Origin of the sequence: Nocardioides eburneus, assembly GCF_040838215.1 — a bacterium.
Lineage (GTDB): Bacteria > Actinomycetota > Actinomycetes > Propionibacteriales > Nocardioidaceae > Nocardioides > Nocardioides eburneus.
In genome coordinates this window covers 1-56,111 of record NZ_JBFPJR010000023.1, presented here as the reverse complement: position 1 = coordinate 56,111, position 56,111 = coordinate 1, and the positions used below count along the sequence as shown (strand labels likewise).

Below are 56,111 nucleotides of genomic sequence, written 5' to 3'. Positions count from 1 at the left end.
GGTCGACCCGGTGAACGACAGCTTACGTACGGCGGGGTGGTGCAGCATCGCGTCCACGACCGGGCCGGTCTCGACCGGGGTAACCAGGTTGACCACCCCGTCGGGGACGCCTGCCCGCTGCAGCGCGTCGACGACGTACGCCGCCGTGAGGGGGGTCTCCATGGCCGGCTTCAGCACTGTGGTGCAGCCGGCGGCGAGGGCGGGCGCGAGCTTGCGGGTGGCCATGGCGGCCGGGTAGTTCCACGGGGTCACGAGCAGCGAGACGCCGATCGGCTCGTGGGAAACGACGATGCGCTTGTCGCCCCTCGGCGCGAGCCGGAAGTCGCCGCCGACCCGAGACGCCTCCTCGGAGAACCAGCGGAAGAACTCGATCGCGTAGTCGGCCTCACCGATCGCGTCGGCGTACGCCTTGCCGTTCTCGCGGATGATCAGCTCGGCCATCCACTCGCGCTCCTCGCGCAGCAGCTCGAACGCGGCGCGGAGGACCTCCGCGCGGTCGCGCGGGGACGTGTCGCGCCAGGCCGGGAAGGCAGCAGCGGCGACGTCGACCGCGCGTAGGGCGTCGGCCCGGCTCGCGACCGCGAACTCCGCGATCACCGAGCTGTCGCTCGGGTCGATCACCGGAAAGCGCTCCCCGGTCTCCCCGGGCACCCACGTGCCGCCGATGTGCAGGTCGGCGAGGATCTCCATGTCTTTCTCCGTCTCTCCAGGGTTCTCTTCGGCCGGCTCAGGCGAGCGGCCGCGGGGTGCGGCCCTCGACGGCGGCCGCGGCGATCTCGGTGACGAGCTCCCTGACCTCGACCCCGTCGGGGACCGGCGCGTTGTCGACGAGACGGCCGACCTCGAGGGTCAGGTCGACGACGCGCGGCAGGTCGGCCGCGGTGAGGCCGAGGTCGGCCAGCGTGGTCGGGATGCCGATGTCGGCCACCAGCGAGCGCAGGCCGTCGACGGCGGCGTCGGCTGTGGGCTCCAGACCCATCGCAGCGGCCAGCTCCGCGAGCTCGTGGTCGATCACCGGGCGCAGCGCGGCGACGACGTACGGCAGCAGCAGGCCGGTTCCGAGGCCGTGCGGCGTCTTCGTCATCGCGCCGACGGGATATTGGATCGCGTGGGACAGGTGGGTTCCACCGGTGCCGAACGCCATCCCGGCGAGGAGGCTGCCGCGGGCCATCGCCTCGCGCGCGGGGAGGTCGGCACCGTCGCTGACGGCCGTGCGCAGGGAGCCGTGGATCAGGCGCGCGGCCTCGAGAGAGAGGGGCGCGCTGAGCTCGTTGCGGCCGACGAAGACCCGGGCCGGCGCCGTCCAGCCCGCCGACCGGCGCCGGGCGGTGAACGACTCGACGGCATGGACGAGGGCGTCGATGCCGGAGTGCGCGGTGACCGCGGCCGGCGCGCCGACGGTGAGCTCGGGGTCGACGACGGCGAGGTGGGGGATCAGGTGGTGGTCGGAGACGCCGACCTTGAGCGCGCGACCGGGATCGGCGAGGACCGCGACGGGGGTCACCTCGGAACCGGTGCCGGCCGTGGTCGGCACGGCCACGAGAGGTACGACGGGCCCGGGCACCTGGTTCTCGCCGTAGTACTGCGACACGGGGCCGGGGTGGCGGACCAGCAGCGCGAGCAGCTTCGCCAGATCGAGAGAGCTGCCGCCGCCGAACCCGAGCACGACCTCGGGCGCGAAGTCGTTCGCGCGCGCCGCGCACGCCTCGACCTCGTGCAACGGGAGCTCGGAGGCGAACTCGGAGACGACCAGCACCTCGGCGCCGGCGGCCTCGAGCGCGGCGATCGCCTGCCGGAACGCGTCCGTGCCGGCGATGAACGGGTCCGCGCAGGCGAGCACGCGCCGGCCCAGTGCGGTCACGGCCGGAACGAGCCCGGCGACAGCCCCGGCGCCGAAGCGGATCTCGCCGGGCAGGCGGAGCAGGCCGAACGGGCTCGCGGCGGTGGACTCAGGCATGGTGGAGCTCCTCGCGGGTCTCGTGGAGCAGGCCCATGACCTCGCTCCACATCTTCGGGTGAAGGGGGATGCCGTGCTCGAGGAGCTCGGCGCGCAGCTGGCGGGACCGGTCGCCCGGGATGGTGACCGGCCGGGTGGGGTCGACGCTCTCGCCGCGAAGCTCGTCGAAGTAGGCCGCCAGCGGCTCCAGCGAACCGGTGAGGCCGAGCCGCTCGACGTCGAGCGCGACGAAGACGTCGCCCTTCGTCGAGGGGAGCGTCACGTCGAGGGTGCCGGTCTTGGCGGTGCCGAGGGCAGTGCCGGTGAGCGCCGCGACGAGCGCCTCGAGCGCGACTCCGAGCGCGTAGCCCTTCGGACCGCCGAACGGCGAGATCGCGCCGACGCTCGCCGCCGCCGGGTCGGTGGTCGCGGTGCCGGCGGCGTCCACGGCCCAGCCGAGCGGGATCTCCAGGCCCCGCTCCTTGTGGTCGAGGATCTTGCCCATCGACACCGACGCCGTCGACATGTCGAGCACCAGCGGCTCCGCGGCGCTCGGGACGGCGATCCCGATCGGGTTGGTGCCCACCATCGCCCGCGAGCCTCCCCACGGGTGCACGAGCGCCTCGCTCGTCGTCAGGGCGAGCCCGATCTGACCGCCGCCCGCGATCCGCTCGATGTACGGCGCCAGCATGCCCACGTGGTTGGCGTTGCGGATGGCCGCGAAGGCCATCCCGGTGGACGCGGCGCGCTCGGTCACGAGCTGGACGGCCTCTCCGGCGACGACGGCACCGAAGCCGGAGCGGCCGTCGACGGCGGCGAACGTCGGCGTGCACCAGTCCACCCCGACGCCGAGCCCGGTCGTGATCAGCCCGGCCCGGAAGCGTCCGACGAGGACCGCCAGGCGGCGTACGCCGTGGGAACTGTGGCCGTGCAGATCGCCCTCGAGGAGGAGCCTGGCCTGGATCTCGGCGTCCTCGGTGGTGACGCCTAGGTTGGTGAGGACCTCGGTGACGACGGCGAGATAGGTGGTGGGTTCGATGCGGAGTTCGTCGGTGGCAGTCACGTCTTCTCGTGTCTTTCCAGCGGGGTCGGCGCCCGCGTGCGAAGGCGCTGGGGACTCGGGCTTGTCGGACCGGATCGCGCCGCGGATCATGGTGGCCCCGAGCAAAGGAGCGCGTGATGCCTCGTCCCGCAGAGCAGGACGCTGTTTCGTCATTGAGCCGGGGCCTGGCCCTGCTGGAGCTGTTCTCGATGGACGAGAGCGAGCTGTCGATCAGCGAGATGGCGCGTCGCGCTCAGATCCCGAAGTCGACGACCCACCGGCTGGTGACCGATCTGCTCGAGTGGGGAGCCCTGGAGCGCGGCCGCGGCGGCGTACGCCTCGGGGTGCGGCTCTTCGAGCTCGGCAGCCTGGTCCCGGACCATGCCCGGCTGCGGGAGCTGGCGATCCCGTTCGCGCACTCGCTCAACCAGATCACCCAGCTGACCTCGAACCTCGCCGTGCGCGAGGGCAACGAGATCATCTACCTCGAGAAGATCAGCGCGCGCGACCTCCGCGTGCCCCACTCCCGGGTGGGCGGCCGGCTTCCCATGCATTGCACCGCGCTGGGGAAGGCGATCCTCGCCCACGCGCCGGTGCCGTTCATCGAGCGGGTGCTGTCCGAGCCGCTCGTCCGGCTCACGCCGGCGACGATCACCGAGCCCGAGGTGCTGCGGCGCGAGCTCCCGGAGATCCGGACGCGCGGCGTGGCGTACGACATCGAGGAGTCCCAGCTGGGGCTGTTCTGCGTCGGCGCGCCGATCTTCGCGCGGCAGGGCCAGGTCATCGGCGCGCTGTCGGTGACCGGCGCGACCTCGCTCGACCAGGCCCGCCGCTTCTCCGGCGCGGTGCACGCCGCCGCCAACGCGTTGTCCCACGCGTTGGGTGCGCCGTTGAGTCCGTCGACCCGCTATGCGGGACGACGCGTTGCAACTGTGACTGACATCTCTTAGATGGTTCCTGCGCTCGAACAGCTGCCGCGCCGACCAACTCGGGTGGCCTCAGCACGGCCGGCCGACGACGCTGCCCGACGTGCGTCCGCCGTGGGTACGACGGCCTCCGTGAGGCCGCCATCTGCCATAGCAAGGGAGCTATCGTGAGGTTTCTTCGACAGACCGGCGTCGTGGGCCTTGCCGCCGCGACGCTGGTCGCGCTGGCCGCCTGCGGATCAGGCGGCTCCGCCAGCGACTCGGCGCCGGCGACCGCGCCGTCCGACCTCGTCTCGAAGGCGAAGTCCGAGGGCCAGATCACGCTGTACGGCGACGCCAACCAGGACTCGCTGCAGAAGTGGACCCAGGGCTTCACCGACAAGTACGGCATCAAGGTCCAGGTGCTGCGGCTGGCCGGCAGCCAGCTCTTCCAGCGGTTCGCGCAGGAGGAGTCGGCCAAGCAGGCGCAGGCCGATGTCTTCAGCGTCACCGACTACGCGTCGCTGAAGCAGTCCGCCGACCAGGGCTGGCTGGCGAAGTACACCCCCAAGGACGCCGGCCTGCTGCCGGCCGACCTCGGCGAGGCGGGCTACTTCTACCCGCTGCAGAACACCTCCAACCAGACGGTGGTCTACAACACCGAGAAGCTCACGCCCGCCGAGATCCAGGAGGTCCGCAGCGACCCAGTGGCGGCCGTGCAGGACCCGAAGTTCAAGGGCCGCATCGGCGTCAACTACCCGCAGTCGTCGCAGCAGGCCGCAGCCATGTGGTACCAGTGGACCGACGGCAGCCAGAAGTCCAAGTACGGCTGGGACGCGATGAAGAAGATCGCCGCGAACAAGCCGGTCTTCGCGAGCTCGCCGGATCTGATCAACGACGTCATCTCGGGCGAGATCGCGGTCGGCGTTGGCATCACCGACAGCCTCGCCGCGCCCTCGGTCGCCCAGGGCGCGCCGATCCAGTGGGTCTACCCCGACCCGACGGTGACCTCCGCCTTCGGCGCCGGCGTCGTATCGAACGCGCCGCACCCCTACGCCGCGCGCCTCTTCCTGGAGTGGGCGACCACCCCGGAGGCGGACAACCTCTACTCGAAGATCACCCAGACGAAGCCGATCAACAAGCAGTCCAAGGACAGTCGCACGTTCCTGAAGGAGTCCTGGTACGCCGAGCCCAAGCAGGCCTGGGGCGACTTCATCACCGACAAGACGTTCCTGGACGCGACCGGCTCCTCGGGCGACTACTACGACACTTGGAACAAGGCTCTGGGCTACTCCGGATGAGCACCGACATCACCTCTGCGCAGCCCTCCGCCGCGCTCGCCGACCCCACCCCCGGGACCGCCCCACGCGGCCCGCGGGGTGGGCGCGGCGCCCGCCGTGGGGCCCAGGGACGACGTTGGCCGAGCGCCCTCTCGGTCGTCGTCCTGATCGTCCTGCTCGGTCTCATCGCCGGGCCGGTCGCGACCGTCTTCTTCGGCGCGTTCCAGAGCAAGGCGCCGGGCATGCCCAACAACGGCTTCTCCCTGGACGCGATCGAGAAGGTCTACGCGAGCACGGCCTACGTGAAGTCGTTGGTCGGGACCCTGCTGATGTCCCTCGCGGTGGCCGCCCTCTCGGTCGTCGTGGGCGCGGTCGCGGCCTGGGTGCTCGCGCGGACCGACGTACGCTGGCGCGGGCTGCTCGAGCTCGGCGTGATCATCCCGCTCTTCATGTCGCCGTTCGTCGGCGCCGTCGCCTGGTCGATGCTGGCCGCACCCCACTCCGGGATGATCAACGTCAACCTGCGCTGGATGCTGCACACCGACCGCACGTTCGTGAACATCACCTCGATCCCGGGGCTGACGTTCGTGCTGCTGCTCTACTACGTGCCCTACGCCTACCTGCTGGTCTCGGCCGCGCTGAAGAACGTGGACCCCTCGCTCGAGGAGGCGTCCTACATGAACGGCCGCGGCGTCATCGCCACGGCGCTCAAGGTGACGCTCCCGGTCGTCAGGCCGTCGCTGGCCGCCGCGTTCTTCTTCGTCGCCGTCCTCGCCACCGGTGTCTTCGCGGTGCCGCAGGTGCTGAACTTCAACTCGTTCTCACCGCTCGCGGTCGGCGTCTACCGCTCGATGACGGTCTTCCCGAGCAACCCGCCCGTCGGCGCCGCCATCGGCACGCTAATGTTCTGGTTCACCCTCGCCGGCATCTACTTCTACCGGCGCTCGATCCGCAACGGCCAGCGCTACGTCACCATCGGCGCGCGCGGGACCCGGCCGCGACTCGTCAGGCTGGGCTGGAAGAAGTGGCCCGTGATGGGCGCGTTCGGCCTCTACGGGCTGCTCGCCACCGTGCTGCCGTACGCCGCGCTCGCGCTGATGTCGCTGACGCCGTACTCCATCACCGACTTCCGCAAGATGTCGCTCGGGCTCGACAACTTCGTGTCGGTGGCGACCACGCCCGACGTCGTGCACTCGTTCGAGAACTCGCTCTGGCTCGGCGTTCTGGTCCCGACGATCGCGGTCGTGCTCGGCCTCGCGGTCGCCTACGTCGTCGTCCGTGAACGCGGTCGGCTCGGGGCGGTCGTCGACTACGTCTCGACGTTCCCCATCGCGGTCCCGGGCATCGTCTTCGCCACGGGGATCGTGTGGCTCTACGTTCGCACGCCGATGTACGCGACGCTCACCCTCCTGGTCATCGCGCTCGTCGGCGTCTACATGCCGCACGCGTCCCGCTTCGCCACCACCGGCCTGATGCAGATCGACCGGTCGCTCGAGGAGGCCGGCCGGATGTCCGGCGCCGGGAAGTTCCGGGTCATCAGGACGGTCAGCTTCCCGCTGGTGCGGCCGTCGCTGCTGTCGGCCTGGATCCTGCTCTTCGTCTTCTCGATGCGCGAGGTCAACGAGACCGTCGTGATCGCCGGGCCGAACTCCCGCCCGCTCTCCGTCCTGGCCTGGGACTACGTCCAGGCCGGGTCGCTGCGCGAGGCGGCCGTGGTCGGGCTCGTGCTCACGCTCGTGATGCTCGCGGGCGTGCTGATCGCGAGGTTCGTCCTCCGCGTGCGGCTCGACTCCTCCAACCTCTAGTCCCATCCACGCAGCAACAGAAAGCAGTAGGACAGATGACGACACAGGCGAGCCCCGAGGCCCAGCCGGGCGTCGCGGGCACCGCGGCGCGGACGCCGAGCGGCTCGGCGCTCTCCGTCGACGACCTCCGGATCAGGTACGGCGACGTCGAGGCCGTCAAGGGGATCTCGTTCTCCATCGAGCCGGGCGGCTTCCTCACCCTGCTCGGCCCCAGCGGCTGCGGCAAGAGCACGACGCTGCGCTGCATCGCCGGCCTCGAGCCGGCCGCGGGCGGCACCATCAAGGTGGGGGACCAGGTCGTGGCCGGCCCCGGCCGCGCCGTACCCCCGGAGAAGCGGGGGATCAACATGGTCTTCCAGTCGTACGCCGTCTGGCCCCACATGACGGTCGCGAAGAACGTCGGCTACGGCCTCAAGGGGCTCCCGAAGCAGGAGGTCGCCGACCGGGTGGAGGAGGTACTCGAGCTGGTGGGCCTGGCGTCGTACGCCCGCCGCTACGGCACCGAGCTGAGCGGCGGCCAGCAGCAGCGCGTCGCCCTCGCCCGCGCGATCGTGACCCGGCCGAAGGTGCTCCTCTTCGACGAGCCGCTGAGCAACCTCGACGCCGCGCTGCGCGAGCAGATGCGGGTCGAGCTGCTCGAGCTCCAGCGGACCGTCGGCATCACCAGCGTCTACGTGACCCACGACCAGACGGAGGCGATGTCGATGTCGGACCACGTGGTCCTGCTGCGCGACGGCGTCATCGAGCAGGCCGACGGGCCGCGCGAGCTCTACCGCCGGCCGCGGTCGGAGTTCGCCGCGAGGTTCGTTGGTCGGGCCGACATCCTGCCGGGCCGGCTCGACACGAGCCGGCGTCGCCTCGAGACCGCCACCGGCATCGCGGTCGTCGGCGCGGAGGCGGCCGGGGACGACGTACCCCTCGACGCCGCGTCCGCGGTATTCCGCTCCGAGAACGTCGTGGTCGGCGAGGCCGCCGAGCGCTGCGAGAACCGCTGGGACGGCACCGTCGAGCGGGTCGCGTTCCTCGGCAGCCACCTCGACGTCGCGCTCGAGGTCGGCGGCGCCTCGGTCCGCGCCGAGCTGCGGATCGACAGCGGCGTCGAGCCCGGCCAGCGGGTCGCCGTCGGCGTGCTCGCCGCCGACGTCCACTTCGTCCCCGCCGCCGGGCTCTGAGAATGCTGCGGATCAGCGGGGTCGAGGTCCTCCACGCGAGCGCCGGGGCGCGCTACTGGTCGTACGTCGCCGTGCGCACCGACGCGGGGCACACCGGCTGGGCCGAGATCAGCGACGGCGGTCTGTCGGGCATCGGGCTCGCCGGTGTCGTCGAGCGGCTCGGCGCCCTCCTCGTCGGTGAGGACGCCGCCGGCTGGCGGCGGGTCGAGCAGCTGCTCCGCTCCCGCGTGCGGGAGGCGGAGGAGGGACTCAATCGGAGGGCGACCGGCGCACTCGTCAACGCCTGCCTCGACGCGGCCGCGCGGGCCGAGGGTGCGAGCGTCGCCCAGCTGCTGGGCGGCGCGCTGCGCGAGGAGATCCCGCTCTACTGGTCGCACTGCGGGCTCGGCCGGATCAGGCTCGCCGAGGCCGGGCTCGCCGAGCCGTTGCGCACGCTCGACGACGTACGCGCGATGGGGGCGCAGGTGGCCGCCGCCGGCTATCGCGCGCTCAAGACCAACCTGATGCTGCTCGACGGCGATGCGGTCCGGCTCCGGCTGCCCGCGTGGGGCGGCCCGGGATGGCCTGCCGTCGAGCTCGACCGGGAGCTCGTCGCGGGCGTCGTCGACGTCGTCGCCGCGCTGCGCGAGGGGGCGGGGCCGGGCGTCGACGTGTTCCTTGACGCCAACTTCAACGTGAAGGGCGACGGCATCGAGAGACTGGCGCGCACGCTGGCCGACGCCGGCGTCGCCTGGCTCGAGGTGGACGCGGACGACGTCGGCGCGCTCGCCCGTGCCCGGAGCGTGCCCGGCATCCGCATCGCGTCCTGCGAGACGCTGTCCGGCCGACGCGCCTACCGCCGCGTCCTCGAGGCCGGCGCGGTCGACGTGCCGATCGTGGACGTCGCCTGGAACGGGCTGCTGGAGTCGCTGCGGATCGCCGACATCGCGGACGACTACGACCTCAACGTCGCGCCGCACAACTACGGCAGCCACCTGTTGACCCACATGAGCGCGCAGTACGCCGCCGTCGCACCCAACGTCGCGATCCTGGAGGTCGACGTCGACGCGGTGCCGTGGCGCGACGACCTGGTCACCCCGCCGGCGGTGAAGGACGGCACGCTGACGATCTCGACGGCGCCTGGCTGGGGCTGCGAGGTGGACGAGGATGCCCTGCGGGCACACCCCATGACGAACGGAGGAGCACGGTGACCGAGCCCGCCCGGACCCGCTCGGTCCCGGACATCACGGCGCTCGAGGCGTTCACGGTCACCGCGCAGTTCGACCGGCGGCCCGACCCGCTCGGGCTGGGCAGCGCGCTGCGGCGCGACGCCGTGCTGGTGAAGGTGACCTGTGACGACGGCACCGTCGGCTGGGGCGAGGCGTTCCACGGCCACGCCGGGACCGCCGTCGCGGAGATCGTCCGCACCACCATGCAGGAGGTGGTGCTCGGCCGACGGGTCAGCGACACGGTCGGCGTCAACCGCGAGACGAACGAGCGGTTCATCGCCTCGGCCGGGATGGCCGGCGGCTTCGCCCTCGCGCTGAGCGGCATCGACCTGGCCATGTGGGACGCCTACGGCAAGCATCTCGGCGTGCCGGTCCATCGGCTGCTCGGCAGCGAGACCCGCCATCTGGACGCGTATGCCGGCGGGTTCACCCTCGGCTACACCGAGCCGGCCCGGCTGGTCGAGTCCGTCCGGGCGCTCGTCGAGCGCGGCTTCACCGCCGTGAAGGTCCGGGTCGGCGACAGCCACGACCGCGACCTCGCCCGGTTGCGTGCCGTACGCACGGAGTTCGGGGAGTCGCTGCGGATCATGACCGACGCCAACCTCGGGCTGTCCTACGAGCTGGCGCGGCTCGCCCCGGCGGCCCGAGAGCTGGGCGTCGAGTGGCTCGAGGAGCCGTATCCGAAGACCCGGATCGAGGCGTTCCGGTCGCTGACCGCCCAGCGCTGGGTGCCGGTCGCGGCGGGGGAGACCCTCGCGGGGGCGGTGCAGTTCGGCGAGTGGATTTCGCGCGGCGCGCTCGACGTCGTCCAGCCCGACCTGAGCCGGGTCGGTGGCCTGACCGAGGCACTCCGGATCGCCGCGCTCGCCGGCGCGGCCGGGCTGCGGCTGGCGCCCCACATCTCGCACACCGTCATCAACCAAGCCGCCGCCGCACACCTGATCGCGGCGGCCGGCGGGTCGAACGCGATCTACGAGGCCGACGCGACGCTCGCCAACCCGCTGCGGGACGACCTGATCACCGGAGGCGTCACCGTCGAGGGCGGGGTCGCCGTCATCGCCGACGCTCCGGGCCTCGGCATCGAGGTGCGCGAGGATCTCCTGGCCGACTATCCCGGCCAGACCGGCTCGTCCTTCCCCCGGCCGGAGCGCCACCTGCCCGGCCACGACCGCTGAGGAGACTGCCTTGACCGCCATCACCCAGGTGTCGCTGACGAGGCTGCGCTGGCAGCAGACCGGTCGCGCGATGGACGCGAGCGGCTTCTACCCCGTCGCGAGCGAGGACGGCGTGCGCACCGTCACCGGGTACGTGTTGCGGATCGCCACCGACGCCGGCGTCGAGGGTCAGCACACCTGGACGACCGGGGTGAACGGCCTGGCCGCGGCGCAGATCGAGTCGATCGCCGGCTGGCTGGTCGGTCAGGACCCGTTCCGTCGCGAGTACCTCTGGACCACGCTCCAGCGCGCCTGGCGCAAGTACGACCGACTCGGCATCGGCCCGATCGACATCGCGCTGTGGGACATCGCCGGCAAGGCGTACGGCGTCCCCGTGTCCCAGCTGCTCGGCGGCTGGAAGGACCGGCTGCCGGCGTACGCCTCGACCCTGCACGGCGACGAGTCGGGGCCGCTCTCCTCGCCGAAGGACTACGCCGAGTTCGCCGCCGAGTGCCGCCGGCTGGGCTACCGCGCCTTCAAGGTGCACGGCTGGAACGACGGGTCGCTCGCCCGTGAGATCGAGACGGTGCACGCGGTGCGTGACGCCGTCGGGCCCGACGTGGCCCTGATGCTGGACCCGGCCTGCGCCTACGTGACGTTCGCCGACGCGCTGACCGTCGGGCGGGCCGTCGACGAGGCCGGCTACTTCTGGTACGAGGACCCCTACCAGGAGGGCGGCGTCTCCGCCCACGCCCACCGCCGGCTGCGCGAGCTGCTCCGCACGCCGCTGCTGATGGGCGAGCACGTCCGCGGCTTCAGCGCTCACGTCGACCAGGTCGTCGCCGGCGGGACCGACTTCGTCCGCGCCGACGCCGGGCTCGATGCCGGGATCACCGGGGCGATGAAGCTCGCCCATGCGGCCGAGGGGTTCGGGCTCGACGTCGAGTTACACGGCCCCGGCCCGGCCCACCGGCATTGCATGTCCGCGATCCGCAACACCAACTACTACGAGCTCGGGCTGGTCGCCCCCAGCCTGCACAGCGTCTCCGATGGCTTTCCCGTGTACGCCGACTTCCGCGACGACCTCGAGTCGGTCGACGCGGACGGGACCGTCGACGTACCGACCGGTCCCGGCCTCGGCGTGACCCTTGACGAGGAGTGGATCGCCGCTCACGAGGTCGAGACATTCGTCGCGGAGTGAACCCTCTGAGGAGCGACCATAGTGGATCACTCTGACGAAGGTCACTCGCGCTGCGGGCTCGGGCGCGCGCTGGGTGCGGATCATCGGACGGTGGCGTTGACAGGCAAGAAGATCAGGACCGGTGAGGAGGACCGGCGCTCGCTGAGCACCCGGACCATGGACGTGCTCGCGTCCTTCGACGCGCGCCACCCGCGCCGTACGCTCTCCGACATCGCGCGCGCCACCGGGCTGCCGCTCTCGACCGCCCACCGGATCGTCACCGACCTGCTGCGCTGGGGGGCCCTGGAGGAGACCAGCGCGGGCTACCAGGTCGGCATCCGGCTGTGGGAGACCGCGACCCGCGCCCCGCGCGGCCCGGCGCTGCGTGAGGCCGCGCTGACGGCGATGGAGGACCTCTACGAGGCCACCCACCAGAACGTCCAGCTCGCCGTGCGCGACGGTCTCGAGGTCGTGTACGTCGAGCGGTTCGCCGGCCGGGGCGCGGTCCGCGTCCTCACGACCGTCGGCGGCCGCTTCGCGCTGCACGCCACCGGGGTGGGGCTCGTCCTGCTCGCGCACGCGCCGACCGAGGTCCAGGAGCAGGTCCTCCGCGGATCGCTGCGGGCGTGGACGCCGTACACCGTCACCGATCCGCGCAAGCTCCGCGCGTCGCTGGCCGAGGTACGCCGTACGGGCGTCGCCGTCGCCGACCGTCAGGTCACCTCGACGCCCGCCGCGGTCTCGATCGCCTGCCCGATCCACGACGCCGACGGCTCCGTTGTCGCGGCGCTCTCGCTCGTCCTGCCCGCCGAGGGCCCCACCAAGCCGACCGCGCTCATCCCCGCGGTCCGCGCCGCCAGCCGGAGCGTCTCGCAGAACCTCGGCTTCCGCGGTGGCGTGCCACGGATGCGGCAACCCGGCTGAGCCCTCGGCCCGAGCGTCCACGGGACGGTCACGGTCGCGTCACCGGGGTTGGCCGCGATCCGGTGTCGCGTCCTTTCGACCCGAAGCTGGTGCGAGGTTGATTGACGCGAAGGCGTGATGGACCACTGAACTTCCAGGACCGGCGACGACCAGTGCCTAGGGGGCACGTCGTCGGCGACGCTTCAGGAGAGCCAGGCTTACTCCCTCGCTCCGCGTGACGGTCCATAAGCCGCCTTCTGTCGGCGGATTCGAGGGCTTGGACACGGGCACGACGCATCCTCCAAGCGGGAGTGGGCGCACGCCCACCCATTTCCGGCGGACAGTCTGGACAGGCGTGATTGCCGTCCTCCACCGACCGCGGACTGTCTCAGTGCGCATTGACCCGTCGGTTCCGGAGGACCCCTTGACCCAGCCCACCATTGACCATTCAGAGACGTTGCCCTTGGCGCAGGCCGCCCGGGCTCAGCGGCTCCAGAACACCAGCGGACGCCGCCGCGCGCGCCGGCGAAATCCCGCAGCTTCGGGGTCTCCTGCGAGCGCTGCCATCCACGGCGCAGCCTGCGGCTTCGCCGCTCGTGAGTCGCCGGAGTACGGCCATCTGCTGCTGGCCAAGATGATTCAACAGACCTTGGAGCCTCACAAGCACCTACCTCAGGTGGCGCGGGCTCTGGACCTGGGCGTCACCCCCATCTTGGACAACGAGGAGGGGCGTCGCGTCCGGGCAGAACTCGGAGCGCAGCTCCTCTACTTCTCCGATCGGCCACGGAAGTACTTCGGAGTCCGCTTCGTCATCGACGGCATCCCTTTCCAGTACGGCCTACTCAGCGGTGCCAAGTCCAACGCTGTCAACGGCGACAACAACTGGGTCGACAGCATCATCGACATGGTCGAGACCTACACGCCGGCTGAACTCTGCATCGGCCCTGCGAGTCGCCTCGCGCGGCTGAAGCGCTTCTTCAGCAAGCTTGAACACCACCTTGCTCAGACCCGCACCCTCGTCAGGACTGCGGAGATCCCCAGCGGACTTGACCTCGCCTTTCCGGTCGGCCCTCCTGGCGGTGGGATGCGAGGCTGGCCTGCGGCTAACGACGTGGCGACGGTGAAGCAGAGCTCGGCGGCTGGTTCACACTCCGGCCGCCTGGCGTTCGGCCAGTTCCTGCCCTTTCCGGAGCACCTCGCGGTACTTCTGATGAACCCAATACCTATGTGGGCCACCTCGACTCGGTCATACCGACGGAGCCGAGAGGAGCCAATCGTGGTGAGCGCGTTGAGGGGGGCTCGGTGGATGACTTTCGGGTGGGGACTTCTAATTGGCCACAATGGGGTGTCGACCTGGCCGCCAGTGGGGACTTTCTCGTGGCCACGGGCATGCGCGGGTCTGGATCGCGCACAACAGAGCAGCGGTGTGAAACCCCAGGGTGACCTGGGGTTTCACTTATTTCGGGCGTAGTCTCAGAGGACCACGCAGTGCTCATCCGAGTCCCAAACAGACGCGGTTGGATGATCCGACCCTGGGGAACGGTGCGGGTATGGATCGTCGAGTGCTCGTCGTATCGGTGGCCGTCGCCGCAGTGGCCATCGCTGCGGGACTTCTGGTCCGGCACGTCGCTGATAAGCAGGACTGGAGTGCGGTCGCGCCGGTCGCGCCCGTGACATCGCCTGTCCCGAAGGTATGCAAGACGCTCGGCGCCCGAGTCGCTCCGGACTGCGCCGCCGCAGACAAGCGGGAGCGTGACGACGTTCCCACGGACCCGATCAAGCTGATCCGGTACGGCGAAGCCGATCCGTCGCTCCTGTGCGTGCTCGGCCAGGAGACGCTCGCCGACGTCGATGTAGAGGGACGTGTCACCGCTCTGACCGCTGATCAGGTCGGCAGTCCACGTCGCTGCCTGCTGGTCGTCGACAGCGGGGATCACACGTATCTCGTCGGGCTGTGGGCGAGCCGGGACCCGCTGCAGGCGACGACCGATCGCAAGGTCGCCGGACACCCGGCGTGGCGCGGACCGGATCCTCTGGACGACTACAGCGTGGCGCTCACCGAGCCATCCGAGCGCGGCACACTCGGCATCGACTTCGGCCTGAACGAGCCCACGTGGGGACAGGACTTCCTCACGGCGTACGTCAAGCGCGCGTTCGGAGCCTGATGGCCCTCTCAGGCCGCCGGTACGGCCGTGGTGGGGTCGCCGTCGACGGCGGCCGCGAGCTGGGGCACGAGTCGGTCGAGCACGTACGGAAGGCTGAGCGGTGAGACGAAGGAGATCGCGTTCCCGTAGTCGGAGGACTGGTCGACCAGCACCTCGCGGCCCTGCTTCACGGTCCGCTGCCGGTCGTAGACGGTGCCGTCGTGGAGCTTCTTCGTGTCGCTCGCGGGGTGGTCGAGCAGCCACACGAGCACCTCGGAGTCGAGGAGGTCGGCGCGCTCGACGCTGATGCTCCTGCCGTAGGTGTTGCCGGTGACCGCGTCGAGGGGGTCGGGGAAGGTGAACCCGAGGTCGGTCAGCATTCGGGTGCAAGGGTCGTCGCGGCAGTAGATGAAGTAGCCCTCCCACATGGTCGCCATCGCGCCGGTGCGGCAGCCGAACTCGGGGTGCTCCCTGCGGGCAGCGGTGAACTTCGCCTTCACTCCGCCGACCAGCCGCCGAGCCTCGGCAGCCTTCCCGATCGCCTTGCCGATGGTCAGGGTCGCCTGGTCCCACGGGAAGCCCAGATCAGGTCACAGATGCGGACGGCGCAGCGGAAGGCTGAGCGGCAGTTCAACCACTTCGGCAACACGGTCCTACGCATCACTGTCAGTGGTGCGTTATGTTTGGCGATGTGTCTATGCCCCAGACGCTTCTTCCCGTCCACCTCACGAACACCTATCCCGAGGTTCTCGACCTTCTCAACGACCCGGATGAGGCGCTCCGGCACCTCCAGGAGTGGACGGTCGGGAACTGGCGTCGAGTCGGCAGGGACAACGCCGACCAGGTGACCCATGTGGGCGGCGTCTACAAGAACCGATTCGTCTCCCTGTACGAGATCAACGGGTACGTCATCGACGCGGAGGGCCGCTACCGGTTCCAGGAACCGACGCCCGCCGAAGACCGCTACCACACGCTGATCGGCGAAACCTTCAGATGGCGGCGGGGCTATTCCGGGGGATGGATGCCACCTCGGCCGCTCCGACTAGGCAAGCCCTATCCGCCCTCCGCGAGGGAGACGACCACTGTTGACGCCATGCTCGCGTGCGCGCAGGAGATGGCCTCGCGTCGCACCCTCGGGATGGACGATGCAGTCCCGGTCGATCAGACCGACCCGCTCCTGTCCTCGGTCACTGTCACGCGCAACCCGCGCGGCGGCATCATCATCGAGGTGCCGAGCGGTACGAACGTTTTGATCAAACAGGTCTGATGCGCGAGACCACGTACTCTCGTCTGCTGCTCGACGCGATCGTCCCGACCCGTGATCCGCGGCTCGCCCGAGCGGTCACCGACGGACTGCTGGAGTCGGTCGTGCGCGGGCCGCTGCGTGACGCGCCAACGATGGGCGATCTGCATGCATGGACCGTGAACGGGCCGCCTGCCCCGGACGGTGCGCTCGGGTTCGGCGACGACACCGCGGCGATCGCGCTGGAGGTGAAGCGCGCCCATAGCGAGACGCGGTCGAACGCCACCAACTGGCATGCCCGCGTGAACCTGCGAACCCTGTGCCACACGCACGGCGCCAAGGACGACATCTCGCGGCTGGTGTACGACGCCTACCTCGCCGACACCGAGCCCCGTCTCGACGCGCCGCACTTCGACCCCGACTGCTGCGGGACCGCCACCCATTGCGGCGACTCAGGCGACATGTGGAAGGTCGCCAGAGGGACCGGCATGCATTACCCCGTCGTGCATCAGGCCGACACCTACGCCGCCACCACACGCTGGATTCCGGCAGGGCTGGCTGCATCGAGTCCCCGTGACTTCGCGTTCCTTCTGATCTCCCCGTCAGGGGAGTCGACACGCAAGTTCCTCGATGGTCTCGTGAGCGAGAAGGTGTGGAGCGTCGCGTCGCTTCCGCTTGCCCTCGACTGCTGGGCGGCATGTCAGGACGAGGTTCCGGCGATGGGGCGGCTGATTGCTGCCACTCGCGCGTTCCTCCCCAACCGGGCGGACGCCTGACTGTCGACCAAAATGGTGTCTACCAGCGGCAAGGGGATACTGCGGCGCTTGGCAGGGGATCGAAGTCGCCGGTCGGCCGGAGCCCGTCGCATTTTCGCAGGTCAGGCCGGGTGCCAGTTCCCGCACAAACGACCCACGTGAGAAGGCCCCGGTCGAGAGACCGGGGCCTTCGGCGTTTCCGGTCGGCGTCCTCCGCTGACGTGCGGGTCGTCGAACACGGCGGGTGCGCCTGACGAGGCCGCGGCCTCGTCGTCGCGGCGGCTCACATCCGCCGGAACTCCCACGCCGCCCGGCCCGTTCGCGGCTACAGTCGGCCGTGATCCGCGCCGCATCGCAGCGGAGCGCACGGACGCGGCGCGGGTCCCGCTCGCGGTGACGAGGAGAGAGACATGCTCCGTGATGATGCGCGGCGCACACGCGCCACGGTGCTGCGTTCGGTCTGGCAGCTGATGTCCGAGACCGGCAGCGCCAAGATCAGCGTCGACGACATCGCCGGCCGCGCGGGCGTGAGTCCCGCGAGCGTCTATCGCCACTTCGGCAGCAAGCAGGCGCTCATCGACGAGGTCTCGGTCGATCGCTGGCGTCGTGCCACGGCGTGGGCGGCGGGCTCCGGGAAGCCCGAGCGCGCCTTGATCGACATCGTCAAGACGCTCGACCGCTTCTCGCTCATGGTCACCGACGACGCCGAGTTCATCGCGGCCGCCGGCGTCGACGTCGGTCAGACACCGGTGGCCATCCTGCCCGTGCGGCAGGAGTTCGCCGGGCGGTTCGAGGCGCTGTGGCGCGTGGCCGCCGACGCGGGCCACGTCGTCCCCTGGGCCGACCCGATGGACCTCGTCGATCTCGTCGGCGGCATCCGCGATGTGGGGCGCCGCATTCCGAAGCTCACCACGCTGATCAACGGCTTCTGCGCGCCGCGTATCGACGCGCATCACCTCGCCCGCGTCGTGCTCACCCGCTGAACGCCGCGAACTGCGAGGAACCGACCGCATTCCTCTCACTTCGCCGACGCCGTCGGCCGCCCCTTCCTACGGTGTGCGGCGTGGCGCATCCTGACATCCAACACCCACTCGACGCAGGCCTCGACGCCCTGGGCACCCGTCTTCGCACCGGTGAGTTCACAGCGGTCCAGCTCGCCGAGATGGTGCTCGATCGCGTCGCCCAGCGCAACGGCGGCACGCCGTCGTACGACGGAGGGCCCGGCGCCGTCAACGCTTGGGCGCACCTCGACGCCGACACGACGCTCCGCGACGCGGCCGCGGCCGACGTACGGATCGCCGCGGGAGACGCGTCGCCGCTGTGCGGCGTCCCGATCGCCGTCAAGGACCTCTTCGCGGTCGCCGGCCAGCCGCTCACCGCCTCGAGCCGCGTGCTCGACACCGTCCCCGCGACGCGTGACAGCGCCCCCTGGGCAGCGCTCGCCGCCGCCGGTGCCGTCTACGCCGGACACACCCACACGCACGAGTTCGCCGCGGGCGGCACCACCGACCAGGTCGGCAACCCGTGGAGCCTCGCCCACAGTGCCGGCGGATCCAGCGGTGGATCGGCCGCCGCAGTCGCCGCAGGCATGGTCCCCGCCGCCCTCGGCACCGACACCGCGGGCTCGGTGCGCATCCCCGCGGCGCTCTGCGGCGTCTCGTCGTTCAAGCCGACCTACGGCCGTGTGCCGATGGACGGCGTCATCCCGCTGGCCGCCACGCTCGACCACGTCGGCCCCCTCGCCCGCACGCTCGCCGACTGCGCGCTGCTCCTTCCCGTGCTCTCCGCCGCCACCGCGAGCCGGGACCCGTGGGGCGTGTTCGGCGGCCGGGCCATTCCGGCCCCAGAGCGGGTCGGGCTCGCCGGTCGGCGCATCGCGATCACGCCCCGTGCGGACCGCGACGCCGTCGACGCCGATGTGCGTGACGGCTACGACCGCATCCGCGGCCTCCTCTCGTCCCTTGGTGCCGAGTTGGTCGAGCTGGCGGCGCCCGACGACCTCTCGTCCGCCGACTACGACACGATCCTCATCGCCGAGGCCCGTGCCTACCACGCCCAGCACCGCCACCGACTGGACGACTACCGTGCCTCGGTCCGCGCCTTCGTCGACCCAGGAGCCGCGCCGCTGCCCGTCGACGCATACCTGCGTGCGCAGACGCGCCGCCGCGCCGTGACGGCGGAGTGGGACACGTGGTTCGGCGAGAACCGGATCGACGCCCTCCTCGAGCCGACCAGCGCCATCACCGCACCGTTGCGGGGCCCCGGGTACGACGCAGGCAAGCCCGCCGGTGGCACCGACCCTCTCACGATGTTCACCGCCACCTGGAACGTGACCGGCTTCCCGGTCGCGGCCCTGCCCGCCGGCATCGGGACGCGCTCCGGCATGCCGGTCGGCGTGAGCCTCGTCGGCCCCGCCGATGCGGATGCGCATCTGCTCGCCCTGGGCATGGCGCTGCAGGAGGCCGCCCCGCCGCCCGCGTGGGGGCCCGAGGTCCCGACCCCCGCTTCACACGAGAGGAACGACCGATGAACAGCCACCGTCGCGCACGTGGAGGCATGGGCGCCGTCGCCGTGCTCTCCGCCGCCGTACTCGCCCTCGCCGGCTGCGGCGCGCGCTCCGACACAGGAGGCCGCGGCGACGGGGCGTCCTCACCCGGCATCACCGACACCGCCGTCACGATCGGCATCAGCTCCCCGCTGAGTGGCCCGGTCGCCGGCCCCGGGACGTGCACGGCCGACGGCGCGATCGCCTACTTCGGTGGCAAGAACGCCGAAGGCGGGGTGAGGTTCGGCGACGGGAAGACCCGCAAGGTCACGGTGAAGGTCCTCGACGACGCGTATGACCCGCAGAAGGCGAAGGCCAACTACGACCAGCTCAAGGGCAGCGCGTTCGCCATCGCGATCGGACTCGGCACGCCGACCAACCGCGCGTTCCGCGAGGCAGCGATCGCCGACGGCGTGCCGCAGGTGTTGACCGGCACCGGCGACCCGCTCTTCAGCGATCGTGAGCAGTCGCCGATGCAGCTGGACGCCTTCCCGACGTACGTCGAAGAGGGCCGCGCGTTCGGCGAGATGCTCGCCGCCTCGGGACAGCACAAGGTGGCGGTGCTGTCGCAGAACGACGACTACGGCCAGGACTACCTGACGGGCTTCGAGGACGCGGTGAAGGACGCTCCGAACGTCACGATCACGAAGAAGCTCACCTACGAGGTGTCCGATGTGTCGCTCGACGCGCAGATCACGACCCTCGCCGCGACCGGCGCCGACGTCATCTTCAATGCCGTGTCGCAGCCGCACCTGACCGTGTCGGCGATGAAGAAGGCGCAGACCCTGGGCTGGCTGCCGAGCTGGTTCCTGCCGTCGAACACGTCCGGTGTCGCGCCGATCCTCAAGCCGGCGGGGGCGGATGCCTTCCCGCACGTGTACACGATCGGCTACCACAAGACGCCCGACGACCCCGCCTACGCGGACGACGCCGACGTGAAGAAGTTCGTCGCCGACCTCGCGAAGTACACGAAGGAGCCCGAGACCCCCGAGTTCCCGCACTGCATGTGGGGCTACATGGCCGCGTCGATCCTCGACAAGGCGTTCCAGCAGATGACCGAGCCGACGCGCGCCGAGTTCATGAAGCAGCTTCTCTCGATCAAGGGCTACCGGACACCACTCATGCTCGACGGAGCCGAGGTCGACACGACCATCGACGGCGAGCCCGCGATCTCCTCGGTGATCCTCGAGCAGTTCAACGGCACTGGGTACGACCCCATCGACGTCAGCTGAGCGATGCCGCGACCCGGTGATCGCGGTCTGCGCCCGGGCACGTGGGCTGCCGTCGTACGGCGGACCGCTGTACGCCGGCGGGCCGGGGGTCGCTACCGTGCCAGTGGGGGACCCAGGCAGCACGAGGAGAAGGAGTTCAAGGATGAGCACGAACCCGCCGTACCGCGCCGACGTCGTCGGCAGCTTCCTGCGGACCGACGCGATCCACCAGGCCCGTGAGGCGCACGAGGCCGGCACCCTCGACGACGCCGGCCTGCGCGAGATCGAGGACCAGCAGATCCGCGAGCTGATCGCCAAGGAGCAGGAGAACGGGCTGAAGGCGGTCACCGACGGCGAGTTCCGGCGCTCGTGGTGGCACTTCGACTACTTCGGCATGCTCGACGGCGTCGACGTCGTCGAGCTCGACCACGGGATCGCGTTCACCGGCGTCGAGACCAAGCCGCGCGGTGTCCAGGTCAACGGGAGGATCGCCTTCCCCGACCACCACCCGATGCTCGACCACTTCCGCTTCGTCAAGGAGCAGGCGCCGGCCGGCGTACTCCCCAAGATGACGATCCCGTCGCCCACGGTGCTGCACTTCCGGCTCGAGCGGGACGCGATCACCACCGATCTCTACGAGCACCGCGACGACATCTTCGCGGACCTCGCAGCGGCCTACCGCGACGCGGTCGCCGCCTTCTATGACGCCGGCTGCCGCTACCTGCAGTTCGACGACACCGCCTGGGCCTACCTGTGCTCGAAGGAGGAGATGGCGAAGGCGGCCGAGCGTGGCATCAGGACCGATCACCTCGCCGAGGCGTACGCCGGGGTGCTCAACGACGCGCTGCGCGACAAGCCGGACGACATGGTGGTGACGACGCACGTGTGCCGCGGCAACTTCCGCTCGACCTGGATCGCCTCGGGCGGCTACGAGCCGGTTGCCGAGCAGTTGCTCGGCAACACCGCGTACGACGGCTACTTCCTGGAGTACGACACCGAGCGCGCCGGCGGCTTCGAGCCGCTGCGCTTCCTGCCGCACGGCGACAAGACGGTCGTCCTCGGGCTCATCACCTCCAAGAGCGGCGACCTCGAGGACCCCGCCGACGTGAAGCGCCGCATCGACGAGGCCACGAAGTTCGTGCCGCTCGAGCAGCTCGCCCTCAGCCCGCAGTGCGGCTTCGCCTCGACCGAGGAGGGCAACGTCCTCACCGAGGACCAGCAGTGGGCGAAGGTCCGCAGCATCGTCGACATCTCCCGCGACGTGTGGGGCGACTGACGGCGGAAAACTCGGTGCGGTCCGTCGGCAGCGGGTCCGGTCCGTGGATCTCGGACCCGAGCGTCGGCTCAGGAGCGCGCGTCGTCGTAGGCCGTGAGGTTCTTGTCCGCGTTCCGAGCGACCTGCTCCGCCAATGCGAGACGCTCTGATGGCGCGGCGTCGGGCCACTGATAGGCAGTGACGCGGATGATTCTGTCGCCTCGGAGGACATTGACGCTCGCTCCGGCGGCGTAGATGCCCTGCTCGTAGTCGCAGGCGTAGCCGAAGCCGGGGTCGTTGGTGTGCTTCATCCGGCAGCCGTACTGTTCCGCCTCTTCGGTGAGTTTCTTGTGCCAGTAGTCTGCGCCGTCCGTCACGTCGCCGATGCGTACCTGCAGGAAGCGACTCCGCGTAGCCGGAAGCATCGGTGTTCATCCACCGGCTGAGGCCGGTCCTCATCTGATGCTTCTGCGCTCGGTGTACTCGCCTTCCTTCCCGATCTTGTCGGGACCTTCGAGAGATTCCCTTGAGGGGTCAGGCTTTGGCGGCCAGTGTGGCTTTGGTCTTGGCGACCTGCTTGGCGGTGAGGTCTTCGAGTTCGCTGGTCGGTGGGGTGGTGCCGTCGGTGCGTTCGATGGCGACCAGCACCATGGTGTCGTCGAAGTTCTGCTGCAGGTAGGTGTAGGACCGGAGGATGTTTTTGCGCCAGGGCTTCTCGCTGTGGCTGTCGTGATCGAACCGCGTGCCATGGCTGGAGGCCTTGAACGCGAACGCCTTGGGGGTCTTGGTGAGGTGCAGTCGAGCCACGTGGTTCGGCGGTGTATTGCAGACCTTGTTGCTTGCGATGTCGCGTCCGAGCTGGTCGAACGCGAGACGTGTGTTGACCGGTGCGCGCTCGTAGGTCCCGATGACGACGTATTCGGTGTGGCCATCGATGCTGCGTTCGTAGCCGATGCTGTTCTTCTCGTTGGCGCCGCCGATCAGCTCGGCGTTGTTGAGCGTGCATGGGTTCGAGGTGCGGAGGTGGTCCCAGATGTTGGTGAACGGAGTGCCACCAACGACCTCGGGGCTGAGGAGACTCTCGGGTACCTCGGGGGTGTCGTGACCGCAGGCTGCTGGTAGGCCACCCACTGCAGCCACGGCAACGACCATGGTCAGGGACTTCTTCAACCGCACAAAGGGACTCGATTCGGTGATCCGGTGACGTGCTCGACACGATAACGGGATGCGGCGGTGTGGTCGCTCGTTGCCGTCGCCGTCGCCCTTCGGAAGGGGGCCGCTTGGTATAGGTGCGTCTCCTCCACGCCGAGGACGATGTGTTCGGTGTGGCCCTCGACGGTGCGCCGGTAGGCCATGGCGTTGTCGTCAGTCGCGCCGCTGAAGAGCCCGCCATCGATCCTGCAGGGCTCAAGACCGGCGTTGCCGCCGATGTAGTCCCAGACATGTCCCACCGCCGTGCCGCCGACGTTGTTCTCGCTGAGCAGCCGGTCGGGGACCTGGACCGAGTCGTCGCCGCATGCAGCGGCGAGAACCATGGCTGCGGCGAGCGGGGCGGTGAGGCGTACGCCGTAGACGTGCATCCGAGACATCGCTTCGAGAGATTCCCTCGGGGAGTCAGGCCTTGGCGGCCAGTGCGGCTCGGGTCTTGGCGACCTGCTTGGCGGTGAGCTCCTCGAGTTCGGTCGACGAGGGGAAGGTGCCGTCGGTGCGTTCGATGGAGACCAGCACCATGGTGTTGTCGAAGTTCTGCTGCAGGTAGGTGTAGGACCGGAGGATGTTGCTGTGCCAGGGCTTCTCGGTGTCGAAGTCGGTCCCGTGGCTGGAGGCCTTGAACGCGAACGCGCTCGGTGTGCTGTCGAGGTGGAGCCGCGCCGCGGTGTAGGGCGGGGTGTTGCACAGCTTGCTGGCGATGCCCTCGGCCAGCTCCTTTAGCGCCAAACGGGTGTTGACCGGGGCCCGCTTGTAGGCGCCGATGACGAGGTACTCGTGGTGTCCGTCGATGGTGCGGCGGTAGGCGATGGTGTTCTGCGTCGTGGTGCCGCCGAACAGCTCGATGCTGTCGAGGCCACAGCTGTTCGCGGTGCCCATGTGCTGGAAGAAGTCGTCGTACGGCGTGCCACCGACCACGTCGGGGCCGAGCACACCGCTGGGGACGTCGACGGTGTCATCGCCGCACGCTGAGAGCACACCGGCGAGAGCCAGGAGCAGCACAATCACAGCCGCCGCGGCCTTCCCGAAACCCACACCCACACCCCATCGAAGATCGGTCACTTCGGCAAGTCGGACCGGCTAGTTGCCGTCGCCGTCGCCCTTCTCGAAGTACTTGGAGAACATGTCCTGGTAGGTCTGATCGTAGTCGGGGATGTCGTTGAGGCCGCGGTCGTCGACGATGGTGGCGAGGGCGTCGCGCATCGAGGCCCGGTCCTGCGGGCTCATCGCGTTGTACTGCGCCTGGGTGGGGAACTTGCCGTCGGGGAACCAGTTCTCGACCTGCTCGCGGGTGTAGCTGGTGTTGGGGACGGTGGTCAGCTGGTGGGCGACCTCGGAGGGCTTGATCACGCCGGCGTTGACCAGGGCGTTCTGGGCGGCCTCGTGGCGGGCCCTGAGTGCGGCGGTGGCGTAGTTGTTCTCGGAGTCGACCTCGGTGTCCTCGTTGTTGGCGTAGTGGTCGGACAGGCTGTCGGCGCCGGCGTCGATGGCGTGGCTGGCGAGGAACTCGACGACCTTGCCGCCGGGGACGGGGATCTCGCCGACGACGTCCTTGCCCATGTCGATCCAGGACTGGACCCGGGCGTCCTGGTCGGCGGCGTCGGCGATCTTGGTGTCGCCGACGGCGTTGACGAAGAGCCCTTCGAGTTTTGCGTCGGCCTGGCTGGTCTGGTCGTCGACTCGGCCGTGATCGTGGATGCTGTTCTGCAGTTGGATGGTCTGGTAGGCGTTGAGGCCCTGGCGCATGTCGTTGAACCCGTCGTCGGTGGAGACGGCCACGTCGGCCAGCGTCTTGAGACCGGCGCCGTCGAAGAGGGGCTGGTCGGCCAGTCCGGCGCCGAACCGGTCACCGGTCAGGGTGACGAGCCCCGGCGCGTGGTCGCCACCGTGGTCGGCCAATGCCTTGTCGATGGCGGGCATGTAGGTGGTGAGCATGTGCGCGACGTGCTTGGTGCCGGCGGTGTCGACGTTGCCGGGGTCGAAGGACTCGCCGTCGTGGCCGCTTCCCCAGTCGACGCTGGAGCGTTCGGCGAGCAGGTGGGTGGCGTTCGACATCAGGCTGGCTGCGTCGCGGGCGGTGGTGGGGTCGGAGAGGTTGGACGGATTCGTGGTGGCGGCGTCGAGGGCCGAGGTGAGGCCGTCGAAGTCGTCGTGGCTCCACAACCGATGGCCGATCCAGTACTTCTGCCGGTCGTCGCCGGTGGAGCCGTAGGGGTTGTCCCCGCCGGCGTCGAAGAACTGCAGGGAGGCCTTGCCGTTGTGGCCCAGGGCGTCCATGTAGGAGGCCATCGGGTCCCAGGCGGCGTCCTGGTGGTCCGGATCGAAGAATGCGCCGACCCCGAGCGAGCCCATGGTGGACTGGCGCCAGTGGAAGTCGTCGGTGGTGCGCTCGAGGTGCTCGAGCTCGTCGCCCATCGTGTCCAGGAACGGTGTGCTGAGGGTGCTGCCTCGCAGCAGGTACGACAGCGCGACAGGCCGGTTCGCGAGCGGGACGTCCTCGTCGGTCGCGTCGAGATTGCGCAGGTCGACCTGCTTGACGAGGTCGCGGGCGAGGTCGCGAGAGGCCTCCGGGTCCTGCGTGGCGAGGACGGGCTCACCGGAGCGGAACATCGTGCGCAGCGACGCGGTGAAGTCGGTCGTGGTCTTCCGGTCGTTGTTGTAGATCCGGATGCCGGCCAGGCTGAGAGCGCTGATCAGCGTCTTCGCGCCGGTCGCCTGGAGGATCGCCGCGGAGGCGACGCCGCTGTCACCGAACCTGTTCAGCAGCGCGGTGACGTCGCGGACGTCGCCGTCGGAGGAGTCCTTGTCGATCCCCGAGATCTTCTTCGATACGTCGGTACCGAGCTCCTTGGCGGTCGTCGGGTCCTTGGCGAGGATCAGGTCGACGACCTTCCCGGAGATCTCCTTGTGCTCGATGAGGTACTTCGCCCGGTCCGCGGGCGACATGTCCTTCATCGTCGCGGTGTAGTACTTGGCGCGGTCCTCGTCGGTGAGATGGAGGTTGGGCCAGTTGGTGGCGGCGGCGAGCGGGATGAAGCCACCGTCGATCAGCGCCCTGACGGTCTCGACGTCGTTGGGGTGCTTGAGCAGGGTGGCGGTGTCGCCGGCTTCCTTGTCGAGGGTCTTGACCAGGGCGCGGTAGTCAGGTTCGAGGGAGTTCTTGACGTTCTGCTGGATGGTCTCGGTCGAGCCGCTGCGTACGTCGGGCTGGCTGGGGTCGCGCAGCCCGGAGGTGGAGATCTTGTGGTTGAGCTTCTCGACGCCTTTGTCGAAGGTCTGGGCGGCGGTGCCGAACTTGGTTAGGCAGCCGGCGGCGACCTGGCCGATGTTGCCGAGCTGGAGGCACATCTTCGCGCCGTGGTGGGGAGCGGTGGTGATGGCCTGGATGTCGCCCTCGGTGTTCTGGTGGGTCTTCTTCGCGTCGTCGACGAGGTCCTGGCTCAGGGACACGAGGGCCCGGCCGGAGGTCTGGGGGTCCCTGGCGGCGTTGAGGATGTCTGAAGGCGAGGAGCCGTGCAGTTCTTTGAAGTCGGCGAAGAGCTGGACCACGGTGTTCTCCGAGTTTCGTGGTGCGGTGTGTGGACGCGGCGGTCAGACCGCGCGGTTGATCCGGGTTGAGAGGCCGAGGGCGGCGGTGTCGGTCCCGGCGGCCTGCGCGTGGACGGCCTGGCCGCCGGCGTTGTCCTCGTCGCGGCCGGTCGCGGCGAGGTTGGCGATGCCGTCCCCGGCGAAGGCGATCAGACCCGGGAGCTTCGCGACCGGGTCGAGCAGGTGGTCGTTGACCAAGGCGTTGAGGGCGGCGGTGACCTCGGGGTGTCCCGCGACGCCGGCAGCGCTCTCGACGCCCGAGCGCATCGTGTTGGCGTGCGAGCCCGCGTCACCGCTGCGGCCCGCGACCGCCGTTCCGGTCCCGTGGAGCCCGGTGACGTTCATCCCGGTGACAGCGCCCTTGCCCACTGCTCCGTCCCCCTGCTTCGTGTGTTGCTTCCAGTGCCGCGTCAGCCGCCGATGGAGCGGATGGTCTTGGCGGCGGCGTTGGTGACGTTGGAGATGAACTCGTCGGCGGTCTCGGTGGTGCGGTTGACGAGTTTGGTGTTGTTGGTGTGGATGTCCTCGGTGGCGTGGCGGGTGGCGCCGCGCGCGTTGGCGTACTCGGTCGAACCGGCGCCGTCCTCGGTCATGTTCTGCAGGTGGGCCTGCTGGCGGTCGACGTTGTCGGCACCACTGCGGAAGTTGGCGAGGTTGGCGTGGGTGTCGTCGGCGTGGGTCTGGTAGGCGGCGCGGTCGACGCGGACCTGGTCGTGGTTGCTCATCTGGGTCTCCTCGAAGTCCTTCTCACTCAGCTCAGGGCGTGTGCCCGGGGTGGGTCAGATCTTGTTGATCTTGGCGGCCAGGTCCATGGCGGCGGTCTGGGCGGTGCGGGACTCGGTGCCCTGGGTCTGGGAGGCGGACTCCTCGTGGGCGGCGGTCTGGCGCAGGAACTGGGTGGAGCCTTCGGCGTTGGCGCCGTGTAGCCGGGAGCCGGCCTCGAAGCTGTTGGCGGTGGCGGTGGAGCCGTTGCCGCCCTGGGAGGCGAGGGCGCCTTTGTTGGCGGCGAGGAAGGTCTCGGTGTGGCCGTGCTGCTTCTTGGCGGTGGAGTTGGCGTTGTTGGCCTCGTCACCGATCTGGTTGTTCTTCTGCTGGGCGCCGGTGTAGCCCTCGGTCAGTGAAACCCGGTTGGCGGTCATCGTCTGGTCCTTTCCCCCTCAAGGCCCAACCCCCGAGGTTCTCCTCTGGGTTGGGAGTGGTCTGTCGGGCCGTGCCACGCTAAGCCAGCCCTCTGTGACCATCAAGGCTGCCCGTGACCGCCGACCCCGAAACCTCCGACGCGGAAATCCTGCGAAGAGTTCCGGCTCGGCGACGGAGGAAGGGGGGAGACGCGGGCCTACTCCTCCTCCACCAGCGCCGTCTGGACGAGCGAGAAGCCGCCGTCGCGGCCGACGTACATCGCCCGTCCCCGCGGGAGGCGCATGGACGGATGTCCGCCGACGAGGCGGCCCTCGAGCCGGTCGCCCGAGAACATGAAGCCCGGCGCGCTGAGGTCGATGAGCCGCTGGATCATCGGCTCGAAGACGGCGCGAGACATCCCGCCCGTACGCCGGGCGAGGACCAGGTGGAAGCCGAGGTCGCGGCCCTGGGGAAGGAGCTCCACGAGCGGGCTGAGCGGGTTGCCCTGCGAGGTCGAGACGAGGTCGAAGTCGTCGACGATGACGAAGACGTCGAGACCCGACCACCAGGTGCGCGTCCGGAGTTGCTCGGAGGTGACGTCGGGGCCGGGGACCCGCTTCCGGATGGCGTCGCCGAGCTCGTTGGCCATCTGTGCGGCCTGCTCGGGGCCGGTGACGTAGGTGAGGAGGTAGTCCTCGGGGACGACGTCGAGCAGGGAGCGGCGGTAGTCGACGACCGCGATGCCGATCTCGTCGGGGCTGCGGCCGGCGACGAGGTTCTTGATGATGAGCTTGAGCAGGTTGGACTTCCCGGTCTCGCCGTCGCCGTACACCTGCAGGTGCGGGTCGGCCCCGTCGAGCGAGATCTCGGCGACACCGAGGTTGAGCTCGGACAGGCCCACGAGGATGCCCCGGTCGCCGGGTTCGACGGCGGGCAGCTCGGAGGCGCGCACCAGCGTGGGGAGGACCTCGACCTTCGCGACCGAGCGGCCGGCCCACTTCTGCGTGAGAGCCTCGATCAGCGCGTCCTGTCCGCGGGTGTCGCGGCCGGCCTCGTCGGGCAGGCCGATCGCCGGTAGCGCAGCCTGGAAGAGCGTCGCCTCCTTCCGGGTGCCGGTGATGCCGCGCCCGGTCGCCTCCTTGGGGATCTGCTCCATGACGCTGCGGTCGAACTCGGAGTCGTAGACGTCGTTGAGCCGTAGCTCGAGCCGGCCACCCATCGAGCCCTGCATCCGCATCCGGACCTGCATCGCCTGGGTGACGGTGATGACGACGTGGACGCCGAAGTTGGTGCCGCGTGCGGCGAGGTCGGAGATCACGTAGTCGAGGTCGTCGTACTCGTCGCGGAACGTGCCCCAGCCGTCGACCACCAGGAAGACGTCGCCCATCGCGTCGTCGGGGACCTCGCCCGCGGCGCGGGCACGCCGGTAGGCGGCGGCGGAGTCGAGGCCGTGGTCGCGGAAGAACGCCTCACGGGCGTCGAGGAGCGAGCGCACCTCGTTGACGGTCCGGCTGATCTTCTCCGGGTCCACGCGGGTTGCGACCGCGGCGACGTGCGGCAGGTCGGCGAGCGGCGTCAGGGAGCCGCCGCCGTGGTCGATGCAGTAGAACACCACGTCTCCGGGCGCGTAGGCGCTCGCGAGCGAGAGCAGCAGCGTGCGGAGGAGGGTCGACTTCCCCGTCTGCGGCGACCCGGTGATGACGAGGTTGGCGCCCGCACCGGTGAAGTCGTAGTCGAGCGGGTGCTGCGCCTGGTTGCGCGGGTCGTCGACGAGGCCGACCACGGCGTGGCAGGTGGTGCGGTCGGCCACCCGCTCGAGGTCCACGAGATCGCCGAGCGGCAGCTCGGTGGGCAGCGGCGGCAGCCAGACCGGACGGACCGGCGCGGCCCCGGCGTCGACGATCTGGCGGCAGAGGACGTCGAGGACGCTGGTGGCGCCGGGGCCCTCGGCGGCGGCGCTGGCCTCCGCGTCGTCGGCCTCGGTCGCTTGGGCGGCGAGCCAGGCGCCGAGGCCGTTCACGGCGACGTAGGGGACGACGGGGACGGTGGTCTTGCGGTCGGCGACCGGGGGGACGTACGGCGCCGAGACCAGCGCCGCCTTGAACCGCTCGAACACGGTGGTGTCGACCTTGAGGTAGCCGGAGCCGGGCTCGGGCGGCAGGTGATAGGCGTCGGGTACGCCGATGGCGTCGCGGCTCTCGCCCTCGGAGAACGTGCGCAGCGCGATCCGGTACGACAGGTGCGACTCAAGCCCGCGGATCTTGCCCATCTCGAGCTTCTGGGTGGCCAGCAGGAGGTGGACCCCGATGGAGCGGCCGATCCGGCCGACGGCGACGAAGAGGTCGGCGAAGTCGGGCTTCGCGGTCAGCAGCTCGGAGAACTCGTCGATGATGACGAGCAGGTGGGGGAGCGGCGGCAGGTCCTGGCCGGCGTCGATGAGGTTCTGGTAGGCGGTGACGTTGGGCAGGTTGCCGGCCGCCTTGAGGATCTCCTGGCGGCGCTGCATCTCGCCGTACAGCGCGTCGCGCATGCGGTCGACGAGCGTCAGGTCGTCCTGGAGGTTCGTGATCATCCCGGCGATGTGGGGGATCTCGGACATCGGGGCGAACGTCGCGCCGCCCTTGAAGTCGACGAGCATCAGCGCGAGCCGGTCCGGGCCGTGGCCGATGACGAGCGAGCTGACCAGGGTGCGGAGCATCTCCGACTTCCCGGACCCGGTCGCGCCGACGACCATGCCGTGCGGGCCCATGCCACCGTGGGCGGACTCCTTGAGGTCGAGCATCACGGTGCGGCCGTCGACGCCGACCCCGATCGGGACCCGGAGCAGGTCGCGCAGGGGGCGCGGCCGCCAGGTGCGGCTGAGGTTGAGCCGGGCCGGGTCGTCGACGCCGAGGATCTCGGGGAGCCCGACGGTGTCGTTGAGCTCCCCGCCGGTCGCGGCGTCCTCGAGGGTGAGCCGCAGCGCCGAGATCGAGCGGGCGACCACCGTCTCGAGGCCGCGCTCGGGGAGGTCGGGCGCGAACCCTCCGCTCCGCCAGCTCGCCTCCGCGGCGCTGCCGTCGGGGGAGAGCGTGAGGCGCGCGTCGACGGTGTCCGGCTCCTGTCGCGGGTCGTCGAGGAGGCTCACGACGTGGACGCCGAGCTCGGCCAGCGAGACCTGGGGGTCGGGCGACGCGATCTGAGCCGGAGCGAGGCCGTCGCCATCGACGACCACGACCAGGTGGGACCCCGGGCCGGTCTGCGAGCCGCGGGCCCGCTGGTGCCGGTCGAGCCGGGCCTCCAGCTCGGTCGCGAGCAGCTCCTGCAGGGCGGGTACGTCGCTCGCGACCCGCCGGGCGGGGACCTCGCCGTCGTACGCCGCCGGGTCCTGCACGTGCGGGAGCCATTTGACCCAGTCCCACGCCGCCGCGGCGGCGTCGGAGCGTACGACGGCGATCGCGACGTCGTTCGGGCTGTGCAGGGTCGCCAGCTGCAGCACCAGCCCGGTGGCCACGCTGCGGCGTACGGCGGCGGGGCCGATGACACTGAACTGGCTGACCGACCGGAGGGACAGCGTGATCGGCTGGGAGTGGAGGACGGCGTACCGCTGCTGGAGCTCCTGGGCGGCCTGCAGGCAGACGGGGTCGAAGTCGTTGAGCGGTCCGGTGTCGGCGTCGAGAGTGAGGCCGGCGGCGAGCGCGACGTCGCCGGTGCCGACCCGGAGGGCGAGGAAGTCGCCGTGCGGCGGGCGCCGCTCCCAGCGGCGGGTGTCGTCGCGGCCGAGGCCGACCAGCTCGGCCGGCAACGGGTAGCGCCAAGCCTGCTCGGCGCGCTGGCCGGCGACCTGCTCCCGCACGCTGTGACGCAGCGCCTCGATGTAGTCGAGATAGCGCTCCCGGCCCTCACGGACCTGGCGCTTGGTGCCGCTGCGCTGGCTGATCATCATGAGCACGCCGATCGCGATCGACCCGATCAGCGCGAGGAACGCCGCGACCGCGACGATCGGCTTGTCGCGCTGCGTCACCGCGACCGTGAGCGAGCCGGTCCCGCTCATGATCGGCATCATCATCATGCTCGCGCCGGCCATCGCGGGCGCGCTCTGACCGCGCGCGGGCGGCGGCGCGATGGTGAGGGGCTCGCTGTGGGCGCCCGGTGGCTGGATGCGCGCCGGCCGTTTCACGAGCGTGGTGGTCATCGATCTCCGCCCCGGATTCTGGTGTGATCTCTGCGTACGCGTGCCGCCGGACTGTCGAACGATATGCTCGCGTGCGCCGGAAATGCCCGCAAGGCGCCCTGCTCTCGGAGGTCGACCACCTGGTGCTCACTGCCTACAGCCGGGTCACGGTCGTGTCGTCCGAGCGCGCCATCGACCTCGCTCTGCCCAGCGCGCTCCCGATCGCGGACGTGATGGCGCAGGTGATGAGGTACGCCGACCCGTCCGGATCCGCCGCCGTGACCTGGACCCTCGGGCGCCTCGGTGGCCCCTCCCTCCCGCTGACCCACACGCTCGAGGAGGCCGGCGTCCTCGACGGCGACGTGCTCGAGCTGCGCACGGCCGACGAGGACGTGTCGCCGGCGCGCGTGGAGGACGTGCGGGACGCGGTCGAGGACAGCGTGGACGCCGCCGGCGGCGTCTGGGCCACGCCGACGACGCGGTCGTTCGCCGTCCTCGCGGGCAGCGGTGGCCTCGCGGCGGCGGGTGCCGTGGCGTGGCTCTCCGGCCGCCTCGGGCTGTCCGGGACGCTCGCCGGCCTGGACTCGGTCGGGTCGGCGGCCGCGGCGACCGTCGTACTCCTCCTCGCGACGTGGTGGGCGAGCCGGTTCGCCCGTGACCTGGATGCTCAGGTCGCCGCGGGGGTCGGGCTGGCGTGGGCCGCGCTCGCGGGCCTCGCCGCCGGACGCGAGGCCGACCTCAGCCGGGGCGCGACCCTGATCACCGCCGCCGTGCTCGTCGCCGTCGTGGCCGGGGTGGCGAGGCTGCTCACACCGGCGGCGACCGGCCATGCGGCCTTCGGCGCCGTCATGCTCGCCGCGGGGGTCGTCCAGGGCGCCTGCGACACGACCGCCGCGGCCGCCGACCAGGCCTCGCGCTCGCTCCCGGTCGCCGCCGTGCTCGCCGTCGGGATCGTGCCACGCGTCTCGCTCGCCGTCGGCGGCCTGGCGAGCGCGGACTACCGCGTACGCCACGTCGGCCGCCTCGACCAGGCGACGCTGCGGGCGCGCTACCGCGCCAGCAACGCACTGCTCGTCGGCAGCGTCCTCGCGCTCGCCCTCACCGCCGTGTGGGGTGCGGTCGACCTCCTCCACGACGCCCGGCCGTGGGACCGCACCCTCGCCCTCGCCGTCGCCGCCGCGCTCGTGCTGCGCTCGCGGGTCTTCTCCCGGACCCAGCACATGGTCGCGCTCCGTGTCGGCGGCGCCGTCGTGGTGGCGTACGCCGCCGCGCGGCTCGCCTCCGAGCACACGGAGACCGCCGGCTGGATCGTCGCCGTCGCGGCCGTCGTCGTCGCGCTGGGCCTCGGACTCGCGTCGCTGCCGATGTCGGACATCTCCCGGGCGCGCGTGAAGCGCACCCTCAACGCGGTCGAGTTCGTCGTCGTGGTGGTCACCGTCGTGCTGCTGCTCGGGGCCGCCGGCGTCTACAACATGCTCGGAGGGCTGTTCTGATGAGCGACGACCGACCGGGCCCCGACGAGACGCCGGCGGAGCAGCCGGACCTCGCCGTACGCCGTCGGCAGCGGGCGCAGGGAGCCGCCGCGGACCTCGCCCGGATGGGCATCGACCCGCGCAGCCTGGGCCTGTCCGGCGACGCGGCGCCGGGAGCGACGGAGGAGCCGCCGTCCTCGGTGGTGCCGCTGCGACCCGACATCGTCCCGCCGCCGTACCCTCCAGCCCCGCCGGAGCCGGCGGCGGGAGTGCCGGGTGGGCTGCCGGGACAGGCGGTCGCGTCGGCCCCCTCGCCCGAGGAGACGGTCACGGTCCCGCCGGCCGAGCGCGCCGTGCCGGTGGCGCGCACCGACCCGGGCCGGCTCCTGCGGTCGGTCGCGCGGGGGATCGCGACGCCCGACGCCGCCGCCTCGATCCAGGACGAGCGGGCGCTCGTCGAGGCCGTCCGACGTCGGCAGAGCGACCGCCGCGTGGTGGCGTTCGTGGCCGGCAAGGGCGGCGTGGGATGTACGACGGTCGCGGTCGGCGTCGGCCAGACCATGGCCGCGCTGCGGGAGGACCACAGCGTCCTCGTCGACGTCCAGACGGGCGCGCTGTCGCTCGGCCGGCTGCTCGGCGGCGAGCAGAACGCGAGCGGTACGGCGCTGCTCGCGCACCATGAGGCGGTGGACCCGCCGCGGCTGCGCTCGGGGCTCGGCGTCGTCGACGCACCCGACTGGGAGGAGCCACTCGGACGACGTGAGGTAGGGCGGCTGCTGGAGCTCCTCGGCTCGGCCCACGCGTTCACGCTCTTCGACGTCGGCGACGACGCGGGCGACGGCGCCCACAGCGCGCTCGCCCGCGCGGACCAGGTCGTCGCCGTGACCGGCCCCGGCAGCATCGGCGCCGAGGCGCTGGCCCGCGTCCACGAGCGGATCGGGTTCGTCAACCCGGTCGCTGCCCGCGCCGTCGTCAACGTGGTGGTGTGCCCCCACGACGACGCCTACCGACAGACGCAGCGTGAGATCGGCGGCGCGGGGCCGTCGTTCGTCGTCGTACCCCCGGAGCGTGCGCTGCGGGCGGGCACGCCGTTCGACCCGGCCGTCGTCGGGGCGGCGACCCGACAGGCGATCCTGCGGGTCGCCGCCTCCATGGCGATGGCGCCGTCGTGAGCGGCCAGGACCCGGCGGAGGGCGATCGCCACGGCACCGACCGGCTGGCGATGCGCACCATGCCCAACGCCGAGCGGTACGTGCTGGAGGCGGACGCGATGCGCCGCCGCCAGCTCCGATCGGCGCTCCTCCACGGCAGCCGGCGCACCTGGCGAGAGCACGCCCGGGTCTGGCCGGCGGTCGTCGTCGGCCTCGTCGTGGCCGCCGTGATCGTCGCCGCCCTGGCCGTCACCCAGGCGCTGCAGAAGACGCAGGAGAACGAGAAGAAGGAGCAGCAGCAGCCCCAGCAGCCGTCGCCCACGGCCCCCGCGAGCCCCGGGGCCGGCCCTTCCACCAGTCCGCGCCCGACGCCGACTGGGAGCCCCTGAGACCTGGTCTGGTGTTCCAGGGCTGGTGGAGCGGCAGATCGAGCGGCGGCGGTTAGCCTGCAGCGGTCGTCGATCGGGAGGCGGGTTGAAGATGGGTCCGTGGCGCACGGTGTCGCGAGGGCTGGTCGTGGTGCCCCTGGTGGCTGCCGTTGCGGCGGGCTGTGGCGGAGGTGGCGGCCGAGCCGCATCTACGTCTTCAGGGTCGCTATTTCAGACGTCGGAGGCGGCTGCCCGCGGCTTCGGTGACTATCTCGGTTTCGCGTCGGGCAAGAAGTGCGATCTTCTCGAGCCGGAGCTCGATGACCCGGACTACTTCGTGGGGAGCATGTCGAAGGAGATCCTGGATAGCTACTCCTGCGACAAGGTGATGACGGCGCGTGAGCGCGGACGCCAGTGCGATCGGATCGTGGTGCGCCCGGTCATCAGCGGTGAGCCGGTCACGGTCTCGACGGAGCCCCGTCGTCTTCGCTACTCGGTGGATTGGAAGGGCGAGACGGTCTGCGACCGGGACGCAGGCCCCGGCAACGACGTCTACGAGGAGCATGGCAGTTACGAGGTCACGGTCGAGCAGGGCGACGGGGGCTGGATGGTCGTCGGCTTCACGCTCCGGAGTGGCCCCGGTGCGGGGCACACCGGCGGCGTCTCGTAGGAGCTGGCACAGCAGGTGTTATGGCGCGGGTCCGTCTCTCGCCGTGGTGACGTCGCCGGGTGCCCATCGGTTAGCCTGCACACGTCGTCGATCGGGAGGCGGGTTGAAGATGGGTCCGTGGCGCGCGGTGTCGCGTGGGCTGGTCGTCGTCCCCCTGGTGGCTGCCGTTGCGGCAGGCTGTGGCGGCTCTGGCGAAGGCGACGGCCAGTCTGGATCCGCCTCAGTGCGCTCGGTATGGTCGAGCGCGGAGGCGGCTGCCCGGGGTTTCAGCGACTATCTCGTCTTCGTGTCGGGCAAAGACTGCGATCAGGTCCTACCGGAGCTCGACGACCCGACCCACTTTGTCGGGAGCATGTCGAAGGAGGTCCTGGATAGCTACTCCTGTGACAAGGTGATGACGGCGCGTGAGCGCGGACGCCAATGCGCTAGGGATGTGGTGCGGCCGACCATCAGCGGTGAGCCGGTCACGGTCTCGACGGAGCCCCGTCGTCTTCGCTACTCGGTGGATTGGAAGGGCGAGACGGTCTGCGACCGGGACGCAGGCCCCGGCAACGACGTCTACGAGGAGCATGGCAGTTACGAGGTCACGGTCGAGCAGGGCGACGGGGGCTGGATGGTCGTCGGCTTCACGCTCCGGAGTGGCCCCGGTGCGGGGCACACCGGCGGCGTCTCGTAGGCGTCGGCACGGGAGGTCTCACGGCGCGGATCGGTCTCGACCGTGGTGACGCCGTCGGGTGCCCATCGGTTGGCCTCCACGGTGTCGTCGATCGGGAGGCGGGGTGAGATGGGTCAGTCGCGTACGACGCTGCGCGGGTTGCTCGTGGTGTCGCTGGCGGTGGCGCTGGTGGCCCTCGTGGCGGGCTGCGGTGGCTCGGGCGGGGCTGGCGGCCAGTCCGTGCCCGCCTCGGCGGGGTCGCTGTGGCAGACGTCGACGGCGGCTGCCCGCGGCTTCAGCGACTATCTCGGTTTCGTGTCGGGCAAGAAGTGCGATCTCCTCCCCCCGCTGCTCGGCGGCCCGGACTACTTCGTGGGGAGCATGTCGAAGGAGATCCTGGACGGCTACTCCTGTCACAACGTGATGACCGCGCGTGAACGGGGACGTCAATGCATCCGCAACGTGGTGCGCCCGGTCATCAGCGGTGAGCCGGTCACGGTCTCGACGGAGCCGCGTCGCCTCCGCTACACGGTGGACTGGACGGGCAAGACCGTCTGTGGGCGCGACGCGGGCCCTGGTAATGACGTCTACGAGGAGCATGGCAGTTACGAGGTCACGGTCGAGCAGGGCGACGGGGGCTGGATGGCCGTCGGCTTCGCCTTCCGCACCGGGCCCGGTGCAGGTCACACCGGCGGCGTCTCGTAGGGGTCAGAAGGCAGGGATGATGGGGATCGGAATCGGTCCGGGGATGGTGGGGAGCCCGCCGCCCTCCGGGAGGTCTCGGAGCTTGTCACCCAGGTAGTCGCCCCATGCCTCGGCGTTGTGGGCGAGATGGTGACCCTCGGACGACAGGTGGGATCCCAGCGACGAGAGACCGTCCTCTGCGGTGCTCGTGGCGTTGTGGACGAGGTTGGTCAGCGGCGCGAACGGGTTCGGCACCTGGATCGGCACCCGCTGGGGCTCGCCGGCGGGGGGCGGAGTCCCTTCCGGCGCCCTCACCTTCGCGTGCTCGACGACTGTCACGTCGTCGGTGGTCTTCTTGTGGGCGCCTTCGAGCCACACGCCGTCCTTGTCGAGGCTCAGCCCGACCGCGTCGCCTTCGACGCTGGCACTCACCAGCCTGCCATCGCGGTGGAGATCATCGCCGAGTTGACGCAGCGCGTGCGCGTGCCGGCGCGGCCGATCGGCGCTGGCGGTGATCGCCGCCCCTGCTCTTTGGCCGCGGGACGGGACGCGCCGCACCTGGCGTCGTTATACGGTGGCCCGCGGGTCCTCTCGGGTGGCGCCTGGAGTGACCCTCGCGTGACGAGCTGAGCGAGAGGCAGGCCATGGCACAGGCACCCACGACGAGGGCGGTGACGTCACGGCTCCCGTCGACGCGGGAGTCGCGTCCCGCCCTGATCGGGCTGGCGATCCTGCTCATCATCGGAGGTGCGCTCGCCTCCGCCTGGCTCGCGCTCCAGGCCGGCCACCGTGCCTCCTTCGTCCAGGTGGACGCCAACGTCGCCCAGGGTGCCCGGATCACCGCCGACGACCTGAAGCGAGTGAGCCTCCCGGAGGACTTCGACGGTGGCATCGCCTGGGCGGACAGCAGCGACCTGGTGGGACAGTCGGCCACGGTCCGGCTCCTGCCCGGGACGATCCTGACCCCCGACATGGTGTCGAAGAAGTCGGGGATCGCGGACAACCAGACCCAGCTGACGATCCCGGTCGACTCCAGCCCGTTCATCCGCGGTCTCCAGCCGGGCGCGCAGCTCGCTCTCGACATCGGCTCCGGCAGCGGTGGCTCCGGCGGCGGTCGGCCGATCCTCGCGGAGCTGGTCTCCGTCGGGAAGGCGGATGACGGGGGCGGCCTTGGCGGGGTCAGCTCCGGGACGTTGAACATCGTGGTGTCGATCGACATCTCTTGCCTCTCGACGGTCTCGCAGGGCATCGCCGACCAGGCCGTGACCCCGGCCCTCGTCGGGGGCACCAAGGGCGGCGTCGTCGCCGCGACCTGCGGAGGCTGACCGATGGGACTCATCGCCGTCGCCTCGGCCAAGGGCTCACCAGGAGTGACGACCACCGCGCTCCTCCTCGGCGGTCTGTGGCCGCGCATGGCCGTGGTCGCCGAGTGCGATCCCTCGGGTGGTGACGTCGCGTGGCGGATGCCCGGCATGGACGGCCGCTCGCTCGACCCGCAGGGCGGCCTGCTCAACCTCGTCGCCGCCGGCCGCAAGTCGATGGACCCCTCGCTCGTCCTGAACCACAGCCAGTGGATCGTCGGTGGGCTCGGCGTCGTCACCGGCATCCGCGTCCCGGAGCAGGCCGGTGGGGTGACGTGGCCGGACCTGGCGAAGCTCTTCTCGGCGGTCCCGGGCGTCGACGTGATCGCCGACCTCGGACGCATCGGCGCCCAGACTCCGCAGAACGTCCTGCTCGCCAGCGCGCACGCCGTGGTCATGGTCGTCGACACCGTCCCGAGCAACGTGATCCACCTCCGCGAGCGGCTCGGCCGGCTGCAGCAGGAGCTCGGCGGTCCGATGGCGCCGCCGGTCCACGTGGCGGTCGTCGCGCCGGCGCGCCGCGACCGCGCCGTACGCGAGGTGCGGGAAGTGCTCGAGCAGGCCGAGGCCCGGGTGGAGGCGGTCCACCACATCACCCACGATCCCGTGGGCGCCGGGTTCTTCCTCGGCCAGATCCGAGGGCGCGCCGACCGTACGCCGCTCGCCCGGTCCGGCGTGCCGGTCGCGCACGCCCTCGCGGCGCGCACGGCGCCGGCGTACGTCGAGGACACCGGTCCGGCCGAGGAGCAGCGCGCATGATCGACCACGACCTCGTCCGGACCCTGCGCTCCCAGGTCGCCGACCGGCTCAACGAGCAGCGCCGCCGCGACCAGATGAGCGGGATCTCGCCGATGACGGCGGAGGACGAGCGGGAGTACGCCCGCTCGCTCATCGTCCAGGTCCTCGAGGACCACGCCCGCTACGAGGTGGCCGAGGGCCGCTCGCCGCTGCGGCCCGAGGAGGAGCTCGAGGTCGCCTCCGCGATCCACTCGGCGCTCTTCGGCGTCGGCCGGCTGCAGCCGCTGATCGAGGACCCCGAGGTCGAGAACATCGACATCAACGGCTGTGACCACGTCTTCGTCCAATACGGCAACGGCCGCGAGGAGCGACACCCGCCGGTCGCCGACAGTGACGAGGAGCTCGTCGAGCTGATCCAGGTCCTGGCCGCCCACAGCGGCCTGTCGAGCCGGCCGTTCGACTCCGCCAACCCGCAGCTCGACCTGCGCCTGCCGGACGGCTCGCGCCTCTCCGCGGTGATGAACGTCTGCGCCCGGCCGTCGGTCTCGGTCCGCAAGGCCCGGCTGCAGAAGGTCTTCCTCGACGAGCTGATCGGCAACGGCACCGTCTCCGAGGACGTCGGGTCGTTCCTGCGGGCCGCCGTCCTGGCCCGCAAGAACATCATGATCGCCGGCGCCACCAACGCCGGGAAGACGACGATGCTGCGGGCACTCGCCAACGAGATCCCGGCCTCCGAGCGCCTGATCACCGTGGAGCGGGCGCTCGAGCTCGGGCTCGGCGACTACGCCGACCTCCACCCCAACGTCGTCGCGTTCGAGGAGCGGCTGCCGAACTCCGAGGGCCGCGGCGGCGTGACCATGGCCGAGCTCGTCCGCCGCTCGCTGCGCATGAACCCGTCCCGGGTCATCGTCGGCGAGGTCCTCGGTGACGAGATCGTGACGATGCTCAACGCGATGAGCCAGGGCAACGACGGCTCGCTGTCGACCATCCACGCGAACTCCTCGCTCGAGGTCTTCAACCGCATCGGCACCTACGCGCTCCAGGCCCGGGAGCGGTTGCCGCTCGAGGCGACGCGGATGCTGATCTCGGGTGCGCTCGACTTCGTCGTCTTCCTCCGCAAGCACAACGATCACGCGACCGGTGGCGGTCAGTACCGCGTCGTGGAGAGCATCCGCGAGATCGTCGGGTACGACGCCCAGGTGCTCTCCAGCGAGGTGTTCGCGCCCGACCGGCAGGGTCGCGCGGCGGCCCATGCGCCGATCGCCTGCATCGAGGAGCTGTCCGAGCACGGCTACCGCCCCGCCGTCCACGGGCAGTGGGCGTGAGCGAGCGACGATGATCGAACAGCTCCGCCTGCCGCTCGCGGTGACTGCCGGCGCGATCGCCGGGATCGGGCTGGCCATGCTCGTTCTGCGGGTCGACCGCCGCCCCGCGAAGGTGCGGTCGGATCGCGTCGTACGCGCGCTGGCGTTCGGCAGCCGCAATGCCCGCCAGGCGCTGCTCGGCGTACTCGCCGGGGTCGTCGTCCTGGCCGTCACCCGCTGGGTCGTGCTCGCGGTGGTCGTCGGCGCCGTGATCGCGTTCTGGAACCGGCTCTTCGGCGGTGCCCGCGCCGAGCGGCAGGCGATCGTGCGCGCGGAGGGGCTGGCCGCCTGGATCGAGTCGCTCCGCGACACCATCGCCGGGGCGGTCGGGCTCGAGCAGGCCATCCCCGCCACCGCGGTCAACGCGGCCCCGTCGATCCGGCCGGCGCTCAACCTGCTCGTCGACCGGCTCCGTGTCCGCGAGCCGCTCCCGGACGCGCTGTTGAAGTTCGCCCACGACCTCGGCGACGCGTCCGCCGACCTGGTGGTGGCCGCGCTCGTGCTCAACGCCCGCCTCCGCGGCCCCGGGCTGCGCGACGTGCTCACTGCGCTGGCCGACTCCGCCCGTGACGAGCTCGACGTACGCCGCCGGGTGGAGTCGAGTCGCCGAAGCACCCGCCGGAGCGTCCAGATCGTGGTCGGCGTGATCGTCTGCGTCGCGGGCGGGCTGGTGATCTTCAACCGGAGCTACGTCGAGCCCTACGGCAACGTGACGGGCCAGCTCGTCCTCGCCCTGGTGCTCGTGCTCTTCGGCGGGAGCGTGCTCTGGCTGCGCCGGCTCGCCGGCGTCGCGGAGCCCCAGCGCTTCCTCGTCGTGTCGGAGCCTGCTCGTGACGGCGAGAAGGACGGTGCTCGCCGATGATCCTCCAGCTGCTCGCAGGCGCCGCCGTCGGCGCGGGGATCCTCATCCTCGTCCTGGCCTTCACCCGGCCTGCGCCCGGCATCGTCGCCACGCTGTCGCGCCTCGACCGGTCCCACGGCTCTCGCTCGGGGATCACGGCGAGCGCCGCGACCGGCGACGGCCGGATCGACCGGTTGCGTGAGGGCGTGGGCGCGCGCCTGGAGTCGGAGGTCGCGAGCCGCGGGTGGCAGCTGAGCCGGACGCGGACCGACCTCGCCGTACTCAACCGCTCGCTCGCGACGCACCTCGGCAACAAGTTGCTCCTCGGCCTGGTCGGGCTCGTCTGGCTGCCGGCGGTGCTGTGGCTCGTGGGCTTCGCCGACGCCCCGACGATGCCCCTGGTGGGTGCGCTCGCGGCCGGCGTCGCCGGGTTCTTCCTGCCCGACCTCGCGCTGCGACGGGAGGCGGAGTCACGGCGGCGCGACTTCCGGCACGTCACCGGGGCCTTCCTCGACCTGGTGGCGATGAACCTCGCCGGCGGACGTGGTCTTCCCGAGGCGCTGATGGCCGCCTCGTCGTTCGGCGACCACTGGGCGATGGTGCTGCTGCGGCAGTCGCTCTCCAACGCCCGCATCATGGGGTGGACGCCGTGGGAGGGCATCGCCCGGCTGGGCCGGGACCTGGGCGTCGACGAGCTGCGGGACCTGGCATCGGCGCTGGCGCTGGCGGGCGACGAGGGCGCGCGCATCCGCAGCTCCCTGATGGCACGGGCGGAGAGCATCCGGCGCAAGGAGCTGGTCGACGTCGAGGGAGCCGCCGGCGAGAGCTCCCAGTCGATGCTGATGGCTCAGCTGCTGATGTGCGTCGCCTTCCTGATATTTTTGGCCTACCCTGCCGTGAGCCAGCTCGGTTGAGGCGTGATGAGCAAGGGGGACCTCCGATGCCACCAGAGTTGTTCCACGCCCGCACGATCATCGTGTGGGCCCGTGGACACGCCGAACGCATGCGCCGTGAGGGCCGCAGCGAGCTCGGCGCCTCGGCCATCGAATGGGCGATCATCTCCGCCGTCGTGGTGGTGCTGGCGCTCATCATCGCCAAGGTCATCACGAGCGTGGTCAACGACAATGCCAACAAGATCAAGGACGGCAGCAACTACTGATCGTGGCCGCTCGGGCTCCGGCGCGCGCCGCCGGGACGAGTCTGGCGCCAGCGCGGTCGAGTTCGCGATCATCGCGCCGATCCTCCTGCTGCTGATCTTCCTGATCATCGAGGCGGCGCTCTATTTCTACGCGCGCGACACCGCCCAGTCCGCGTCGCGGGAGGGCGTCTCCTACCTCCGCCTCGCAGGCAGCAACTCCGATCCGGACGCCTTCGTCTCTGCGGCCGAGCAGGTCACGGTCAACTACGCCGAGAAGCTCGGGCGGCTCAAGCACGCCACGGCGGTCGGCACCATCGACACCACGACGGGGCGAGTCAGCATGCTGGTGGTCGGTGACGTCGTCCTGCCCCTCGGCGGGACCGTCGAGGTGGAGCAGACGTCGTACGCCACGCTCGAGCAGTTCCGCAACGACGCCGAGGCGGGTTCATGAGGCGCCGCGACGAGGCCGGTACGTCGAGCCTCGAGCTCGTCATCGTCGCGCCGTTCCTGCTCGCGCTGCTGATGCTGATCTTCGTCTTCGCGCGCTATGCGCAGGCGGAGAACCTCGTCGACCAGTCGTCGCGCGACGCGGCCCGCGCCGCCACCGCGCAGAACGTCCGCGCCGACGTCCCGAAGATCGCGGGCGACGTCGTCGCGGACGCGATGCGGGACGCTCCGTCGTCGTGTCGCGACAGCGCGCGGGTGACCTCGATCACGATGACGAGCGGTGCCTTCGGGCTCCCCGATCCCAACGACCCCACCGCGATCGACTCGGTGTCGGTGACGGTCGCGTGCACCCTGGACCTGAGCGACCTCACCGCGCTGCCGATGAAGTCGGTGACGATCAAGCGCACCTTCACCAGCCCGCTCGACCGATACCGGCCCTACCGATGAGGCGCCTCCGCACCGACGAGCGGGGGTCGATCTCCCCGTTCGTCATCATCGTCTCGCTGGTGATCCTGCTGCTCGCCGGGCTCGTCATCGACGGTGGCCGGCAGCTCAACGCGCACGGCCGGGCGATCGCGTACGCCGAGGAGGCGGCCCGCGCCGGCGCCCAGGAGGTCGACGTCACCGATCCGCGGCTCGACCTGGTGCCCTCGCTCGCCCTCCGGGCGGCGCGGGAGTATTGCGACAACGCGATGAGCAACGACCCCCAGCTGGTCCGGTGCGTCCCCCACATCACCGCCGTCGACGGCTCGGCGGGGACCTTCCACGGCGTCAGCGTGTCGACCAAGGTGGAGTCGAAGGCGATCCTGCTCTCCATGATCGGCCGGTCGACGCTCACCTCGGGCGGGCAGGCCCTTGCTCGACCGATCAGCGGCATCTCGGGCCCGGACACCGGCAAGCTCGCCACCATGCCGCCGCCCTCGGTCGCCCCGCCGTCGGCCGGCCCCGTGCCGACCGCCCCGCCCTCACCGCCGGAGATCTCGATCTCTCCGTGCACGACCCAGACCCCGAAGCCGCCCAAGCCATCCAAGCCGTCGAAGACCAAGGGCCCCAAGCCGCCGAAGCACACCAAGAAGCCCACGCCCACCCCCACGCCCACCGACAAGCCATGCGTCACTCCTGGCATCGGGCAGTGACCCGAAAGGTGTGGCCACCGCGGTGTCCTGAGCCGTCACGTATCTGGCGTCATCGTGCGCGCTCCTGGTCGGGGGTAGGTGTAGTCGGGGCGAGGTGGGGAAGGGTGGCGGTGTCCGTGTCATAGACGGGCAGCGGCAGCGTCTCCTTGGATGTACTCGGGTTTGCTGGAGGTTCCCCACATGTCCGCCCACAGGTCTGGGTCTCTTGTCGGCGATTGGTCGGCGCGTGGGGCGTTCCTATACTGCTGCGGTCTTTGCTCGGGCTATCTGGGGGACCGATGACGCGCCATCGCGGGCACCTGATCGGACTGGTCGCTGCGCTGACGCTGGGGTTGGCGGCGTGCGGCGGTGGGGACCCGTCCGCGAAGTCGTCGACCTCCCCATCCTCGTCGCCGTCCGCGTCCGCGCCCACGAGTACGGCTCCGTCTCCGACGGGTCCGCCGGCGCAGCCGAAGGGCAAGTACGGCGTGACTGTCGACATCCTGAACTGGGACAAGTACGCCACCGACCCCGTCGTTCTCGCCTATAAGCAGGCCGTGGAGGCCTTCCAAGGCTCCGCCAACATGGGGAAGCTGGCGCCCGGCTTCACGGACCTGTTCGCGGCGTCGATGCACTCGTCGTTGGTGTCCAGTCTTGAGTTCGGGTGGCACAACAAGCTGCACATGCCCGTCACCGCGAAGTTTCGGATCGCCTCGGTGAAGACCCACGGTCACCGGGCGTCGCTGACGTCGTGTGCGTGGGGCCCGAGCTACGGGTACTACGACAAGCAGAACAAGTGGTACGGCCCGGCACAGCACTATTGGCTGCGGTTCTCGACGAATCTCCGCAATGCTCAGGGGTCGTGGAAGATCACTGGCACGAAGTCCACCGGGAAGTGCCAGGGTGGTGCACCGAGATGAGCGGGCCCCGCGTGGGGCGTTCCTATACTGCTGCGGTCTTTGCTCGGGCTATCTGGGGGACCGATGACGCGCCTTCGTGGGCACCTGACCGGGCTGGCCGCTGCCCTGACGCTGGCCCTGACCGCATGCGGCGGCGATCCCTCGGCCAAGCCCTCGACCTCCCCATCCTCGTCGCCGTCCACGTCCACGACCTCGTCCGCGCCCTCGAGCACGGCTCCGTCGCCGACGGGTCCGCCGGCGCAGCCGAAGGGCAAGTACGGCGTGACGGTCGACATCCTCAACTGGGACAAGTACGCCACCGACCCCGTTGTCCTGGCGGCGAAGCAGGTCAACGAGGGTGTCCAAGGGTCGATCAATCGAGGTCGATTGGTCCCTGGACTTCTCGGGCGGGCCGGCTCGGAAGACGTGCGGCAACTAATGGTGACGGCCGTTCAGACTGCCGCCAGCAACAGGTACCACGTCGACCGGCGGCTTGTCGCACGAGTGGCCAAGAGGAAGGGCGCTACCGCGACGCTGTGCTTCTGGATGCCTTCGTACGACTACCGCAAGCCGAACGGCAACCTCTACCAGGGCCCCGAGAACTACTGGGGGCGCTACGAGATGACGTTCAAGAAGGTCGGGGGCACGTGGAAGCTCACCAAGGTCAGCGGCAACGGGAGATGCGCAGGGGGTGCACCCCAGTGACGTCAAACCGTAGGTTCCTCCCGAAGATTGCGCTGGCAAGCTTCCTCGCCGTCGTCACAGTCAGCGCCCGGCCCTCCGCGGCTCACGCCGGGTGGATCGACCCGTCGTCGGGCGACTCGAATGCCGGGGCTGGTACTGCTGGGCAGGTGAGTTCGGGGACGGTGACGGAGCAGACGTATGTGCCGGCGTCGGCGCCGACCCCGTCCAACCCGACGGCGCCGGCCTCGCCGCCGATGGCGTGTTCGGTGTATGCGAACGGGTCGGGGATGGGCTCGTATTGCGTGACGTTGGGTGCGTCGGGGGTGTCGAAGACGTTGCGGGAGCGGTTCGGGCGGGAGTCGTTGCAGCGGTGTCGCTACAGCGAGCCGCCCGCGGGGTATCCGGTGCCGTTCAACGCGAACCCGGGCGAGGGTCGCTACCTGTTGATGTCGTGTTTGGAGAACATCGACTTCGATACCTATGACGGCGGGACCGATCGGGGGCTGTCGTTGTCGCTGGTGTGGGTGCCGTCCGGGACCGATACCTCCGACCATCACAACCCGATCACGGACTTCTTGTGGGACCAGGTCCATGCGGATGCGCAGTTGCCGGTGCCGGTGATGCGGACGGAGCCGAACCGGACCCCGATTGTTGGGTATCCGACGTATTTCACCTTCGCGTGGCTGGACCCCGGTACCAAGCGGGTGGTGGCGCAGGGGCCGTATGCCGGGAAGGCGATGGGTGGGCCGTTCAAGCAGATCCGGACCAACGGTCTGGTGATGCGGGCGCAGGCGACCAGGATCACGGTGGACCCCAACCAGCGGGGCATCAAGTCGGTCACGTGTGAGCCGGGCACGCCGTACGTCGAGGGTGCCGCGCCGGCGAACCAACCCAAGGGCGCCTGCTCGATCACGTTCCCGCGCTCGAGCGCGTCGGCGCGGAAGTATGCGACCGAGCCGATCCCGGACAACGTCAAGGATGCGTTCAATGTGTCGGTCACCGTGGAGTGGAAGGTGACCTACGGCCATCCCGGTGAGATGCATGCCCTCGGCGACGGCTTCACCATGCGGCTGCACCAGGTCCTCCCGGTCCAGGAGGTCCAGACCCCGAACCAGCCACCCCAAGTCATCTACTGAGCAACCACAGCGCGCCGGACGCGCGACGAACCGAGGCGAGACGCGATGCGATCGACGATGGAGCGGACCCGAGCAACCCGAGCGGCCAGGCTTCCCCGGAGCCAGGCCCTGCCGAGCCGCGGATCGGAGATCGCCCGCGGCCTGCTCGCACTCGTGGCGACGCTCGTCGTCGTCATCGGCGTCCCGATCGGGCTGCTCGCCGCGTTCGGGACGCCGTGGCCCCATGAGCGTCCCTCGCTCGACTGGCTGACCCGGCAGACCTCGGCCGACTCGGTGCTCCACGTGCTCGCCTTCGTGGTCTGGCTCGCCTGGGCGCACTTCGTGGTCTGCCTCGTGGTCGAGGCGATCGCCGAGCGCCGCCGTCGTGGCGTCGCGCCCCACATCCCGGGTGCCGGGATCGGCACCCAGGCCCTCGCCCGCCGGGCGATCGCGACGATCGCCCTCCTCGCCGGGGGTACGGCGGCCACGCTCGCGCCCGCCTCGGCGGCCGTCTCCGCGGGCATCCACGACGCGCCCCGCCACGTCGCCGTGGCCGGCCAGTCACACGCGTCCCCGATGGCCCGCGAGGGTCATGAGGCGATCCCGTCGTCGCCGGGTGGCGGCGCGCTGCCGTCGGCGACGCAGCTGGTCGACGCCGACCGGCAGGACGTGAGGGCGGGGGTGCAGACGTTCTACGAGGTGAGGCCGCCCGCCGGGCGTCACTACGACACACTGTGGGACATCGCCGAGCGCTATCTCGGCAACGGCATCCGCTACAAGGAGATCTGGGAGCTCAACAAGGGCCTGACCCAGGCCGACGGCCGGGTGCTGCGCGACGCCGACCTGATCTTCCCCGGCTGGGTGCTGCGCCTCCCCGACGACGCGCACGGCCCCGGGCTCAAGGTCGTCGCCCACGTCGCGGACGAGCCAGGCGCCCAGGGCGGCCCGGGGGCGAAGGCCGCGCCCGAGGGCGGCTCCGGCGTCCAGGCCCACGGCGACGAGGCGACGGTCCCGTCCGCCGTACGCACGGCTGACGGCTCTGGGAGCTTCCACGTGAGCGCCGAGTGGACGCCGTACTTCGGCGTCGCCGGCGGCCTCGCGCTCGCGGGCGTCTTCGCCGGCCTCCGACGGCGTCGCGCGTCGCTGACCACCGGCCAGCTGTGGGCCCGCGCCGTCGCGGCCGGCGGTCGCCCGGACCCGACGGACCCCACTCCCGACCCCGACGGACCGCCGCCGGGCGTGAGCCTGCGCTCCGAGTCCGACCCCGGCGCCGCGTCCAGGCTCGACCGGGCGCTGCGCTCGTGGCGACCGGTGTTCGGTACGCCGGCGCCGCTGCGCGTGTCGGTCGGACCGGCCGGCGTCGCGATGGCGTTCGACGGCGCCAAGCCGGGGACGCCGCCGCCGGGCTGGGACGCCCGCAGCGACCGGATCTGGACGCTGGCCGACGGCGCGGCGACGCCGACCGACGGTGCTGCCCCGCTCCCGGGCCTCGTCTGCGTCGGCCGCCGGCAGGACGGCTCGCTGCTGCTGGTCAACCCCGAGGCCGTGCCGGGCCTCGTCGCGCTCGACGGCGACGAGGCGACCGCTCGCGGCCTCGCGATGAGCATCGCCGTCGACACGGCCACCCACGCGTGGGCGGACCGTCGTACGGTCACCCTCGTCGGCTTCGCTGACGACCTTGCGCTCGTCGGGCAGGGCAACGTCCGCCGCGTCGACGACCTCGACCGGGTGCTCGAGAGCCTCGACAACATCGCCCGCGACCAGCGCACCCGCTGCCGCGACGCGGGCCGCGACACCGTCCTCGACGCCCGCCTGGGTGCGGCCGGGCCGGAGCGAGAAGACTGGACCTACCACCTTGTCGTCTGCTCCGGGCTCCCGGCCGCGGAGCAGCTTGCCCACCTGCAGGCCCTCGCCGCCGATGCCAAGGTGGCCCTCGGCGTCGTCGTCATCGGTCCCGTTCCCGACGCGGCGATGACCCTCGCCGCCCACGCCGACGGCCGGCTCACCGCGCCCCAGCACGGCATCGACGTCCAGGCGCAGGTCCTCGACGTCCGCGCGACCCGCGGGCTCAGCTCGCTCTACGAGGTGCCGGAGATGGACCGGTCGGTCGGGCTCGACGCACTCGCCGAGGTCCTCGCGGCGGAGGGTACGCCGGCCGTCGCGACCGACGCGCAGGTCCGGATCGGCGTCCTCGGGACCGTCACCGTGACCGCTCCCGGCGAGGTCGGTGCCAACCGGCGGGAGTTCCTCACCGAGCTCGCCTGCTTCCTCGCGCTCCATCCCGGCGGCGTCCACGCCAACCGGATCAGCGCCGCGCTGTGGCCGCGGGGGGTCGACGCCGACCTGCGCGACGGTGTGCTGCGGCAGCTGTCCGACTGGTTCGGCACGACCACCGACGGCCGCCCCGTGCTCGCCGGTGACAACGGCGTGTGGCGCTTCACCCCTGGCACCGTCGACCTCGACTGGGCCGCGTTCCGTGAGGCGCTCAACCGAGCCGCCGCCCAGGCGGACCCCGGCGTACGCCGCACGCACCTGCGCCGCGCGCTGGGCCTGGTCCGCGGCCCGGCGTTCGAGGGCGTGCCGGCCGGTCGCTACACCTGGCTCGAGGTCGATCCGGTCGAGGCCGACATCGCGCTCGCCGTCGTCCTCACCGCGCAGGCGCTCGCCGAGGCCGACGTTGCGGCCGGTGACATCGCGTCCGCGCGCGACGCGCTCGCCCGCGGGCTCGCGCTCGCGCCGGCCAGCGAGGAGCTGTGGCGCGCCCGCCTTCAGCTGGAGGCCCGCCACGGCTCCGTCGACGACAGCCGGTCCGTCGCCGACGCGATGTACGCCGCGATCGGGGCCGAAGGTTCGCCGTTCGGTGCGTCCGCGCAGACGGATGCGCTCGTGGACGAGCTCCTCCCCGGTTATCGGTCACGGGTCGCCTGATCCGCCCCGCGTCCGCCGCGCCCCGGGTCTCAGGGCGAGACGGTCTCGGCGAGCGCCTGCCGCAGGGCCTGGCGGGCCGCGGCATACCGTCCCCGCGCCGTCGACGGGTTGAGTCCGAGCAGCTCGGCCGCCTCGACGATGGTGAAGCCGTCCCAGTGGATCAGCATCACCAGCTCGCGCTGGGCGTCGTGGAGCCGCAGCACCGCGTCGCGGACGGCGCTCGCCTCGGCCGGGTCGGGGCTCGTCGGCGCGGTGGAGAGATGGTCGCGGAGGCGGTCGGCGAGCGCCGTACGCCGGCGTACGGACCGGGCGTGGTTGGCGAGCACGTGCGCGGCGATGGTGAACAACCACATCCGTTGCCGCTCGGCGGTCTCCGGGAGGGCGTCCGTACGCCGCCAGGCCTGCAGCATCGTCTCGCCCAGGAGGTCGGCCGCGTCCTCGCGCGACCGCACCCGGCGCTCGAAGTAGGCGAGCAGGTCGGTGGACGTCTCCCGGAGCGCGATGCGGAGCATCGCGCGGGACTCGGGCGTCATCACTCGCACCGCCACGACTCGCCGCTGACCACCAGGCGCCAGTTGATCCCGTGCGCGGTGAGGTGCGCCTTCAGGTCCCGCCAGACGACGCGCGACATGGCCATCTGCTCCATGTCCGCGCCGCGCAAGATCGGCTGCCGCTCGCCCGGCGGCTCGCTTGCCCGCACCTTCGCCTCGGCGGCCTTCCACGCCCGGATGGCGGCGGGTCGGTCGATCGAGGCGTAGTCGTAGGAGGCGAGGAACGCCCGCGCCTCGTCCAGCGCCTCCTGCTGCTCCGCCTGGGTGAAATGACCGGGCAGCGGCTCACCGTTGATGACGTTGCCGTGCTTGTCGAGCGCGGGCACCACGTCGAGCTGCATCCGGCAGGACTTCCCCGACGACGACGTCCACGGCACCCACCCGGGAGCGGGGACGAGGCCGGTCGCGCTGGCGGCGCCGACGCCGAGGACGCCGACCACGACGGCGCCGACGATGCCGACCCGCAGCCGCCGGCGACGCGGCCGCGCCGCCTGCTCGGCCGCCGCCGCCAGGTCACGCAGCTCGCGGTCGAGGTTCGGTGTCCGCGTCGTGACCGGCGGTGCGCTGCGCGTCAGCAGCTCGTTGAGGTCCATGGCAGCTCCCTTGTTCGCCGATGATGACACCCCGTACATGTCCGGCAGGCGGCGATCCGTCCATCACCCCTGCGGACGTCTGCGTGCATTCGCTACGTTCGGAGACGTGCCGCAGCGAGGCGGCCGCCGAGCTTGGGAAGAGGGAGTCGGATGCAGCAGGTCAAGGGCGTCATCGCACGCAGCAAGGGTGCGCCGGTGGAGGTCGTCACGATCAACGTGCCGGACCCCGGCCCGGGCGAGGCGGTCGTGAAGATCCAGGCGTGCGGGGTGTGCCACACCGACCTGCACTACCGCGAGGGCGGGATCAACGACGAGTTCCCCTTCCTGCTGGGCCACGAGGCCGCCGGGATCGTGGAGGCGGTCGGCGAGGGCGTGACCGGCGTGGCGCCGGGCGACTTCGTGATCCTCAACTGGCGGGCGGTGTGCGGCCAGTGCCGGGCGTGCAAGCGCGGCGAGGCGCAGTACTGCTTCAACACCCACAACGCCACCCAGCAGATGACGCTCGAGGACGGCACCGAGCTCACCCCGGCGCTGGGCATCGGGGCGTTCGCGGAGAAGACGCTGGTCGCGGCCGGCCAGTGCACGAAGGTCGACCCCGACGCCCGGCCCGCGGCCGCGGGCCTGCTGGGCTGCGGTGTCATGGCCGGGATCGGCGCGGCGATCAACACCGGCGCGGTCACCCGGGGCAGGAGCGTGGCGGTCATCGGCTGCGGCGGTGTCGGCGCGGCCGCGATCGCCGGCTCGGCCCTGGCCGGGGCGAGCCCGATCATCGCGGTCGACATCGACGCCAAGAAGCTGGAGAAGGCGAAGTCCCTCGGGGCGACCCACACGGTCGACTCCTCGGCCACGGACCCGGTGGCGGCGATCAAGGAGATCGCGGCCGGGTTCTACGAGGGCGCCGAGGGTGCGGACGTGGTCATCGAGGCCGTGGGTCGGCCGGAGACCTGGAAGCAGGCGTTCTATGCCCGCGATCTGGCCGGCACCGTGGTCCTGGTGGGGGTGCCGACCCCGGAGATGAAGGTCCCCGACCTGCCGCTGATCGACGTCTTCGGGCGGGGTGGGGCGCTGAAGTCCAGCTGGTACGGCGATTGCCTGCCGACCCGCGACTTTCCGATGCTGATCGACCTCTATCGCCAGGGTCGGCTCGACCTGGACGCGTTCGTGACCGAGGAGATCGCGCTCGACGAGATCGAGGCGGCCTTCGAGAAGATGCACCATGGCGACGTGCTGCGCTCGGTGGTGATCCTCTAGTGGCTGAGGCGTCGACCGCTCGCGTTGATCATGGCGTCACGTCGGGGACGTTCACCCTCGACGGGGAGACCTTCGAGGTGGACAACAACGCCTGGGTGGTCGGCGACGACGAGGAGTGCCTGGTCATCGACGCACCCCACGACGTGGCGGGCATCCTCGCCGTGGTCGGCGACCGGCGGGTCACCGCGATCGTGTGCACCCACGCCCACGACGACCACGTCCGGGTCGCGCCCGCGCTGCGGGAGGCGGTCAACGGCGGATCCGGAGCGCCGATCTTGCTCCACCCCGGCGACCGGCCGTTGTGGGAGCTGACCCACGGCGGTCCCGACGATCCGACGGGCAACCTGTGGGACGTCGACCTGTCCGACGGACAGCGGCTGACGGTCGCCGGGACGACGCTCCAGGTGCTGCACACCCCGGGGCATGCGCCGGGCGCGGTCTGCCTCTACGCCCCCGACCTGGGCTGCGTCTTCACCGGCGACACCCTCTTCTCGGGCGGGCCGGGCGCGACCGGCCGTTCCTACAGCGACCGCCCCACTCTCGAGGCCTCGATCCGGGCCAAGCTCTTCGCCCTGCCCGACGAGACCGTCGTCCACACCGGCCACGGTGAGGACACCACCATCGGCGCGGAGCGGGCCCTGCTCGGGGACTGACGACCCGGGGACGACCGAGCGGGTTCCGGCCGGAGGAAGGGTCGTTGCGCTGTGACCCTCGGCGGCCCGAGGGTCGGGACGTGGTGACGCGACTTCCCGACGAGGTGAGGGCGGAGCTGCGGCGTACCGGCCGCCGCTTCGACCCCGAGACGATCCAGGCGGCGTACGACCTCTTCACACCGCTGCACGAGGCGGTCGACCACCGCGCGCCGGTGGTCGACCGGGACCGGGCCTATGGGCCCGACCCACGGCACCGGCTCGACGTCCACACCGACCCGGCGGTCGGCGCGGGCGCCCCGGTCCTGCTCTTCGTGCACGGCGGCGGCTTCGTCGGCGGCGACAAGACGCGCGAGGGCTACCCGTTCTACGACCACCTCGGCCGGTGGGCCACCGACCACGGTCTGGTGGGCGTCACGATGACCTACCGGCTCGCGCCGGACTTCAGGTGGCCGTCGGCCGCCGAGGACATCGCTGCGGCGGTGGCGTGGCTCGGTGAGCACGCCGAGGAGTACGGCGGCGACCCGCATCGGATCGTCGTCATGGGACAGTCGGCGGGTGCGTCCCACGTGGCGTCGTACGTCGCCGGCCACGGCGGACCGGTCGCCGACGGCGTCGTCGGCGCGGTGATGATGTCGGGCGTCTACGACCCGCCGACCAACACCCTCGACGAGCTCGCACGGCACTACTACGGGACCGACGACCTGCCCGCGAAGTCCGCGCTCCCGGGGCTGGCCGCCTCGGCGCTGCCGCTCCTCTTCGCGGTCGCCGAGCTCGACGTACCCCACTTCCACCGGCAGGCCACCGTGCTGCTCGGCGCGATGTGGGCGGCGCACGGCGTGACGCCGCTCTTCGTCACCATCCCGGACGCCACCCATCTCTCGGAGATCCTCGCGCTGGGGCTGGAGGGAACCGGGCTCGACGGCGGCTTCGGCGACCTGCTCGCCCGGTTCGTGGCGCGCGCGACGAGCGGGGCCGGGTCGGACTCCGGGGCCGAGGGGGCGCCGTGAGCGACCTCGAGTTCGGCGTCTTCGACTGGCTCGACGTCGCGCCGGACCGCGACACCGCCGCGCTCTACGAGGACCGGCTCGCGCTGGCGCGGCGCGCCGACGCGGGCGGGTTCGCCCGCTACCACGTCGCCGAGCACCACGGCACCCCGCTCGGGCTCGCCGCGTCGCCGGCGCTCTTCCTCGCGGCGGTGGCCCGCGAGACCGCGCGGATCCGGCTGGTGCCGACCACCTTCGTCGTCCCGTTGTACGACGAGCTGCGACTCGTCGAGGAGATCGGGATGCTCGACCAGCTCTCCCACGGCCGCCTCGAGATCGGCATCGGCAAGGGCTCGTCGCCGATCGAGGCGGCGATGTTCGGTCGCACCGCAGAGTCGCAGGCGGAGACGTACGCCGCCGCGGTCCCGCGGATCATGGCCGCGCTCGAGACGGGGATCTACGCGCCGGCCGAGGGCGACCCCGTCCCGCTCTTCGTCCGGCCGCAGCGGGTGCCCCCGGTCTGGTATCCGACGAGCAACCCCGAGTCGATCGCCCGCGCCGCCGCGCAGGGCCAGCACACCATCTTCGGCTTCGGCTTCCTCTCGCCGACGCTCGACGTCATCCGCACCCACGCCGACGGCTTCTTCGCGGCCCGCGGGGAGCACACCGGTGCGCGCTTCGGGATGCTGCGCCACGTCGTCGTGGCGGAGACCGACGAACGGGCCGCGGAGCTCGCCCAGGAGGCCTTCGACGCCCACCTGGCGAGCTTCACGCACCTGTGGCGGCAGGCGGGCGTCGACCGCTACCCCGACCGGGTCGACGTGCGCGAGCTGGCGGCGTCGTACCGCTTCTTGGTCGGTTCCCCGGCCACCGTCGCCGCGCAGGTCGTGCACGCGGTGGCCGTCTCGGGGATCAACTACCTCGCCGGGGCGTTCGCCTTCGGGTCGCTCTCGCGCGCGGACTCACTGCGCTCGCTGGAGCTCTTCGACACCGAGGTGATCCCGCAGGTGCGGCGCGAGCTCGCGGCCGCCTCCCGCCCCGCGGAGAACCCGTCGCGCTCCGCCGGCGCCGGCCTCTAGCGTCGCGGGACATGACCGACGTCATCGAACCGGGCAACACCGCCGTCGTCACCGGCGCCGCGAGCGGCATCGGGCTCGCGCTGGCGCACGCCTTCGTCCAGCGTGGACTCAACGTCGTCATGGCGGACGTCGAGGTCGACGCGCTGGCGGCGTCATCCACGGCGTCCGGGCCTTCATGCCGGTCCTCCTCGAGCAGGACCGCTTCTACGTGCTCACCGACGACGGGCCGCACCGGCCCGTCACCCGGCGGGTCGGGGAGATCCTCTCCGGCGTCGGGCCGATGAACCCGTTCGAGGGCCGTTGAGGGAGGACGAGGGCATGGACCACGCCGACGGCGGTCACGTCGACCACGACCTGGGCGGCCCCGGCGACGTCGTACGCCGCTGGCGTGGACGGCCGGGCACCGGGCGCCGGGTGGAGTGGAACGTCATCGACATCGTCACCGTCGTCGACGGGCGGATCACCGACCACTGGGCGGTGGCCGACAACCTGCCGCTGCTCGCGGCGCTCACCGAGGAGCAGCCGTGACCGCCGCGCGTCGGTGGCCGTCGTACGGGCTCGACGAGGAGCACCTCGCGCTCCGCGCGGTGGCGCGCCAGGTCGCCGAGGAGCAGCTGGCGCCGTACGCCGCGGAGGTCGACGAGCAGGCCGCGTTCCCCGAGAAGGGGGTGAGCGCGGTCTTCGCCGCCGGCCTGCACGCCGTCACCCTGCCCGAGGAGTACGGCGGCCAGGGCGGTGACCACCTGGCCGGTGCCGTGGTGGCGGAGGAGCTGGCCCGGGTGTGCGCCACGACGCAGCAGGTCTCGGGGGCGAACGAGCTGACGGCGGTGCCGCTCCTGCTGGCCGCGTCGGCCGAGCAGAAGGCGCGCTACCTGCCGCGCCTCGCGAGCGGCGAGTGGCTCGGCGCGTTCGCGCTCTCCGAGCCCGAGGCCGGCAGCGACGTCGCCGCGATCGCCACCCGCGCGACCCGGACCGGCGACGGCTGGGTGCTGCGCGGGACGAAGCGGTGGATCACCAACGCCGGCCGCGCCGACGTCTACGTCCTCTTCGCGTCGACCGATCCGGCCGCCCGCGGCCGTGGCCTGTCGGCGTTCCTCGTCGAGGCGACCGATTCCGGGCTCTCGTTCGGCCCGCCGGAGAGGAAGATGGGGCTGCGCGGGTCGCCGACCTGCGAGGTCCACCTCGCCGACGTACGCCTGCCGGCCGACCGCCTCGTCGGCCGCCCCTGCGACGGGATGCGGATCGCGCTCGACACCCTCGACCGGACGCGGACCACGGCGGCTGCCCAGGCCGTCGGCCTCGCGCAGGGGGCGCTCGACGTCGCCACCGACTACCTGAGACAGCGGCAGCAGTTCGGCCGGCCGCTGGCCGACTTCCAGGGGCTGCGGTTCATGGTGGCCGACATGGAGATCGCCGTGCGCGCCGCCCGCGCCGCGACGTACGCCGCCGCCCGCGAGATCGACGCGGGCGGTCCCGATGTCGCGGCCGCCGGGGCGGTGGCGAAGTGCCTGGCCTCGGACACGGCGATGAAGGTGACGACCGATGCCGTCCAGCTCCTCGGGGG

General features: G+C 71.2%; 58 protein-coding genes and 1 pseudogene (1 of these 59 running past the window's edge). 43 read left to right on the top strand and 16 right to left on the bottom strand.

Annotation, left to right across the window (positions count from 1 at the left end):
- The 3 genes in view from AB3X52_RS13465 to AB3X52_RS13455 are tightly spaced (at most 37 nt apart) and all read right to left on the bottom strand, a layout consistent with a single transcriptional unit that may run on beyond the window.
- Window positions 1–690, bottom strand: partial view of an NAD-dependent succinate-semialdehyde dehydrogenase gene (locus tag AB3X52_RS13465; RefSeq protein WP_367994605.1) — the 5' portion only. It extends 738 nt beyond the left edge of the window; 690 of the gene's 1,428 nt are visible here — the first part of the coding sequence; it begins with the start codon at window positions 688–690; the stop codon falls past the left edge of the window.
- A gap of 37 nt (window positions 691–727) precedes the next feature.
- Window positions 728–1,957, bottom strand: coding sequence for an iron-containing alcohol dehydrogenase (locus AB3X52_RS13460; RefSeq protein WP_367994604.1), 1,230 nt, complete (start codon window positions 1,955–1,957; stop codon window positions 728–730).
- Window positions 1,950–2,999 carry an Ldh family oxidoreductase gene (locus AB3X52_RS13455; RefSeq protein WP_367994603.1) on the bottom strand — a complete coding sequence of 350 codons (1,050 nt, stop codon included), beginning with the start codon at window positions 2,997–2,999 and terminating at the stop codon, window positions 1,950–1,952. Before AB3X52_RS13455 ends, AB3X52_RS13460 begins: the two co-directional genes overlap by 8 nt.
- 116 nt (window positions 3,000–3,115) lie before the next feature.
- Here AB3X52_RS13455 and AB3X52_RS13450 point away from each other — a divergent pair, with 116 nt between their 5' ends.
- From AB3X52_RS13450 to AB3X52_RS13405, 10 genes are all read left to right on the top strand, one after another.
- Window positions 3,116–3,928: an IclR family transcriptional regulator gene (locus AB3X52_RS13450; protein WP_367994602.1), complete on the top strand. Its 813-nt coding sequence runs from the start codon at window positions 3,116–3,118 to the stop codon at window positions 3,926–3,928.
- 143 nt (window positions 3,929–4,071) lie between these two features.
- Window positions 4,072–5,184, top strand: coding sequence for an ABC transporter substrate-binding protein (locus AB3X52_RS13445; RefSeq protein WP_367994601.1), 1,113 nt, complete (start codon window positions 4,072–4,074; stop codon window positions 5,182–5,184).
- The gene (locus tag AB3X52_RS13440; protein WP_367994600.1) at window positions 5,181–6,968 is read left to right on the top strand and encodes an ABC transporter permease; all 1,788 of its coding nucleotides are present in this window, start codon (window positions 5,181–5,183) and stop codon (window positions 6,966–6,968) included. The genes AB3X52_RS13445 and AB3X52_RS13440 overlap by 4 nt, the downstream gene beginning before the upstream one ends.
- Before the next feature lie 35 nt (window positions 6,969–7,003).
- Complete coding sequence (locus AB3X52_RS13435) at window positions 7,004–8,140, top strand: ABC transporter ATP-binding protein (protein WP_367994599.1); 1,137 nt, start codon at window positions 7,004–7,006, stop codon at window positions 8,138–8,140.
- 2 nt (window positions 8,141–8,142) lie between these two features.
- Window positions 8,143–9,330 carry a mandelate racemase/muconate lactonizing enzyme family protein gene (locus AB3X52_RS13430; RefSeq protein WP_367994598.1) on the top strand — a complete coding sequence of 396 codons (1,188 nt, stop codon included), beginning with the start codon at window positions 8,143–8,145 and terminating at the stop codon, window positions 9,328–9,330.
- Window positions 9,327–10,523 (top strand): mandelate racemase/muconate lactonizing enzyme family protein, encoded by a 1,197-nt coding sequence (locus AB3X52_RS13425; RefSeq protein ID WP_367994597.1) that lies wholly within the window; start codon window positions 9,327–9,329, stop codon window positions 10,521–10,523. Before AB3X52_RS13430 ends, AB3X52_RS13425 begins: the two co-directional genes overlap by 4 nt.
- 10 nt (window positions 10,524–10,533) lie before the next feature.
- Entirely contained in the window at window positions 10,534–11,703 is a 1,170-nt protein-coding gene (locus tag AB3X52_RS13420) for an enolase C-terminal domain-like protein (RefSeq protein WP_367994596.1), read from the top strand.
- A 90-nt stretch (window positions 11,704–11,793) separates the two neighbouring features.
- Entirely contained in the window at window positions 11,794–12,606 is an 813-nt protein-coding gene (locus AB3X52_RS13415) for an IclR family transcriptional regulator (protein ID WP_367994595.1), read from the top strand.
- A gap of 403 nt (window positions 12,607–13,009) precedes the next feature.
- Window positions 13,010–14,056 (top strand): hypothetical protein, encoded by a 1,047-nt coding sequence (locus AB3X52_RS13410; RefSeq protein ID WP_367994594.1) that lies wholly within the window; start codon window positions 13,010–13,012, stop codon window positions 14,054–14,056.
- 46 nt (window positions 14,057–14,102) lie between these two features.
- Window positions 14,103–14,750, top strand: coding sequence for a hypothetical protein (locus AB3X52_RS13405; RefSeq protein WP_367994593.1), 648 nt, complete (start codon window positions 14,103–14,105; stop codon window positions 14,748–14,750).
- Window positions 14,751–14,758: 8 nt separating this feature from the next.
- Here AB3X52_RS13405 and AB3X52_RS13400 read toward each other — a convergent pair whose 3' ends face one another.
- A complete protein-coding gene (locus tag AB3X52_RS13400; RefSeq protein WP_367994592.1) occupies window positions 14,759–15,229 on the bottom strand; it encodes a TroA family protein in 471 nt (156 codons plus the stop codon).
- Between the two features lie 191 nt (window positions 15,230–15,420).
- Between AB3X52_RS13400 and AB3X52_RS13395 the strand changes: the two genes are divergently transcribed.
- The 6 genes from AB3X52_RS13395 (at window position 15,421) to AB3X52_RS13370 (ending at window position 21,759) form a co-directional block, all read left to right on the top strand.
- Window positions 15,421–15,996, top strand: coding sequence for a hypothetical protein (locus AB3X52_RS13395; protein WP_367994591.1), 576 nt, complete (start codon window positions 15,421–15,423; stop codon window positions 15,994–15,996).
- The gene (locus AB3X52_RS13390) at window positions 15,996–16,748 is read left to right on the top strand and encodes a hypothetical protein (RefSeq protein ID WP_367994590.1); all 753 of its coding nucleotides are present in this window, start codon (window positions 15,996–15,998) and stop codon (window positions 16,746–16,748) included. Before AB3X52_RS13395 ends, AB3X52_RS13390 begins: the two co-directional genes overlap by 1 nt.
- A 389-nt stretch (window positions 16,749–17,137) precedes the next feature.
- Window positions 17,138–17,710 (top strand): TetR/AcrR family transcriptional regulator, encoded by a 573-nt coding sequence (locus AB3X52_RS13385; protein WP_367994589.1) that lies wholly within the window; start codon window positions 17,138–17,140, stop codon window positions 17,708–17,710.
- An 80-nt stretch (window positions 17,711–17,790) separates the two neighbouring features.
- A complete protein-coding gene (locus AB3X52_RS13380) occupies window positions 17,791–19,257 on the top strand; it encodes an amidase (protein ID WP_367994588.1) in 1,467 nt (488 codons plus the stop codon).
- A complete protein-coding gene (locus AB3X52_RS13375; protein WP_367994587.1) occupies window positions 19,254–20,504 on the top strand; it encodes an ABC transporter substrate-binding protein in 1,251 nt (416 codons plus the stop codon). Before AB3X52_RS13380 ends, AB3X52_RS13375 begins: the two co-directional genes overlap by 4 nt.
- A 142-nt stretch (window positions 20,505–20,646) precedes the next feature.
- Window positions 20,647–21,759 (top strand): 5-methyltetrahydropteroyltriglutamate--homocysteine S-methyltransferase, encoded by a 1,113-nt coding sequence (locus AB3X52_RS13370; protein WP_367994586.1) that lies wholly within the window; start codon window positions 20,647–20,649, stop codon window positions 21,757–21,759.
- 68 nt (window positions 21,760–21,827) lie between these two features.
- Here AB3X52_RS13370 and AB3X52_RS13365 read toward each other — a convergent pair whose 3' ends face one another.
- The 9 genes from AB3X52_RS13365 to eccCa all read right to left on the bottom strand — a co-directional run bounded on the left by AB3X52_RS13365 (window position 21,828) and on the right by eccCa (window position 31,828).
- On the bottom strand, window positions 21,828–22,163 hold the full coding sequence (locus tag AB3X52_RS13365; RefSeq protein ID WP_367994585.1) for a hypothetical protein: 336 nt from the start codon (window positions 22,161–22,163) through the stop codon (window positions 21,828–21,830).
- A 109-nt stretch (window positions 22,164–22,272) separates the two neighbouring features.
- Entirely contained in the window at window positions 22,273–22,914 is a 642-nt protein-coding gene (locus tag AB3X52_RS13360) for a hypothetical protein (protein WP_367994584.1), read from the bottom strand.
- A complete protein-coding gene (locus AB3X52_RS13355) occupies window positions 22,905–23,318 on the bottom strand; it encodes a hypothetical protein (RefSeq protein ID WP_367994583.1) in 414 nt (137 codons plus the stop codon). The genes AB3X52_RS13360 and AB3X52_RS13355 overlap by 10 nt, the downstream gene beginning before the upstream one ends.
- A gap of 34 nt (window positions 23,319–23,352) precedes the next feature.
- A complete protein-coding gene (locus AB3X52_RS13350; RefSeq protein WP_367994582.1) occupies window positions 23,353–23,949 on the bottom strand; it encodes a hypothetical protein in 597 nt (198 codons plus the stop codon).
- A gap of 78 nt (window positions 23,950–24,027) precedes the next feature.
- The gene (locus tag AB3X52_RS13345) at window positions 24,028–26,496 is read right to left on the bottom strand and encodes a DUF6571 family protein (RefSeq protein ID WP_367994581.1); all 2,469 of its coding nucleotides are present in this window, start codon (window positions 26,494–26,496) and stop codon (window positions 24,028–24,030) included.
- Window positions 26,497–26,538: 42 nt separating this feature from the next.
- Entirely contained in the window at window positions 26,539–26,904 is a 366-nt protein-coding gene (locus tag AB3X52_RS13340; protein ID WP_367994580.1) for a hypothetical protein, read from the bottom strand.
- 41 nt (window positions 26,905–26,945) lie between these two features.
- On the bottom strand, window positions 26,946–27,260 hold the full coding sequence (locus AB3X52_RS13335; RefSeq protein WP_367994579.1) for a hypothetical protein: 315 nt from the start codon (window positions 27,258–27,260) through the stop codon (window positions 26,946–26,948).
- Between the two features lie 54 nt (window positions 27,261–27,314).
- Window positions 27,315–27,674 carry a hypothetical protein gene (locus tag AB3X52_RS13330; RefSeq protein ID WP_367994578.1) on the bottom strand — a complete coding sequence of 120 codons (360 nt, stop codon included), beginning with the start codon at window positions 27,672–27,674 and terminating at the stop codon, window positions 27,315–27,317.
- A gap of 197 nt (window positions 27,675–27,871) precedes the next feature.
- A complete protein-coding gene (gene eccCa / locus AB3X52_RS13325; protein ID WP_367994577.1) occupies window positions 27,872–31,828 on the bottom strand; it encodes a type VII secretion protein EccCa in 3,957 nt (1,318 codons plus the stop codon).
- A gap of 71 nt (window positions 31,829–31,899) precedes the next feature.
- On the opposite strand from eccCa, the gene eccD reads away from it, so the two are divergent.
- The 6 genes from eccD (at window position 31,900) to AB3X52_RS13295 (ending at window position 36,828) form a co-directional block, all read left to right on the top strand.
- Window positions 31,900–33,300, top strand: a complete 1,401-nt coding sequence (gene eccD, locus AB3X52_RS13320) for a type VII secretion integral membrane protein EccD (RefSeq protein ID WP_367994576.1) — start codon at window positions 31,900–31,902, stop codon at window positions 33,298–33,300.
- Window positions 33,300–34,451, top strand: coding sequence for a CpaE/TadZ family protein (locus AB3X52_RS13315; protein WP_367994575.1), 1,152 nt, complete (start codon window positions 33,300–33,302; stop codon window positions 34,449–34,451). The genes eccD and AB3X52_RS13315 overlap by 1 nt, the downstream gene beginning before the upstream one ends.
- Entirely contained in the window at window positions 34,448–34,819 is a 372-nt protein-coding gene (locus AB3X52_RS13310; RefSeq protein ID WP_367994574.1) for a hypothetical protein, read from the top strand. Before AB3X52_RS13315 ends, AB3X52_RS13310 begins: the two co-directional genes overlap by 4 nt.
- Window positions 34,820–34,844: 25 nt before the next feature.
- Window positions 34,845–35,468 carry a hypothetical protein gene (locus tag AB3X52_RS13305; protein ID WP_367994573.1) on the top strand — a complete coding sequence of 208 codons (624 nt, stop codon included), beginning with the start codon at window positions 34,845–34,847 and terminating at the stop codon, window positions 35,466–35,468.
- A 109-nt stretch (window positions 35,469–35,577) separates the two neighbouring features.
- On the top strand, window positions 35,578–36,144 hold the full coding sequence (locus tag AB3X52_RS13300; protein ID WP_367994572.1) for a hypothetical protein: 567 nt from the start codon (window positions 35,578–35,580) through the stop codon (window positions 36,142–36,144).
- A gap of 108 nt (window positions 36,145–36,252) precedes the next feature.
- Window positions 36,253–36,828 (top strand): hypothetical protein, encoded by a 576-nt coding sequence (locus tag AB3X52_RS13295; RefSeq protein WP_367994571.1) that lies wholly within the window; start codon window positions 36,253–36,255, stop codon window positions 36,826–36,828.
- Between the two features lie 3 nt (window positions 36,829–36,831).
- On the opposite strand, the gene AB3X52_RS13290 is transcribed toward AB3X52_RS13295, so the two are convergent.
- Window positions 36,832–37,239: a hypothetical protein gene (locus tag AB3X52_RS13290; RefSeq protein WP_367994570.1), complete on the bottom strand. Its 408-nt coding sequence runs from the start codon at window positions 37,237–37,239 to the stop codon at window positions 36,832–36,834.
- 212 nt (window positions 37,240–37,451) lie between these two features.
- Between AB3X52_RS13290 and AB3X52_RS13285 the strand changes: the two genes are divergently transcribed.
- From AB3X52_RS13285 to AB3X52_RS13225, 13 genes are all read left to right on the top strand, one after another.
- Complete coding sequence (locus tag AB3X52_RS13285; protein WP_367994569.1) at window positions 37,452–38,132, top strand: SAF domain-containing protein; 681 nt, start codon at window positions 37,452–37,454, stop codon at window positions 38,130–38,132.
- A gap of 3 nt (window positions 38,133–38,135) precedes the next feature.
- Entirely contained in the window at window positions 38,136–38,927 is a 792-nt protein-coding gene (locus AB3X52_RS13280; RefSeq protein ID WP_367994568.1) for a CpaE/TadZ family protein, read from the top strand.
- The gene (locus AB3X52_RS13275; protein WP_367994567.1) at window positions 38,924–40,231 is read left to right on the top strand and encodes a TadA family conjugal transfer-associated ATPase; all 1,308 of its coding nucleotides are present in this window, start codon (window positions 38,924–38,926) and stop codon (window positions 40,229–40,231) included. The genes AB3X52_RS13280 and AB3X52_RS13275 overlap by 4 nt, the downstream gene beginning before the upstream one ends.
- A 10-nt stretch (window positions 40,232–40,241) precedes the next feature.
- Window positions 40,242–41,132, top strand: a complete 891-nt coding sequence (locus AB3X52_RS13270; protein WP_367994566.1) for a type II secretion system F family protein — start codon at window positions 40,242–40,244, stop codon at window positions 41,130–41,132.
- The gene (locus AB3X52_RS13265) at window positions 41,129–42,025 is read left to right on the top strand and encodes a type II secretion system F family protein (RefSeq protein ID WP_367994565.1); all 897 of its coding nucleotides are present in this window, start codon (window positions 41,129–41,131) and stop codon (window positions 42,023–42,025) included. Before AB3X52_RS13270 ends, AB3X52_RS13265 begins: the two co-directional genes overlap by 4 nt.
- A gap of 26 nt (window positions 42,026–42,051) precedes the next feature.
- Window positions 42,052–42,270, top strand: a complete 219-nt coding sequence (locus AB3X52_RS13260; RefSeq protein ID WP_367994564.1) for a hypothetical protein — start codon at window positions 42,052–42,054, stop codon at window positions 42,268–42,270.
- Window positions 42,236–42,700: a TadE/TadG family type IV pilus assembly protein gene (locus AB3X52_RS13255; RefSeq protein WP_367994563.1), complete on the top strand. Its 465-nt coding sequence runs from the start codon at window positions 42,236–42,238 to the stop codon at window positions 42,698–42,700. The genes AB3X52_RS13260 and AB3X52_RS13255 overlap by 35 nt, the downstream gene beginning before the upstream one ends.
- Window positions 42,697–43,143, top strand: a complete 447-nt coding sequence (locus tag AB3X52_RS13250) for a TadE/TadG family type IV pilus assembly protein (protein WP_367994562.1) — start codon at window positions 42,697–42,699, stop codon at window positions 43,141–43,143. Before AB3X52_RS13255 ends, AB3X52_RS13250 begins: the two co-directional genes overlap by 4 nt.
- Complete coding sequence (locus tag AB3X52_RS13245) at window positions 43,140–43,832, top strand: TadE/TadG family type IV pilus assembly protein (protein WP_367994561.1); 693 nt, start codon at window positions 43,140–43,142, stop codon at window positions 43,830–43,832. Before AB3X52_RS13250 ends, AB3X52_RS13245 begins: the two co-directional genes overlap by 4 nt.
- A 467-nt stretch (window positions 43,833–44,299) precedes the next feature.
- Window positions 44,300–44,731, top strand: a complete 432-nt coding sequence (locus AB3X52_RS13240; RefSeq protein ID WP_367994560.1) for a hypothetical protein — start codon at window positions 44,300–44,302, stop codon at window positions 44,729–44,731.
- A 63-nt stretch (window positions 44,732–44,794) separates the two neighbouring features.
- Window positions 44,795–45,415, top strand: a complete 621-nt coding sequence (locus tag AB3X52_RS13235) for a hypothetical protein (RefSeq protein ID WP_367994559.1) — start codon at window positions 44,795–44,797, stop codon at window positions 45,413–45,415.
- A gap of 302 nt (window positions 45,416–45,717) precedes the next feature.
- Window positions 45,718–46,530 carry a hypothetical protein gene (locus AB3X52_RS13230; RefSeq protein WP_367994558.1) on the top strand — a complete coding sequence of 271 codons (813 nt, stop codon included), beginning with the start codon at window positions 45,718–45,720 and terminating at the stop codon, window positions 46,528–46,530.
- Window positions 46,531–46,575: 45 nt separating this feature from the next.
- Window positions 46,576–49,437, top strand: a complete 2,862-nt coding sequence (locus tag AB3X52_RS13225; protein ID WP_367994557.1) for a BTAD domain-containing putative transcriptional regulator — start codon at window positions 46,576–46,578, stop codon at window positions 49,435–49,437.
- A 29-nt stretch (window positions 49,438–49,466) separates the two neighbouring features.
- Here the strand turns inward: AB3X52_RS13225 and AB3X52_RS13220 are convergent, their stop codons facing one another.
- Entirely contained in the window at window positions 49,467–49,970 is a 504-nt protein-coding gene (locus AB3X52_RS13220) for an RNA polymerase sigma factor (protein ID WP_367994556.1), read from the bottom strand.
- Window positions 49,970–50,581 carry a hypothetical protein gene (locus tag AB3X52_RS13215; protein WP_367994555.1) on the bottom strand — a complete coding sequence of 204 codons (612 nt, stop codon included), beginning with the start codon at window positions 50,579–50,581 and terminating at the stop codon, window positions 49,970–49,972. Before AB3X52_RS13215 ends, AB3X52_RS13220 begins: the two co-directional genes overlap by 1 nt.
- Window positions 50,582–50,731: 150 nt before the next feature.
- On the opposite strand from AB3X52_RS13215, the gene AB3X52_RS13210 reads away from it, so the two are divergent.
- From AB3X52_RS13210 to AB3X52_RS13175, 8 genes and pseudogenes are all read left to right on the top strand, one after another.
- Complete coding sequence (locus tag AB3X52_RS13210) at window positions 50,732–51,832, top strand: S-(hydroxymethyl)mycothiol dehydrogenase (protein ID WP_367994554.1); 1,101 nt, start codon at window positions 50,732–50,734, stop codon at window positions 51,830–51,832.
- Window positions 51,832–52,485, top strand: a complete 654-nt coding sequence (locus AB3X52_RS13205; protein WP_367994553.1) for an MBL fold metallo-hydrolase — start codon at window positions 51,832–51,834, stop codon at window positions 52,483–52,485. Before AB3X52_RS13210 ends, AB3X52_RS13205 begins: the two co-directional genes overlap by 1 nt.
- A gap of 80 nt (window positions 52,486–52,565) precedes the next feature.
- The gene (locus AB3X52_RS13200; protein ID WP_367994552.1) at window positions 52,566–53,492 is read left to right on the top strand and encodes an alpha/beta hydrolase; all 927 of its coding nucleotides are present in this window, start codon (window positions 52,566–52,568) and stop codon (window positions 53,490–53,492) included.
- Window positions 53,489–54,547 carry an LLM class flavin-dependent oxidoreductase gene (locus AB3X52_RS13195; protein WP_367994551.1) on the top strand — a complete coding sequence of 353 codons (1,059 nt, stop codon included), beginning with the start codon at window positions 53,489–53,491 and terminating at the stop codon, window positions 54,545–54,547. The genes AB3X52_RS13200 and AB3X52_RS13195 overlap by 4 nt, the downstream gene beginning before the upstream one ends.
- A gap of 11 nt (window positions 54,548–54,558) precedes the next feature.
- Window positions 54,559–54,687, top strand: a pseudogene (locus AB3X52_RS13190) (SDR family NAD(P)-dependent oxidoreductase); the annotation flags it as partial.
- A 35-nt stretch (window positions 54,688–54,722) separates the two neighbouring features.
- Window positions 54,723–54,851, top strand: coding sequence for a hypothetical protein (locus AB3X52_RS13185; protein WP_367994613.1), 129 nt, complete (start codon window positions 54,723–54,725; stop codon window positions 54,849–54,851).
- 14 nt (window positions 54,852–54,865) lie between these two features.
- Window positions 54,866–55,075: an ester cyclase gene (locus tag AB3X52_RS13180; protein ID WP_367994550.1), complete on the top strand. Its 210-nt coding sequence runs from the start codon at window positions 54,866–54,868 to the stop codon at window positions 55,073–55,075.
- Window positions 55,072–56,111 (top strand): acyl-CoA dehydrogenase family protein (locus AB3X52_RS13175; RefSeq protein ID WP_367994549.1); only part of this gene is annotated, 1,040 nt, incomplete at its 3' end. The genes AB3X52_RS13180 and AB3X52_RS13175, both read left to right, overlap by 4 nt.

Bases quoted from the DNA above. Each gene is read 5' to 3' on its own strand.
- AB3X52_RS13460 (WP_367994604.1), bottom strand. From the start codon at position 1,957: ATGCCTGAGTCCACCGCCGCGAGCCCGTTCGGCCTGCTCCGCCTGCCC.
- AB3X52_RS13450 (WP_367994602.1), top strand. From the start codon at position 3,116: ATGCCTCGTCCCGCAGAGCAGGACGCTGTTTCGTCATTGAGCCGGGGC.
- AB3X52_RS13440 (WP_367994600.1), top strand. From the start codon at position 5,181: ATGAGCACCGACATCACCTCTGCGCAGCCCTCCGCCGCGCTCGCCGAC.
- AB3X52_RS13435 (WP_367994599.1), top strand. From the start codon at position 7,004: ATGACGACACAGGCGAGCCCCGAGGCCCAGCCGGGCGTCGCGGGCACC.
- AB3X52_RS13430 (WP_367994598.1), top strand. From the start codon at position 8,143: ATGCTGCGGATCAGCGGGGTCGAGGTCCTCCACGCGAGCGCCGGGGCG.
- AB3X52_RS13390 (WP_367994590.1), top strand. From the start codon at position 15,996: ATGCGCGAGACCACGTACTCTCGTCTGCTGCTCGACGCGATCGTCCCG.
- AB3X52_RS13385 (WP_367994589.1), top strand. From the start codon at position 17,138: ATGCTCCGTGATGATGCGCGGCGCACACGCGCCACGGTGCTGCGTTCG.
- AB3X52_RS13375 (WP_367994587.1), top strand. From the start codon at position 19,254: ATGAACAGCCACCGTCGCGCACGTGGAGGCATGGGCGCCGTCGCCGTG.
- AB3X52_RS13370 (WP_367994586.1), top strand. From the start codon at position 20,647: ATGAGCACGAACCCGCCGTACCGCGCCGACGTCGTCGGCAGCTTCCTG.
- AB3X52_RS13365 (WP_367994585.1), bottom strand. From the start codon at position 22,163: ATGCTTCCGGCTACGCGGAGTCGCTTCCTGCAGGTACGCATCGGCGAC.
- AB3X52_RS13355 (WP_367994583.1), bottom strand. From the start codon at position 23,318: ATGCACGTCTACGGCGTACGCCTCACCGCCCCGCTCGCCGCAGCCATG.
- AB3X52_RS13335 (WP_367994579.1), bottom strand. From the start codon at position 27,260: ATGAGCAACCACGACCAGGTCCGCGTCGACCGCGCCGCCTACCAGACC.
- AB3X52_RS13330 (WP_367994578.1), bottom strand. From the start codon at position 27,674: ATGACCGCCAACCGGGTTTCACTGACCGAGGGCTACACCGGCGCCCAG.
- eccCa (WP_367994577.1), bottom strand. From the start codon at position 31,828: ATGACCACCACGCTCGTGAAACGGCCGGCGCGCATCCAGCCACCGGGC.
- AB3X52_RS13315 (WP_367994575.1), top strand. From the start codon at position 33,300: ATGAGCGACGACCGACCGGGCCCCGACGAGACGCCGGCGGAGCAGCCG.
- AB3X52_RS13300 (WP_367994572.1), top strand. From the start codon at position 35,578: ATGGGTCCGTGGCGCGCGGTGTCGCGTGGGCTGGTCGTCGTCCCCCTG.
- AB3X52_RS13295 (WP_367994571.1), top strand. From the start codon at position 36,253: ATGGGTCAGTCGCGTACGACGCTGCGCGGGTTGCTCGTGGTGTCGCTG.
- AB3X52_RS13285 (WP_367994569.1), top strand. From the start codon at position 37,452: ATGGCACAGGCACCCACGACGAGGGCGGTGACGTCACGGCTCCCGTCG.
- AB3X52_RS13280 (WP_367994568.1), top strand. From the start codon at position 38,136: ATGGGACTCATCGCCGTCGCCTCGGCCAAGGGCTCACCAGGAGTGACG.
- AB3X52_RS13275 (WP_367994567.1), top strand. From the start codon at position 38,924: ATGATCGACCACGACCTCGTCCGGACCCTGCGCTCCCAGGTCGCCGAC.
- AB3X52_RS13270 (WP_367994566.1), top strand. From the start codon at position 40,242: ATGATCGAACAGCTCCGCCTGCCGCTCGCGGTGACTGCCGGCGCGATC.
- AB3X52_RS13265 (WP_367994565.1), top strand. From the start codon at position 41,129: ATGATCCTCCAGCTGCTCGCAGGCGCCGCCGTCGGCGCGGGGATCCTC.
- AB3X52_RS13260 (WP_367994564.1), top strand. From the start codon at position 42,052: ATGCCACCAGAGTTGTTCCACGCCCGCACGATCATCGTGTGGGCCCGT.
- AB3X52_RS13255 (WP_367994563.1), top strand. From the start codon at position 42,236: ATGCCAACAAGATCAAGGACGGCAGCAACTACTGATCGTGGCCGCTCG.
- AB3X52_RS13250 (WP_367994562.1), top strand. From the start codon at position 42,697: ATGAGGCGCCGCGACGAGGCCGGTACGTCGAGCCTCGAGCTCGTCATC.
- AB3X52_RS13245 (WP_367994561.1), top strand. From the start codon at position 43,140: ATGAGGCGCCTCCGCACCGACGAGCGGGGGTCGATCTCCCCGTTCGTC.
- AB3X52_RS13235 (WP_367994559.1), top strand. From the start codon at position 44,795: ATGACGCGCCTTCGTGGGCACCTGACCGGGCTGGCCGCTGCCCTGACG.
- AB3X52_RS13225 (WP_367994557.1), top strand. From the start codon at position 46,576: ATGCGATCGACGATGGAGCGGACCCGAGCAACCCGAGCGGCCAGGCTT.
- AB3X52_RS13220 (WP_367994556.1), bottom strand. From the start codon at position 49,970: ATGACGCCCGAGTCCCGCGCGATGCTCCGCATCGCGCTCCGGGAGACG.
- AB3X52_RS13215 (WP_367994555.1), bottom strand. From the start codon at position 50,581: ATGGACCTCAACGAGCTGCTGACGCGCAGCGCACCGCCGGTCACGACG.
- AB3X52_RS13210 (WP_367994554.1), top strand. From the start codon at position 50,732: ATGCAGCAGGTCAAGGGCGTCATCGCACGCAGCAAGGGTGCGCCGGTG.
- AB3X52_RS13185 (WP_367994613.1), top strand. From the start codon at position 54,723: ATGCCGGTCCTCCTCGAGCAGGACCGCTTCTACGTGCTCACCGACGAC.
- AB3X52_RS13180 (WP_367994550.1), top strand. From the start codon at position 54,866: ATGGACCACGCCGACGGCGGTCACGTCGACCACGACCTGGGCGGCCCC.